Below are 57,671 nucleotides of genomic sequence, written 5' to 3'. Positions count from 1 at the left end.
CATCTGTCACCCGTTCGAGTATGATTTGTTCCCGCCGCGCTGCCTCTTGCCGCATTTGCGACAGCTTCAGGGTTGCTTCGACTCGCGCTAACAACTCGCGGGCAGAAAAGGGTTTGATCAAATAATCATCGGCTCCTGCTTCCAACCCTTCGACTCGTGCCTCTTCTCCCGCCCGTGCCGAGAGGAGAATTATTGGCACTTCCCTGGTCTGGGGATCGGCTCGTAGTGCTTGCAACAGTCCAAAACCATCGAGTCCCGGCATCATTACGTCAGTTAACACCAAGTCGGGAAGGCGATGGTCGCGAACGGCAGCCAAGGCAGCTAATCCATCTGACACAGCTTTGACTTCGTATTCCCGACCTAGCAACCGCTTGACATAATCGCGCATGTCTGCGTTGTCATCAGCGAGGAGAATGTAGGTAGGGGAAGCGGGAGTCGGTAGGGGCGCACTGCTGTGCCCCCGTACTGGGGAGTCGGGAGTTGGGTGTAATTCTTCATCACTGCTCCCTACTCCCAGCTCGTCCCTGCTCCCTACTTCTGGTAGCCAGCGCAGTGCTTCTTCAACATAGGGAGCTGTACCTAATGCGGTTGAAGCTAGAATTCGCGGGCTGCTAATCCGCTCTGGAGGTAAATGAGCTTTCCCTGTAGGAATCGACACGGTGAAGCAACTGCCCGATCCTAGAACGCTGGTGACTTGCACCGTACCACCGTGCATTTGTACCAATTCTCGCACCAAAGATAAACCAATTCCCGACCCTTCAAAAGTGCGCCCTTGCGCTCCTTTAACGCGGTGAAAACGTTCAAATAAATGGGGAATTTCGGCAGCGGGAATTCCGATTCCGGTATCTTGTATACTCAGCTGGACGCAATCGCCTAACCACTGCAAACTGACGGTAATTTCTCCAGCCAGCGTGAACTTGAAAGCATTTGAGATCAAGTTTAAAACAATTTTTTCCCACATTTCCCGATCCACGTACACGGGTGCAGGTATGGGCGGGCAATTAACCGATAAGCGCATTCCAGCTTTTTCGATCGCGGCACGAAAGACGCTGGCTAGTTCGGCGGTAAAGCTAGCTAGATCGGTGGGTTCGTAGGAGGCTTGCAGCCGTCCGGCTTCAATTCGAGAAAACTCGAGTAGCGTATTGACCAATTTCAGCAAGCGGAGTCCGTTGCGCTGCACCATCTCCAACTGTTTGCGGTCTTCTAGCGGTAGGAAGCTAGAGCAGCGGAGCAAGGTTTCTTCTATTGGACCCAACATCAAAGTCAGTGGGGTACGAAATTCATGTGACACATTGCTAAAAAAAACAGTTTTGGCGCGATCGATTTCTGCTAAAGCCTCTGCCCGTTTGCGTTCTTCTTCGTAAGCTTGGGCATTGGCAATACTCGCAGCAATCTGCGCTGCTACCAGATCGATGAATCCTTTGTAGTTATCGTCGAACAGCCGAAACGGATTCAAACCAGCAACTAATATCCCTGCCTTCCCTGTCTGACCGGAGGGAGCAATCGGTACGGCTACAGCTTGATGAGGCGATCGCTGCCAAGCACCCATCGGTAGATTGCTAAAATGCGACTCTAGATCGGAAACTAGCATTGCCTGTTGTGTCTTTAACACCCGGGCAAAGGGCAAAACCGAATTCTCATCTAATGCAACTGTTTCGGGGGCTATTGCGTGAAAACGCTCGATCCCACTCGTCCCAGCCAGAGAAAGGCATTGCTGCTCTGGCTCGACTAAATATATGGCGGCGAAGGGAAGATCGTAAAGATTGGTTGCCAAACAGCTAGCGCTCAGCCTACAGGCTGCATCAAATGTCCGTGCATCTGCTGTTTTAGCTGCTAATTCCTGCAACAGTATCAACTGACGTTCGCCGATAACGCGCTGCGTGTCTTCCGTACAAGCACAGATGATGCCACCTGTACCACCGCGATCGTCTGGGATTGGGCTATAGGAGAATGTATAGTAGGTTTCCTCTGGGTAGCCGTTGCGCTCCATAATCAGCAGCAACGATTCGTCGAAAGTGCCTTCATTTTTGAGCAGTACCGATTCCGCACGAGGACCAACCCGATCCCAAATCTCCCGCCAAATATCAGCGGCGGGTTGCCCTAGTGCGTCTGGATGTTTGCTGCCAAGAACGGATCTGTAGGCATCGTTGTAGAGATTTATTAGCTCCTCACCCCACCAGACAAACATCGGTTGGCGACAAGTCAGCATAATCCGCACGGCGGTTTTCAGACTCTGCGACCAATGCTGCGGTACACCCAGCGACGTTTTCGACCAATCTTTTTCTCGCATCCGCGCGCCCATCTCGCCGCCACCAAGCAGAAAATTGGTATTGGCATTGCTGGATGATATTGACTCTTGCGTCATTCTTTCTCTCTGCCACTCTACTTTTGAGTCATCTCTGAGCTTAGTGGTAGTTGCCGCTTCGGGCTAATAATTGTTGGCTGTTCGAGGACGATCGCTTGTATTAGTAATGGATTTAGAGAAAGGTGCATAAGTCCGGACAAATGTGACACTGAGCTAATTTATTTCATACTATCCCCCATAAGATAGAAATAAGTTTCTATCTCAAGACAGAATTTTGGAGTTTTTATCTAGCTACACTCGATCGCTAAACTTAATTATAAAAAAGATTTCCTTTCTTGAACTGGGATGCGGCAGCCAGGAGTAAATCAATCGTCTATCGCTCGATCGACTTTTCGATAATCTTCTAAATAAAATTCTGAGAAAATTGAAGCAGCAATACGCTCTATTTTGACTTTTAACTTTTAACTTTTGAATTGTTCTAGTAGGTTCTTGTACCTTCTAAAATTTTGAAATTTGAATTGGTTCGATCGAGCATTTCCAATCCAGCTGCAATCACCTCCTCTGGGGAAATATCTAAACATTCCATGTTGTAGGGACAGGTGAAGGCGTAGCAAGGACTGCAAACTGTGGGACGGCGGAGAAGTTTGACAGGAGCATGGCGGGGTTGCCATTGAGATTCGAGTTCAGTACCAGCAAAGAGAATGACGCTTGGAGTGTTGGTAGCATCAGCAATATGCATAGTAGATGTGTTATTGGTTAGAACCAATCGGGCATTGGCAATCAGGGCAGCAAATTCAGCGAGACTAGTCGCACCAATCAGATCGATCGCGTCGCCTAAAATATCGAGTAAGGGGCGGGCGCGATCGCGATCCTTATTGGTTCCCGTGACGACAATAGGTAAACTTGTAATTTGAGATAATTGACGGGCTGCTATTGCAAAGCGGCAGTCGTCGTAGTTGCGAGATTGGCAAGTCGTCCAGGGATTGAGCAAGATGTAAGAATTTGGGATTGCTGCTGTTATAGTTTGAGGAACGTGCAAGCAAAGACGGCGATCGCGCACTTTAAACCCAACTGCTTCAATTAAGCGCAAATTCCGCTCTACTTGGTGAATTTCATCCGGTAAGGGGTCAACCCAATGCGTTAATATTCCTTGTCCCGACTCCTTCGATTCTCCTAAACGCAATCCAATTCCGGCTAAATAGCAAACTAAAGCAGCTGGGTAAGGGCTTTGACTAAAACTTGTCAAAATAATTGCCGCATCAAATTGACGTTGGTTTAAAGTCTCAATTAGTTTCCATTCTCGCGCCGGATCGAAGTCCAATCGTCCCAAATCTTGCCATAGGACTCGCCAGGATAAGACTTCATCTACCCACGGCAGTAGAGGTTGTGTCAATGCCCCGGCTGGGCTTGCCATTAAAGTTAATTTGGCAGTGGGAAGGTTTTCTTTAATCGTTCGCAGGACAGGACTAGTCATGATGACATCACCAATATTATCTAGGCGCATGACTAGGATGTTGCGGAGATCCCCCAACCCCCCTTAAAAAGGGGGCAGTAGTTTCTGGCGCTACTAGTTGAGGTGAGGGAGCAGTAGTTTCTCGCGCCTCTGCTGGAGGCGGAGGGATAGCAGTATCTCGCACCGCTTCTAACTCCCCCCTTAAAAAGGGGGCAGGGGGGGATCGTCAAGCTCCTCCTGCCGATCCAAGAATTTCGCTGCTGCTGCCAAAACAGATTCAACAGATATATCCTCCGTACAGGAGTGCCAATTGAAAGGACAAACACCACTGTACCAACAGCTTTGTTCGGTAAAGTTGCGGACGACTCGTTCGGAACATTCGGAATAACCCTGCAAATTGATATGAGGTGCGGGTTGTCCGTAGCGTTCGTGCCAAGCAGGACCGAAGAGGGTAATAGTAGGCACGTTAAGAGCAGCAGCAAGGTGAGCGGGTCCGGTATCAACTGCGATCGCTAAATCTGCTTGGGATAAACCAGCGGCGAGTTCTCGTAGAGTTCCCCGTTGCCAAATTCGTGCTGTCTTGCCAATTTCTGCCTTAATCTGCCGCGCCATCTCTTGATCGTCGCCTCCCGTAACAACAATGGTGGCGTTATATTTCTGTTGTAAGGCTTTGCCAACTGTAACGAAATTCTGTGTTGACCACCGCTTGATTGGCATTGCCGAATCGGGAATGAGGAAGACCAAGGGACGGTATGCGGCTCCAAATGTTTGTCGAGCTGTAGCTATTTCACTTTCTAGTAGGTGAATCAGATCCCCCCAACCCCCCTTAAAAAGGGGGCTAGAAGAGGCGTTTCCTGTTCGTGGGGAACGAGAGGTGGCGTTTCCTCAAGGGGGGCTAGAAGAGGCGTTTCCTGTTCGTGGGGAACGAGAGGTGGCGTTCCCTCAAGGGGGGCTAGAAGAGGCGTTTCCTGTTCGTGGGGAACGAGAGGTGGCGTTTCCTCAAGGGGGGCTAGAAGAGGCGTTTCCTGTTCGTGGGGAACGAGAGGTGGCGTTCCCCCCTTATTAAGGGGGCTAGGGGGGATCTTCCGTGGCGTAGTCCAGCAGTTGCAATTAAACCCTCTTCATATAAAATTTGACAAAAGCGATCGCTTATGAGTTGGTTATCAGGCGGGTTGCGCCATAAATTCGTTACCGTGCGTTTAGCACCGCTATTGTGAATTAGCTCGGCGATGCCATCATAATTGACATCAGAAACAATTAGATCGAAATTCTGTTGAATCAGAATCTGCTCGACCGATTGACGGGCTGCTCCTCGCTGGGCAAAAATGACTTCATGTATGTGGCGATCGCTTTGTAGCAGTTCGCCACCTGGAGGAAAAGTTAGCACCGCGATCCGTGCTTGAGGATGGGACAATGCCAAAGCTTTAATCGCTGGTAGCGCGATAATTAAATCCCCAATTCCTCCCAATAATTCAATAAATAAAATTCGTTTCACTTTGACTAACAGATTGGTAATAAGTGTGGCGCGTCAACGCTGCGATCGCTAATTGTGGTTGGTAATTCTTGATGATATGCTCCTGATGGAAGTAAACCGCAACCGCCATACTTTGCCATCAGCCGCAATTGTACTAACACGTCCTCGCCGCAAGCATGGGGAGGAAGTTCTTGCCAAAAGTTGTATCCGCCGATATCTAATAATTTTTGGCGATCGTAGATGGCACAACCGCTTGCCCAGGCTATACGATATTTACGCGGGCGATCGCTAGTAATGTTAAAGCGTTGTTGAATGTGATGTAAGTTTGCTGCATTGTGCAAGCGCCACCGTTCCCAAGCTGGGGTTCCAGATTTCACGACCTCTGGCGTTACTGGTGTGTCCCAAAACTCAATATTTTGTTCGTGGGGACGAATATCGTTAATAAAACTAAGACCGATAAATGCATTTCCTACAAAACCGCATTTTTCCTCTTGAATAGCTGTAAGTAAATTTTGGAGGACATAAGGTTCCAAAATTATATCATCATCTAAAAAAATGACATAGGTAGCAGTCGCTTTATCTAATAAAAATTGACGTTGTTCAGCAATGCCACGCCGAGGTAAATTCTTGTAAGTTTTAACTAAATGTCCGTGGACTTCAAGTACTCGCATCACTGCTTGTACTTCTTTTATTTCAGATATATCTCGCTCTTCAGTTTGATCGGAAATAATTACTTGAAAATCTCGATAAGTTTGGGCGCAAAGGCTAGCTAAAGTTACAGCTAAAGCTACTGGGCGATCGCAGGTTGGAATTAAGACATCAATTGTTCTATAATCGTCTTTCGTCACAATTTGGCTCCAAATAGAAAATTGAGTTACGATAACGCCTGTAAATATTTAGCTGAAGAATATCCTGCTGATTTTGTCCGATGGTTACTTGAGATTGACACTGAGGAAATTCAAGTTCTCAAAACTGAGTTGACTCCCGAACCCATTCGAGCTGATGCTGTTACCTTTATTCAAACCGCTAATTGCCTCCTGCACTTAGAATTTCAAACTCTCCCTTATTCAACTCCTCCTTTCTCTTTCCGAATGCTGGATTATTATGTCAGACTAAAACGGCAATATAACTGCGACATTGAGCAGATTGTGATTTTTTTACAACAGACAACTTCAGAACTCGCTAGAGTTGACTATTATGAAGATACAAACACTAGACACCGCTATCGAATCATTCGCCTATGGGAACAAAACCCCGCTTTGTTTCTGACTAACCCAGGTTTATTACCCTTTGCACCCTTGACTCAAGCCGATTCACCTCAAACTCTGTTGGCTCAAGTTGCTCAACAGATAGCTGAGATTGAAGCACCCACTCAACAGCAAGATCTCTCAGTTTGTACGGGAATTTTAGCGGGTTTGAGATTTGACACAAATTTAATCCAACAGTTGTTCAGGAGAGAAATCATGCGTGAATCTGCTTTTTACCAAGTCATTTTGGCGGAAGGACTAGAAGAAGGATTACAACAAGGATTACAACAAGGATTACAACAAGGATTACAACAAGGATTACAACAAGGAGAAGCTACACTGGTTCTGCGTCAGTTAAGACGGCGACTTGGTAGTATTCCTCCCGAAATTGAGGCACAAATTCAGACATTAACTACTACTCAGTTGGAAGCATTAGCAGAAGCCCTCCTTGATTTTACAGATGTTACCGCTCTCACAACTTGGTTGCGCGAACAGGCATAGCTGGCTGACGAACCTGCAATAGTTCTAACGCAGCATTTACGACTCTTTCAGGTGCGACTAGGCGCAAGCAGTGGTAATGTCCTTCAGGACAAATGCTTTTATAGCAAATCCGACAAGGAACGTCGTGAAAAATAACGCGATTTAAAACTTCCCAAGGGGTATGTTGTGGGTTAGTTAAAGCATAAAGATCGACAACTGGTGTACCGACTGCGGCAGCAATATGTACGGGCGCAGTATTATTAGATATTAATAAATGTGCTTTTTCTACTAATGCAGTAAGTTCGGATAAGTTTAGTCTATTAACGAGAGAAAAAGAAGGCGATCGCATTTGTAAGCGAATTGATTCGACGAGTTCTATTTCCGATTCTATACCTGTAAAAATAACTTGAATATTATAGTCTTGCACTAATTTACGTGCGGCGATCGCAAAACTTTCTGGAGGATAGCGACGAGAAATTGCTGTTGCACCTGGATGCATAATAATCCAAGGTTGGCTGAAATTAATTCTAATTTCCTCAAGTAAGTTTTGAATATTTTTTCTCGCAATTTCTGATATCTGTACTCGCAAGCGTTTATCTTCAACTTTACTACCAATGCTGGTGACTAAATCGAGTTGACGTTGAACTTCGTGACGGGTGAAATTTTCTGGTTCTGGATCTTTAATCCAATCGGTTAGTAATTGATAAGGGTTTTCATGACAATGCGCTAATCGCAGTGGAATACCTGCCATGTAGCAAAGAAAGGCAGTGGGTAGAGGACTTTGACTGTAAACCGTAAAAATGACTGCTGCGTCAAAATTTCTGGCTTTAAGTTCGGAGATAATCGCATATTCAGGCTCGCTATTTTGGCGGGTTGCAGTTGCTTTTAACCAGGGAGAATCGTAAACGATTAAGTCATCAATATCTGACAAAAGTGGTGCAACTACAGCACCTGCTGAAGAAGTCATTAAGGTAATATGGCGATCGCAGTGGGAAGTTTTTAAAGCACGGATGGCGGGAGTTGTCATAATCACATCGCCAATCGTGTCTAGTCTGACACAGAGAATTTTTTTGGCGGTATTCCAGGTTGGTGACATAGATATTTTTGTGTCGCGCAAAGACGCAAAGGCGCAAAGATGGCAAGGTAATTAGATTGAGGGGAGTTTGGAGAAGGTTTGATAGATGCGGTTGACTATTGCGGTTGTAGAAATGTTACTGACGTAAGGTAAGATTTTGACTTCGCCGCCTAGTTCTTCTATTAGAGGAACTTCGGGTAGCATTTCTGGGGTGTAGTCTCCTCCTTTAACGTAAATATCAGGACGAATAATTTTAATCAGTTCGCTGGGGGTTGATTCGGCAAAAGGAATGACATAATCGACGCTTTCCAAAGCCGAGAGAATTGCCAAGCGATCGCTCAAACAATTTACAGGACGATTTGCACCTTTTAATTGTCGAATACTTTCATCTGAGTTAACACCAACGATGAGAATATCTCCTAATTGTTTTGCTTGTTTTAAATAGGTAACGTGTCCGAGATGTAGAAGATCGAAACATCCATTGGTAAAAACAATTTTGTGTTTCCAATTGCGGTGTTCTTGGATCGAAGTTACTAGCGATTCCCGACTGACAACTAGTTTTTGATTACCGGAAAGAGACTGGTGTAATGCTGATAAGCTACAAGTCGTCGTACCTGGTTGAGTTACCACAATTGCTGCTGTTGCAGATGCAATTGATGCGGCAAGTTTTCCTGCTGCACCTGCGGCTAAGGCAAGGGTTAAGCCGCTTACGAATGTATCTCCTGCGCCTGTTGCTTGGCTGTTGGACGTGGGATGGGAAGGGATAATATAGGGTGGATTGTTACGCTCAAAAATGATGGCTCCCTCGGCATCTAGAGTGACTGCGGCGAGTTGAGTGTTAATTAAATCGAGTAGTTTTGCTCCCCAGTCTACAATTTGCTGAATTCGTTCTTTTCCTTTTAAAGCTGAGATCTCTAATAGTTGAATAGCTTGCTGATAGTTGGGTTTAATTGCAGTGATATTAACAGACTGAAAATTTTTCAACTGTTTAGAATCAACAACTAAAGTTCGAGGATATTGTGTTTGAAGTTGAGCTATTGTCTGAATAATTCTTGGGGTGAGAATTCCACCACCGTAATCTGAAATTACAGTTGCGTCACAAGTTGGATAAAGACGGTTTAAGTTTTCTATCAGTTGGTTTTCAATTTGAGGATCGATGTTTTCTGTACTACCACGATCGCACCTTAGGAGTAATTGAGAGTCAGAGGAAATGCGTTGTTTGAGTAAAGTTTGCCTTTGGGTAGAAGCGATTAAATTATGAGTGGAAATTCCTCGTTCTTGAAGAGTTCGTTTTAAGCGATCGCCTTCTAAATCGGTTCCTATGACTGATAGAAATGATACACTTGCTCCCAAACGAGCGATATTTGCTGCTGTATTTGCTGCACCTCCAGGTACGTCTTTCAAGCTACTAATATCGACGATGGGAACGGGTGCTTCTCGGCAAAGGCGGTTAGAGGTTCCTTCTAAGTAACAGTCTAACATTGCCTCGCCGATCGCAAGAACGTGCAAGTTTGTCCATTTATCGAGATACTGTTGGGCAATCATAATTTATATTCCATAGTTTTGTTTTTGTGTCACGCAAAGGCGCAGAGGCGCAAAGGATTTCTCGCGTTCTAGATATGAAGAATGCTAAGAATAGGGGTGTTTTTTTTGTGGAGGTGAGCGATCGCTTGCCATAATTACCGCAGCAGCTTCCCGTAAGTTATTTACGATAAAGTTGGGTAATCGCGATCGCGATATTTGCCATTCATTTTCATTGCCATTGTCAATTAAAATTGTGCGGCAACCTGCTATATTTCCTGCTTCAATATCATTTAAAATGTCACCAATCATCCAAGATCGATCTAATTTAATTGAGTGTTCCTTTGCTGCTTTTTTCAGCAAGCCAGGATTGGGTTTACGACAGTCGCAATCAATCGCAAATTCTGTGATAACTCCTTGAGGGTGGTGAGGACAATAATAAAAACTGGCTAGAGAAACACCAGCAGTAGCCAATAATTGCCGCAAATGTTTCTCTACATTTATGAGAGCGCTTTCTGGAAAGTAGCCGCGTGCTATACCAGATTGGTTTGTAATAATAAAGATTTGGTAGTCAGCAGCGGCTAACATTTGCACTGCTTCTAATGCACCTGCACAAAGTCGAATTCTATCTGGATCGATGTTGTAAGGAACATCTTCAATTAAAGTACCATCTTTATCCAGAAAAACTGCTTTCATATTTAGTAGGGAGCAGGGAGCAGGGAGTAGGGAGTAGAGGGCAAAAGTAGACTTAATCCAAAATCTAAAATTGAATTAGGGCCAAGAACTTTCTTTCATTGGTAAAACCATGATTTCTGGAATTACCGTATCGGCTGGTTGCATTAATAGATATAAAACTGTTTGAGCAACGTTTTTTGGATCTTGCAATGTGCTTAAATCGAGTTCGGGAAAACGTTCTGTTAAGAAAGGGGTTCGCATCCCGCCAGCCACTACAGCAGTCACTTTAATATTGTGCGGTCTACCTTCAACATGTAGAGCATGAGAAAAGCCTAATAATCCCCATTTACTAGCGTGGTAAGCTGAGGCGTTCGCCCACGCTCGTTTAGCCGCCGTCGAAGTAATATTAATAATAAAACCGCCTCCCTGTTCTCTCATTGGGGTAAAAACGGCTTTAGACATAATAAATGGTCCCGTTAAATTCACATTGAGAATACGCTCCCATTCTTGAACGGGCATTTCTTCAATTGGAACGGTTAAGTCTATACCTGCGTTATTAACTAAGACATCTATTCTTCCATATCGATTCACAATTTTTTCAATGACAGTTTCAACTTGTGCGGTGCTAGAAACATCAAGTGCTACTGCCATTGCTTCTTTGCCGCTATCGCGTAAGATTTGCGCAACTTTTTCTGCTAATTCAAGACGAACATCAGCAATAATGGTGGTAATTCCTGCATCAGCTAAGATATGACAAATTGCTTCACCTAATCCGCGTGCGCCACCTGTAACTAGTGCTACTTTTGCAGTTAAATTTTGCATAATTTTTTCCGTTTTGATTTGTTATTGGGTAATGGGTAATTGGTCACTGATAACTGATAACTGATAACTGATAACTGCTCCCGGCTCCCGGCTCCTTGCTCCCAGATAGTTGTGGAACGGTTAATAGTTTTTCCTCTACCAATTCGCACAATAAATGCACTACTAACAACTGAACCTCTTGAATTCGTTGCGGATCGTTGGCAGGAACGCGAATTACAATATCTGCAAGTCCTACTAGTTCGCCACCGTTACCACCAAGGAGGGCAATGCAACTAAGATTTTGCTGGCGTGCTGCTTGGAAAGCGTTGATGACATTACGCGATCGCCCACTGGTACTAATACCGAGCAATATATCTCCAGGTTGAGCAAAGGTTTTCACCTGTCGGGCGAAAATGTCGTCATATCCCACATCATTCGACCATGCAGTCAGAATTGCACTATCAGCCGTTAGTGCGATCGCGGGTAGTCCTGCCCGATAGGGACAGCGAAAACGACCGACGAATTCGGCAGCCAGATGCTGCGCTTCAGCCGCACTGCCACCGTTACCGCAGATTAAGACTTTTCCCCCTTGGGCAAAGCAGTGGCTTAATTGCTTGGCTGCTGCGAGAATTCCTTCACTCAAGGTAGCTTTAGATGCTTGAAAAGCTTGAATTGCTGCATCAAAACTACTTGCGATCGCTGCCAATTCATGCATAGAATTACCAACCAATTTGCTACCTGCTAAAATCGTTTCGTATAGCGCAGCAATCTCGCTAGTAACCTTTTGCCAGGTGAAGCACCGTTCGACGTGGCGGAGTGCCTGTTTGCCTAAAAGGTGTAACAAAGAGTGGTTTTGGAACAGAAACGCAAGGCGATCGCCTAGTATTTCCGGTTCGTTGGGTGCAATTAAATATCCCGTCTCTCCATCTTTAACTGTAAATTTAATCCCTCCCACATTCGAGCCGATGACGGGCGTACCGCAAGCCATTGCTTCTAAAGGGGTAATGCCGAACGGTTCGTACCAAGGAGTCGTCACAAAGACATCTGCCGCACTGTAAAAATATTTCAGTACCTCGCGCCCTCGATGACCGATAAACGTGACGCGATCGCCGATTCCCAAAGTAGATGCGATCGCGTTTAAGCGACCGATCTCAGGCGTAATTTGCGGATCGGGATGAACGGACTCGCCCCCCACAATGAGCAAACGTGCTGTAATTTCATGCTGCTCGACCAAACGCGCAAACCCTCGGATCGCATTATCCACACCTTTACGAGGAACTAGGCGACCGAGTTGCAGTACGATCCTTTCCTGTTGAGGTATACCTAAACTCAATCGTGCTTGGAAGCGATCGATCTGCCAGAACTCCGAGCGATCGAAACCGCAGGGAATCACCTTAATCTTTTCAGGATCGGCTTGATAAAGGGAAAGTAAATCTTCTCGATCTTGGGGACACTCGGCAATAATTTTGTCGGCTTCCCGCACGATCCGATCTTCAATTGCAAAGCGTTCGTCAGGAAATCGATCGGCATTGCCTTGATGCAAACGCCGTACCCGTCCCAACGCATGAAACGTAACCACAAAGGGAATTCCTCGTTGGCGCTTAATTTCTGCGGCAACTAAGGCTGACATCCAGAAATTGGCGTGGATCAGGTCGTAGCGCCACTGACGATCCATAAAAGCGATCGCATTGGCAGTAAATTCCTCCATATGCGGTAGTAATGCCTCTTTAGGTAATACCTCCGGTTTACCTGCGCTAACGTGAATAATTCTGACTCCGCAATGCCACTCCACCACCTCTGGTAATTGGGGGCGATCGCGCCGCGTGAATACATCAACGCTATAACCAATTGCTGCCAAGTGTTTTGCTACCTGACCCACATAAACATTCTGACCACCACTATCAACCCCCCAAAAATTCCTAACGGGGTGGCATGTTCGCTAATTAGGGCAATGTGTTTTGTCATTTGTTATTTGTTATTTGTCATTTGTTATTTGTCATTTGTCATTTGTTATTTGTCATTTGTCATTTGTCATTGGTAAGAGAGTGGTGCGTGTTAATTCTCCTCTGCTCCCTTGTCCCCCTTGTCCCCCTTGTCCCCCTTGTCCCCCTTGTCCCCCTTGTCCCCTTCGCCCCCTAATCCCCACTCCCTTCGGTCGCGGGGAAGAGCGAGTTCCCCCTTGTCCCCCTTGTCCCCCTTGTCCCCCTTGTCCCCCTTGTCCCCCTTGTCTTTTCAAGCGGCGGCTGACAAGGAACGTTGGACGACCGAGAAAAAGGCTTCGTCCCAGTCGCGGGTGAATCGTTGGATGTTGAAGCGTTTTTGAGCTTGTTGTCTCGCCCCTGCGCTGAGGCAATGAGCTAAATCGGGATTAGCAATCAACGATCGCATTTGCTCAATTAAGCGATCGAGATCGGTGTCGATGTAACCGGAAATTCCGTTTTCTACCACTGTGGCTAATTCTGTGGTTGCCAAACCAACAATGGGTAGCCCTACCATCATCGCTTCGCATACTGCTAACCCCAAACTGGTATAGCGAACTGGGTGAAAGAAAAAACGGTATTTTGCAGTAAATTGAGCTAGTTGGGCGTGGGGAACTTCTCCTAGTCCACCTAGAGACTCTGCGTCCATTCCAACTAAATCTAACGGTACGGACTGACGCACGCGCTCGAAAATATCTGCACCTAAACGCCGTCCTCGTTTGCCTAAACCGTTGGCAACTACTAATCCCTTGGCGATTTCTCCTGTATATTGCACGTTGGTAGGAATAACTACGCCATGATCGATAACGCGAGTCGGCGATCGCCCGTTATCCCACATCAATTGATTGAAATGGGTGACGTGAACTAATAGCACGTCGCGATCGTCAACTATATGTTTAGTATTCGTCGGATGTTCTTGAGGGGGGTCGTGTTCTAAATAAATGCAAGGTAGTCGTTGCTGCGATTCGGATAGAATTTCGTATTGGTCTTGTAAATAGTTTTTGCGCGACTGAAATAAAATGCAGTCAAATTCAAGATTTCGTACTTCTTCAGCTGGAATATCTCGCACGTTGTCCCCCCAAATAAAACCAGGTAAACGTCCGCCGTAGCCTTCTGGTTTGCCAGGTTTCACGGGTAAATAAAACTCATGATTTGCTTGAGTTAGGTAGTACAAGTAGCTACCGTGAACGTGCCAAGTGAGAATTCGCATAAAAAAGTCAAAAGTTAAAAGTTAAAAGTCAAAATTAATTGTTTGGAGATTGGTAATTGGTAGTTAATGAGTGGCTGGTGGCTGGTGGTTAGTGGCTGGAATCTTTCTAGTCACTAGCCACTGATAACGGAACCGCCAAATTCTCGCGATCGCCCCATGCGAATCGGGATTTCAGCTAAATAGGCTAAATAAGCAAAGGCATAAGGAGATTCATTTTTTTTGGTTAAGATAATTGCTGCTTCAAAGTCAAATTGACTTAGATTTTCGACTAATTCTTTTTCTTTAGCTGGATCTTGCCAAGTCGTTGTATGGGTGATGATGCGATCGACCAAGCGGGAGTCGGGGATCGGGAGTCGGGAGTCGGGGAAGTTGGGGGAGAAAAGCTCCCTTGTCTTCCTTGTCCCTTTGTCCTTTTCTGTCTCTTGACTTCTAGGGAGTAATAAAGTAATCTCTGCATCCGTTGATGTTTCTCGTATTTTCAGTAATTCACTTTGTAAAAAAGTGACTTCTGTTTCTAGATCTCCGACAAAAATAACGAGCAAACGTCGCATCTGTTGCCAATTAATTTGCATACAATAAGCCGTTACATATTTTTGACTTTTAACTTTTAACTTTTGACTTACTTGCCTCCTGTTGTAAGAGGTCTTTTGCTTGAGTTAAGACAGAGGCGATCGCACCTTCATTGCTAGCAAAAACAATTCGATGGCGATCGCGATCTAGAGGTCTCCAGCGATCGGGATCGGAGTTAGAAAATATGACTACGCTCTTAACTTGTAAAGCAGAGGCTAAATGCGAGACTCCAGTATCGTTGCATACCAAAAGTGCAGCTTGTTTGAGTAATGCCCCTAATGCACCTAAACTAGTGCGTCCTGCTAGGTTAATTGCAGGGGTATTCATTGCCTCGGCAACCGCTTCAGTTAAACCTGTTTCTGCTACGGTTCCAGTGAGAACGATCGCATACCCTTGTTGAGCTAATGCATCGGCGACAAGGGCAAATTGACGTGGCGACCAACGGCGATCGCTTATACTTGCACCTGGATGAATGCAAATATAATGCTGAGATTGTAAGTCATGCACCGCAGATATTTGTTGTAATTCCCACCAGTCAGATTCCCAAAGCGGAAATTCTAGTTGTTCGCCCTGTAAGGGAATGTCTAAAAATGCCATCAAACGTAGATGCCGTCTTACTTCTGCTTCTCGATCTGGATAGGGTAAAAACCACTCTGGATCGGGACAGTAATATCCTGGCAAGAAAAAGCCTGCATTCAATTTCGCTCCTAGTAATACTACGAACGAATTACTCACAATACCGCTACCGTGCATTTGAATGACTAGATCGAAGGCTTGCGCTTGCACCTGAGTTAAAAATGCCTGAGTATGTTGGGGCGATCGCCATCCTTCAGGAATCCCTGGATAACCTGGAAACTCCAACCAAGCATCTATATAGCAGTTGAATCGCTTCACAAAGCTTTGAGCGTTAGGTAAACCAATCAGTGTCATACGTGCTTCAGGTAACGCAGCACGTAAAGCCCTCAACGCCGGAACAATGCATAGTAGATCGCCTAGTCCTGGTAAGCAACGGGCGATCGCCACTTGCGATACTTTTGGGAGTCGATGGCTGTAACTCATAGACTGACTCGCCTACTTTTGTCCAACTATCTTAGGCAAGCAGTCTAGATTTTTTCATTGGGCATTTGTCCAAATAATTACTGATTTATTCAGCTAAAAATTGTGCAATTGCACAATTGAGAAAAATAATCTTTTTTCTTCTTTCTATAGGTAGATTTAACCTTGCGTAAAAGTGTCGATCTTCCGCAAAGGATGAAGTATTTTTTCATACTTAGATAATTGTAGCAATCTTTGAAAATAGCAATCCTAGACCATGCTTTTCTAAAGCGAGCCATGCCAGCCCTATACCCCTCACAAATGACAAATGACCAATGACAAATGACCTATTAATCTTTAGGACGAGGAACAAATAATCTAGGTACTTGAGGTCGGGCTAATAATTCGCGCCACAGTAGTTCGTAGCGATCGCTCATCTGCTTAACTGTAAAATTAGCTTTGGCAATTTCTCGCCCTCTTTGACCAAAACGCCAGCGCAATTGCGGATCATCTCTTAACTGTTTTAGTGCTGATGCTAGCCCTACAACATCATTTCTATTGACTAGAAATCCTGTTTCCCCATCGATAACTGCTTCAGCCACGCTACCGACGCGAGTGGCAACCACAGGACGTGCAGCCAGCATCGCCTCTACAATTGCTAGGGGAAAACCTTCCGATCGCGATGGTTGAGCGACAATATCGAATTGTGGTAGGTATGCACGCGGATTTTCTACCCAGCCGAGTAAATTAACGCGATCGCTTATTCCCAGTTCCATCGCTAATTGCTCTAAATTTGCCCGTTCGTCTCCTTCACCCAGAATGACTAGTTGCACTCCATCAACAGATGCGATCGCTCGTAACAATATGTCATGTCCTTTCATTGCATCCAGCCGCCCGACGCTACCGATTGTTACTTTTCCTTCAGGGCGAACAGTCAAGAGTTGAAGTTCCTCAGCCAAATCGGGAACGCAATTAGGAACGGAAACCACCGAATTACGACCGAGGGCATAAAAATCTTCCATTAACCGCGCACTCGCTTCACCAACAGCAACATGAGCGTCAACTCGTAACGAAAGTACTCGCGTCCGCCACCAAGTCAGTAAGTCCGTTGTCCGTAGTGGTAGTTGATCGACTCGCACGACTCGCGCCCCAGGTAAGATTAAAGCAGCAGCTAAACCCATTGCTCCCGCCCAAGGCGTACAGAGATTAACATGTACTACGTCAGGACGTAGTTGTAATAAAGCTGTGAGATGAGCCAACAGCGAATGAATTGGTGTCTTAGGTAAGACTATCTTCGCGGTTTGAGGGCGTTGTCGGGCGATCGCTTCCACGACAAGCTCAGATGTACCTATGACTGTTACTTCAATTCGATCTGAAACGCTAGCAACCAAGTGGCTTAAACTAATCTCTGCACCACCAATTCCGCCGGAATCTGTATAAATGACTACTTGCATTTGTTATTTGTCAGTGATTCAATATTTTTTGATTCAATTGATTATTGAAATACTAATAATGCATCAATTGTGTACTCTGTTATCGTTAAAACTTAAAAAAGTTTTAGTAAATAAAACTACCAAACAAACATACAAAGAATTATATCTTTAGGCAGAAGTAAGCCGGAGTAGCAATGGCTATTCTTGAGCGATAAGACGCATAATTTTAATTCTTGATTCTGACGATTTACATGTATAAGAAATAAAGTTGAAACTCAATGCAACGTAATTCAACGCATATATCTTTTACCCATACTACGCAGTTTACACAAGTTGCTCGATTAGTAACAAGTAAAATAACAGAACTTTTGTCAACTCAAGTATTTGTAGTAAATTGTAATAATATTATCGTTGCCAGTAGTAAATGCGAGCGAATTGGCAAAGTTTTTCATTTTCAGGAGCAACAAGAAACGAACTATTTACGAGTTCCGCTACACCTCAAATCAGAAGTAGGTGAAGTCGCAATTGGAGAACCATTTAATGGTGAAACAATTTCACCGCGTCTAGCAAAAGTTCTAGTTGAATTGATAATCAATCAAGCCACTGTACTGAACCATCGACCTAACCAACAAGCGCTGAAGAATCAGTTCGTCAATCATCTGTTACACGGTCAAATTATCGATGAAACAGAAATTTTAAGGCAGGCAAAGCTATTAGGGCTAGATTTATCACCTCCGCGAGCGGTAATTTTGATCGATGCTGCTCAATACGTATTAAAATCTTCAGCAGGTGAATCAGACGGCAAGAATTTAGAAAAAGCTACGGTGCGACAACGCCGCCGCACGCAATATGCGATCGGCAGCATAGTCAACTTTTTTCACTTACCAGATGATACGATCTGTGCCGATTTAGGTAACGGCGAATTGGTAGTTTTAAAAGCTAGCAATACCAAAAATCTTGGCAGTTGGGCAGAACGAGGAAATCATACAGATTCATTGAATGCGTTATGGACGAATCTAGCTGCACTTAAACGTGCGGGTGACGCTTTGCTAATGCGCTTGCGCAGCGATACAGGAGCAGCAATTAGTATTGGTATCGGTCGCTATCATCCAGGTATTCTTGGTTTAGCGCGATCGTATCAAGATGCGAGGATGGCACTCTCACTCGGTCATCGCTTTAACGGTTGCGATCGCGTCTATTGTTTAGATCGTCTGGGAATTGCTGCATTTATTGGCGTAGCTGACGAACAAACCAAGATTGAATTAGCCACGCATTTACTCAGTCCGCTCGATTGCGAATTGGAATTATTAACAACCGTAGAGGCGTTTTTTGCCCGTGATTGTAGCCCTTCAGCTACAGCCAAGCAGCTTTTGATTCACCGCAATACTCTGAATTATCGTCTTGATAAAATAGCTTCGTTAATCGGTCTCGACCCACGGCGCTTTGATGATGCAGTACAAATTCGGTTAGCGTTGCTATTACGTAAGCTTCAATACTAGATTTCCTCGTCCAAGTGTTCGGCAACAGATTGATAGAGATTAAGAACGTGACTATCTTGGAGGTTGTAAAAAACATTGCGTCCCTGCTTGCGATAACTCACCAACCGCATAGCACGTAATGTCCGCAACTGATGGGAGACAGCCGATTCAGTCATGTCTAGAGTGGCGGCTAAATCGCAGACACAGAGTTCTTTTTGTGCCAATAATGAAAGAATTCGTAACCGATTGGCATCTCCTAAGAGGCTAAAAAATTCAGCCATCCGCTGCGCTTTCTCGGTTTTCAGGACGCAGCTTTGTAGATGATTAACTCCATCCACGTCTACAGGATGTGGTGGATGGCACTGAAGACGATCCGCCTCTGAGGTAGAGTTTGGTTTAGCCCGATCGGAAGCAGAGTAAACTGACATTGGGTGATAATAAAAGACTGTGTTTGCTGGATTAAATCTTCAGACACCCTAAGTATAGCCCAACTATGTAGCCCAACTATAGGGCGGTCTAGGATATGCTCTGTTTAAGAATAAGTTGGTTCAATGATTTTAGAGTTTAGCTGGCTTGCTATTGCTGGAGTTAATAACCTACTCGAACTGCTTCAGTTTCCCTTCATGCAAAGGGCGATCGCAGGAGCGATATTAATGGGTATCCTTGGCGGTTTCCTGGGTAGCTTCGTCACCCTACGACAGTTATCTTTTTTCAGTCATGCTGTAGGTCATGCAGCTTTGGTAGGCGTTGCTTTAGGGGTTTTGCTTCAGTTAAATCCTACCTGGATGCTACTCCCATTTACCCTTGCATTCGGCTTAGTTGTCCTCTATTTAATTGACCAAACAAATTTGTCGAGTGATAGCGTATTGAGTGTAGTACTATCGGGTGCATTAGCAATAGGTGTCATCCTCAGCAGCCTGATCCAAGGATATCGCGGCAATTTGATGGGAGTCCTATTCGGAGATATTCTGGCGATCGATACTACGGATCTGATCTTGACCTCTTTGGTGTTAATTGGCAGCATTATTTTCTTACTACCTACGCTGCGTCAGCAGATTCTCTTGACTCTTAACCCTACAGTGGCACAGGTGCAGGGTATCCCCGTGCGCCTCTATCGCTACGCTTTTGTTGTCTTGCTTTCACTAGCTGTAGCCGTAGCAATTAAGGCTGTAGGCGTGTTATTGGTGAATGCTTTTTTGGTCATTCCCGCCGCTACTGCCAAGCTTGTGAGTCATCATTTTACCCGTTTTTTAGTCATTTCCGTGATGCTTGGGGTTGTTAGTAGCATTGTCGGCATTATGTTATCGGGTCTACTCAACTTTGCTTCTGGTCCTAGTATCGTTCTCGTCCAATTCTTGCTATTTACATTCATTTTCAGTTGGGTGAAGCTCATTTGGAAAACAGCATAAGAAATTTCGCGCCTAACCCTTGCCAAGGTCTGATAAGTTTGCTACCTTAATAAAGCGCCAAAAATTGACGCACCAACTTCGCCGGGATAGCTCAGTTGGTAGAGCAGAGGACTGAAAATCCTCGTGTCACCAGTTCAATTCTGGTTCCTGGCATCGCTAATCTAGCTCATAGAGCGGTTTCTAGCCGTTAATCCCGCACACCCTGACTTGTAAAAAACTGCAAAAAATAGCAGAATTAACGGGTAAAATCGGTGTGAATTTTGGGGTGAATTTTGGCGCTAGATATCGAGGAGAGAATTCGCCAGATTAACGCTCGGCTTAAGGCTGGGAAGCTAGGGGTTAGCGTCCAGCAGCGAGGCGATCGCTTGTGCTTGCGCGGAACTCTCCCACCGCGACCTAACTCAACAAAAGATAAACCGTTTCGCCAAGAAATTTATCTGGGAGTTTACTGCAATCCTGCTGGTTTTACCTATGCTGAGAACGAGGCTAAGCTAGTTGGCTCTTTATTGGCAAAGCGGGAATTTTCCAAAGGAGCCATACCTACACGCGAAAAGATCCCAAGAGCAATCGTTTACAGCTCAATTGTTGAACCTATGGGGCAAGTATGTGGAGCATAGAGCGAGTTCTGTCAGTATCACTACCCTCAATAAAGATTTTAAAAAGGTACGAAATCATTTAGTAGCTTTGGCTGAGCTAGATCTAGAGAATGCAATCGCACTTCGCGATCGCCTGCTTGCTACTAAAACCGCAAACACTTCTAGACGGGTACTGGCACAACTGAATGCTTGCTGTAAATGGGCTGTCGAACGGGCAATACTAGAGTCAAATCCCTTTGAGGGGATGGCAAGCAAAATCAAGGTAGCCAAATCTGAGGCGGATGAGATCGATCCCTTTGACCGAGCAGAGATAGGAGCTATTGTGCGGGGATTCAAGACTGACAGATATTTCAAGCACTACACGCCATTTGTTAAATTTCTCTTCATGACTGGATGCCGTACTTCTGAAGCTATTGGTTTGCAGTGGAAGCACGTCAGTAGCGACTTGTCTACTATTTTGTTTGAGGAAGCAGTGGTTGAAGGTCATCGAAAAAGTCCAAAGACGCGAAAGCGGAAGTTTCCTAGTGATGAAAAACTGAGAGAGTGGCTGCTTTCCCTGCGATCGGAAAACCGATTCCAGATTCCCCTGTGTTTGTCTCCCCTAGGGGTAAGCTAATTGATGCCCACAATTTTCTCAATCGTGCTTGGAAGTCCGTGCTGCTCAAACAAGGAATTCGTTATCGCTATCAGTACCAGACTCGCCATACCTTCATTACTCACTGTATTGAGAAAAATATCCCTATACCCCAAATTGCTCGCTGGGTTGGCAATAGCGCCAGAATAATTCTGGAGCATTATGCAGGGGTAATTGAAAAATATCAAGTGCCGTCAATTTTGTAAGCGATTTCTTTTAGGCGGACGGCGCTTCTGAGGGGGTTTTTTGAAGTATTCCATTACCGTGCGGACGCAGATTAAATAAGTAGGGCGATCGCCGTCACTAGTGTTAATCCAGTGAATTCCCTGCTCCAGTCTACCGTCTTGGATGCGATTGGTAATCGAGCGAGCAGATATTGCCATGCCGAATTCACAGGCAACATCATCAGATCCTACCCATCGATCTGTTAGCGTTCGCCTGTAAACATCTATTAATTGCTGCTGAGTGCGCTGCGCTTCCTGAATCGTCTTCTCTGAAGACTGAATTGCCTGTGTCTGCTCTCTGATTGCAGCCAATATTGCACGTTGGATATCTTCTACAGCTTCCATCTGTTTAGTGAAAAATTATTAGCGTGCCTACCAGCACCCACCGATCCTTTTGAATTTTGCAGCCGTGATTATAGCTGACAGGACAGAGTTTATTTTGGCTAAGAGTAATGTTTGTTATCTAGAGTAATATTCTCGTGTCCTGCTACTACTCGACTACGCCTGAATCTAAATTATTTTTATTGGTTATTGTCGTAGCAAGCTTTGCGACCGCCGTTAATTTAGGTAATTTTATTGAATACCGTTAACAGAACCAGTCCACAAGTAACTTAAACTTAAGAGCCTTTTTCCTGTATTAAAAGCCTCTTCAATTCGCCAACGCTTTTGATATAAATCAGCCACAACATACGGTGGTAAAATAGTTGGATCGAGTACACTGATTAAATAAAAATGCCAAGTCTTTCCCGAACGAACTTCAATTAGACGTAAGGTAATAAATGGAGTTTTTTTCGTACCTGAACCTAGACGGACTAAACGATCTCGTAGCGCATAGCTGTGCGTAAATGTTTGCAAGGGCTTAATTGATGCTCCTTTCTTTAACCGAGTAATAAAATCAACTTTTTATTCGATTAACAAAAGCCAAAAATTAAAGTGATAAAATCCTCTGTCCAGCAAAAGTAAAGTTTTGGCTGTGACTAAGTTTAAGATATCTAACTCAAATTTGATCTCAGAAGCTTTAGAATTTTCCTGAAACCAAATCTCTACAGGTAATCGAGTGCTTAAATCTATTACAGTCACCATTTTTCTGGCTAATTGTCCTTGCGGAACATCTTTAAGACTATTCAGCTTGCAAAACCATGCTTCTAAAACCGAACAATCTACTATCCAAATTGTTTCAAACTTTGACATAGTAAATTGAACACTTTCAGGTATTTTTCGCTGGCTTCTAGCTTGCCAACTTGTTGTTAAATTTGGTAGCAAATCCTTAAAAACTTTCTCAAATATCTGGGCTGGAAATGATAAAAACCGCTCTCGCTATTGCTTGTTGACTGACAGCTTTGGGACTGCACCATAGAAACCCCTCCCTTGCCAACATTCTTGTCAGTTCCGTAACTCCCGCCACATCTCGCCATAGCAAGGTTAATACCGCCGCTACCATTAACGGTAGGTTGAGAATTCTGTCTCTTAACCCCAGCTGACTGTAGTAGTTTTCTTGGGAGGTTATAGCTGGTGTCAATAAAGCTTCTAGTTGCGAGGCAATGGCTTCATCTTCTACCATTGGGCGATGCTGCTTTTTGGCATGGTCGCGCTTGCTCCGGCTCACGGCTTCATCCCTCTATAGCTTATCTGCTATGAGTTTTACACTATCTTTGCCTGCCTCTTGACAAATCTTTGGCAACCTTAACTTGTGAGCAATGCCCTTTTTAGCATAGCTCGCCACCCACTAAGATTGATGAAAGTTGAGTACTTGAAAGTTGAGTACTTGAGTTTTCCTGACGATTTTGCACTTGACACGGAGCGATCGGCAGGCGAATGTGAAAGCAAGTGTTGCCTGGCTCAGAATGAAAGCGGATGTCGCCTCTATGTTTCTCAATAATTCGATAGCTAATCACCAAACCTAAGCCGGTTCCTTGACCCACACCCTTAGTGGTAAAAAATGGCTCGAAGATACGCCCTTGAATGTCTGGCGGAATGCCTGGTCCATTGTCAGCAATCTCTACGAGCAAATCATTATTGTCTAACGCTGTACGAATCCAGATTTGTCCGCGTCCGTCCATTGCATCGATCGCATTGTCAATCAAGTTAGTCCAAACTTGGTTCAACTCACTTCCATAGGCGCAAATAGTAGGCAGGCTGCGATCGTACTTGCGCGACACAGTTACACCACCCTTAAGTTTGTGACCTAGCATAATTAACGTACTTTCAATTCCCTGGTGTACGTCTAAATCCTGCATTGGCGCTCGATCCATATAGGAATACTCTTTGACTGCTTTCACTAGCTCAGAAATGCGTCCCGCGCTTTGCTCAATTTCGTCTAACAACCCCAACCCAGTTAGAGTTGCTTCAATCCAGGTCAGTACTTTGCCCAAGGATTGAGTAGGCACATGTTCTATGACAACATCTAGCCATTCTGTATCCAGTCCTGCTACTGCCAGGGTAGGGGCGAGATTCCAACTATCTTCAACGCCGTTTGCCTCAAGCCAGATGGCGATCTCATCTTCCCGATCGCTCTGCACGAGCGGATCTAACTGTAGTGGTGTTGCGGCGCGCGCGATCGCGTCTTGCAAAATGTTTGCCAGAAAAGTCATTTGCGTGCTTGTCATCTGCTGCTGGTTCAGACTGAGTGCTAGCAAGAGCAATTCTTGAAATAATTCGTGCATGTGCTTCGCACCTCGACTGACTGCTGCTGCTGGATTGTTAAGTTCGTGGGCAAGACCAGCTGCCATAGTACCTAGTGCAAGTAGCTTTTCGTGGTGTCGTGATGTTGTTTCCAAGATTTGTGTCCGCTGGGCTGTTATGACCAGCAGATCCCGTGTAATCGAAGGACATCTGGTTAGCATTTGCCAGAAAGCATGTGTGTCCCATTTCAACACGCGACTTGCTTTTGTAGCTCGTCCGCTAGCAAAGTAAGGCATATCTAATAAAATTAACTCGTGACCTGTATACGTTCCTGGTCCAAAGGTCATCATATGCCTTTCTATATCACCAACCTTCTTTGTCAGCTGTATTTCGCCTTCTGCAAGCACGTAAAAATTTTTCGGCGGCTCTCCTTCAAGCGCTAGATACTCTCCAGCGGCTAGCTGAATCAGGCTACCGTGTTCGGCTAACCATTGCAATTGCTCGTCTGTGAGTTCTGCAAAGAGCGCTGTTTGCCTTAAAGCTTCAAGCATAATTACATCTTACTAAGGTACTGATGAATAAACTGAACGGCAATCGAACCTTCTCCTACCCCTGAAGCAATGCGCTTCACCGAACCGTGGCGCACATCTCCAGCCACAAATATCCCAGGTACGCTACTTTCGAGCAGAAAAGGCTCGCGATCGAGCATCCATCCTTTGTTGCAGCATCCATTACGGTTTAAACTTGCTCCGGTCAAGATAAATCCTTGTTCGTCTCTTGCCACGATGCCATCTAACCAATCTGTACGTGGTTTAGCACCAATCATGACAAAGAGTAAGTTTGTCGGAACAGTTCGCTTTTCGCCTGTCTGGGCATCAGCAATCGTAACTGCTTCTAGGCAGTTTTCACCATGAACCTGGGCAATGCTAGAGTGTACTCTAACTTCAATGTTCTCTGTCGCTGAGATCTGCTCTATTAAATATTGGGACATGCTTTTAGCGAGAGAATCGCCGCGCACCAGCATTCTGACACGACTGGCGTATTTAGCAAGATAGACTGCTGCTTGTCCAGCTGAGTTAGCCCCGCCAACGATGTAAATCTCTTGATTTAAGCAAGAGAGTGCTTCAGTCATTGCTGCCCCAGTATATACGCCAGCTCCGATCAGATTATCAATTCCAGGTATATCAAGTCTGCGATACGAGATACCAGTAGCAATAAGCATTGCATGACAGCAAACCTCTGTGCCATCGCTCAGTGTCAAAATACGATAGGGATCGGCGACTCGAACACCAGTCACCTCTTGTGGCGAGAGAATCTCCACGCCGAACCGTTTGGCTTGAGTTACTGCACGTCTGGCTAGATCCGCTCCACTCAGTCCAACGGGAAAGCCCAAGTAGTTCTCAATCCGAGAACTCGTTCCTGCTTGCCCGCCTGGGGCTTCTTTTTCAATTAACACGGTTCGCAATCCCTCAGACGCTCCGTAGACTGCTGCTGCTAAACCCGCTGGACCAGCACCGACGATCGCTAAGTCGTAGAATGGCATTTGGGCATGGGTTCGCAATCCGAGTTTCTGGGCAATTTGCGTATTTGTCGGTTGTATTAAGTGAGAACCATCAGGAAATAATACCAGTGGTAAATTTGCAGCACCAGATTCGGTGTAGTTAGTCCATTGGTGTGCCTCTGCTTCTACCTCAATGTCCAGCCATTGATAAGGCACATGATTGCGAGCCAAAAAATCTTTGATTTGATGCAGATGGGGCGACCAACGCGAATCAACAATTCGCAAACCTTCAAAGGGCGGACGACAAGACGAAATCCAATCATCTAGTAAATCGTCCAGCACGGGATATAGTTTTTCATGTGGCGGGTCCCACGGCTTGAGAAGGTAGTAATCAATCTTTGCTGTGTTGATGGCGCGGATGGCAGCATCGGTATCCGCATATGCAGTTAGCAAGACCCGCTTTGCATCTGGAAAGAGTTCCATCGCCTGTTCGAGAAACTCTACCCCTGCGATCTCTGGCATCCGCTGATCTACCAAGAATAGTGCCACCATTTCCCTGCGTAACTTAACTTGTTGCAGTGCCTTCAGAGCTGTTAAACCCGATTCCGATCGCATGACTCGAAATCGGCTACCATACTCCCGTCGGAGATCGCGCTCAATGACTCGCAAAACTCCTGGATCGTCGTCTAAAGTTAACAGAACAGGATTAGCCACAGTTACTCCTTCATAACCTAGTCGCGTTACGACCAGCAGCGAAATTTTCGATGCAAGTGTCCCTGCTTGGTCAAATGTTCCCACACAGTGTAGTAATGGTATGACAACAGGCAGGAAAACACGTGCAAAATCTGGTTTACCAAACACTAAGCACTAACTCAGCAATTATTTGGTGTCAGGGTTTTTCGTCCTACAGATGGGTAGTGATTCTTAGGGAACTAAATACACGTTGGCTGTTTCAGTCACATCATACCGATCGGACACAGTAATGCCTTGACAGAATGAACTCATCTTGAGGTAATTCTGCACATTTTCCTGTGCGCCAACTATATGAATTTGAACGTCAGAACCTAGCTTTTGCTTTGTGAAAATCAGAAAACGCAGTCCAGCACTAGAGATACACTTTAAGTCTTGTAACAGAAAGACGAGGCGTTTGAGTGGCTGTGTTTGTACCTTTTCTAACTCTGCTTCCAGAATTGGTATTGCATTTACATCTAGTAAGCCAGTTAATGAAATCTTGGCAGTCCCATCAGCGACTTCCAGTAAAGCGGCATCAAAGAAAACCTGAATTGGTAGAATTCTAACTCTGACTCTCACTGAATCGCGAGTATCAGGCAGTTTGACAGTCAGTTTATCGGCATCAAAATCAGTATACGGTCGATCGTCAATCCATACTTCACCAATCCGCACGCTACCTGGTGGCAGAATATCCGGTGTAACTCGCAGAAGGTTGTCTTTAAATGCTCCCGGTCTGGGCTTAAAGTACAAGTTCATTGGCTGTTTTGTAATTAGCAGATTTGTGTAAACCGCCGCCAAGTAAGCTAACTCAAACGAGTGGTAGCCGCTCATCGAATGGCTACCTTTGCCACGCTCAGTACCCATTAGATAAGGAATTCCGTTTGCCAAGACATTAAAGTAGACACCACCAGACTGGTTGTCGAGGAACCAAGCATTATAGAAAGCTGCTGACTCCCGTGCTAAGCGTCGATACTCAGTATTACCAAGCGAACCAGCCAGGATTAAGTAAGCTAGAATCGCTTGCTCTTGCTGCCACCAAGCCTTGCGGTCGTGCCAGACAAAGCGGTGTACTTCTTGTCCTGGTTCCAAACTGCGTTCTACGACATCGTACCAGCCTCCACGCTGGCGATCGCTACCAACATCTGGCATAATCTCGGCAATTTCTTCGGCTAAAGTGGTATACCTTTCTTTTGGTTTCAAGTGGTTCATGCGCATCAGATTCCAAGCAATTTTGAGGTTATGACCCACCACTGCTCGGTTCTGCTGCCAACCCCACGTCGTGTCGTAGCTCCAATCTTCATAGAAACGTTCCTGCACAAATGGGCTATTGTCGAAATCTGGGAAACGTTTCTCAATGGTGTCAAACGTATACTCAAGGAAGTCGGCGTATTTGTCTTCGCCAGTTGCTAACCAAAGGTTGATCAAATAGGCTGGGGCATGGTCGCCAACTGAGTTCCAGTTCTTTTTCGCGCGGTTTCTCCCTAAAGACTCGGCATAAGGGCTGAGGGTAATGGGATCGATGTGAGAGAAAAAGCCGCCTTTATCTGTTTTGTCTAAGAGATAGCGGTTAAATAAATTGACAGTTAATTCAATGTCTTTCATGATGCGCGGATCGCCTGTCACCCGATAAGTTTGGGTAGGACCAGCCAAGGCATAAATTTGCTCGTATGCTGGCAGTGCATCATAATCATCCCCAAATTCTGAGGCAAATATTTTCTGCTCGCTACCATCTGGCTTCACATCAACACCATGATACCAGTAGCAAATTTCTTCGCCCTCATCGAGAAAACGCATGTGTTCGCGCAGATATTCAGTACCTTTTTCCGCTGCTTCTATGTAGCGATCGTCGCCAGTCATCATGTATGCTGTGGCGAAACCGTAAACTAAGCGAGAAATGGTATCAGTTTCTTGACGATTGGAATCTTCTTTGGAACCCACTAAACCGATTCCAGTGCGGTATTTCCGATAGTCAATTTCGCCATCTTCAAACTGTGCTTTCAGATAAAAATTGGCAAGATTACTAATCTGTTTTACCCACCAGTCCGGTCTTTCAAACAGATACTCGTTTTCTGTCCGACCCAAAAAGACTATGTGTTTGGCTTCAATCTTGTTTCGATCTGCTTCAGGATAAAAGATGCCATAGGCAAAAAGATAGCGATCGGGAACAAGCATTGACTGCATTTGGCTAGTACAGTCATAATACGGTTCTCCCAGATTGCGAACCATTTCTGCGTAAGTTGTTGAGGTTAATGCAATCTCAAAATTTCTACCATCAGAAGTTTTCAGGTTGAAAGTATTTCTGCTTAAGTCAACTTCTGTTACGTATCCTGCGATCGAGTCCGAAAATGAAAAACCCATGTTACTCATTGAAGATCTCCCTGCGTGGAAATTAATGCTTGACTAACTATTTGGAAATGAGAACAACTACACTACGCTCTTTGACAGGGCAAACATTGCCTGAAACCAAGATTTCTTTCCCTGACTCCATGATGTCCATCGGGGAAGGTTCCGCAGTATCAATGACTTTGTACCAATTCCTACCCTGAATTAAGGGAGTTTCAAATTCTAAAGCATCCCAGTACATATTGAACATGATATGAATATCTGCTTCTCCTTCAAAACCGCCTAAAGTCAAGGCAAGAACTCTAGAATGAGGATCGTACCATCCTGGATTAAACAACTTTGTGCCGTGCCAAGACATATCTGCTAAACCACGCTCGTTGACATCGCCACTGAAGAACTGGGAACGGCGTAAGGCAGATTGACAATAGCATTTGCGGAACTCGATCGCCAGCTTAAAGAATCTGAATATATCAGCATTCTTCTCTACCAAACTCCAGTCAAACCAACTAATCTCACTATCCTGGCAGTAGGCATTATTATTGCCTTGTTGAGTACGTCTGACTTCATCGCCAGCCACAATCATCGGTACGCCCTGCGACAACAGAAGAATAGCTGCAAAGTTTTTAATCTGTCGCCGACGCAATGCATCAATTTCTCTATCTTCAGTCTCCCCTTCAACACCACAATTCCAGCTCAAATTATCATTAATGCCATCGCGATTACCTTCGCCATTAGCTTCATTGTGTTTATCGTTGTAGGAAACCAAATCGCTGAGAGTGAACCCATCATGGCAAGTGATGAAATTAACGCTATTAATAGGTAGATGCCCACTAGCTTGATAGAGATCGGCGCTACCAGCAATTCGCCAAGCAGCAGATCCTGCTAATCCTGAATCTCCCTTGACAAAGCGTCGGATATCATCTCGGTAGCGTCCATTCCATTCTGCCCATCGATAACCAGGGAAGTAGCCAATTTGATAAAGCCCAGCAGCATCCCATGCTTCTGCAATAATTTTGGTATCGGCTAAAATTTCAGATGTTTCTATGTGCCATATGACTGGTGGATGAATTAAAGGTACTCCATCTTGACCTCTGGCGAGAATAGAGCCTTCGTCAAATCGGAAACCATCAACGTGCATTTCCTTCACCCAAAATTCTAGGCAATCTACAATTAACTTTTCCACCATAGGATGGTTACAGTTAACAGTATTTCCGCACCCAGAATAGTCCATGTAGTAATACTTGTTGAATGGTACTAGGTGATAGTAAATGCTATTGTCCAGCCCTTTAAAGTTAATCGTAGGACCGTCATGGTTGCCCTCGTCCGTGTGGTTAAAAACTACATCCAAGATCACCTCAATCCCTGCTTTGTGCAGTGCCTTAACCAGATCTCGAAACTCTCGGATCTGGCTCCCTATTTCTGGCGAGGTACAATATGAACCTTCAGGTGCAAAGTAGCTATGTGGATTGTATCCCCAATAGTCTCTTAGTGGCTTACCGTCAACCTCCCGAAAAATGTTCTTTTCATCAAAGTCAAAAATTGGCATCAGTTCAACAGCCGTGATCCCCAACTCTTTTAGATAAGGAATCTTCTCGACAATTCCAGAGAAAGTACCGCAGTGTTGACAGCCTGAGGAGGGGGACTTAGTAAATCCTGCAACATGAAGCTCATACACGATCGTCTCACTCATGGGTCGGTTAAGGGGGCGATCGCCTTCCCAGTCATAATCCGATATATCAACGACTACGCTACGCATTGAGGTAGCTATATTATCTTTTGTCCCTATAGCATCAACGCGGTTCCAAAGCGTATTTGTATTTCCCTTCGCGTATGGATCGAGCAATACCTTATTTTCATTAAAGCGATGTCCTGCTTGTATGTCCTGAGATCCACTAACTCGATAAGCGTAGTAAGTGCAAGATTTCAACCCCCTAACATAGACATGCCAAAAGTGGAAAGTTTTATTTATCCTGGGATCTAATTGAATAATCTGTGCAGGTTCAAGATCGTCATGGTTCTCAAATAGCAAAAGTTCTACAGATGTGGCATGTTCTGAAAAGATCGCAAAATTGACTCCTTCAGAATTTGGTGTTGCACCCAGGGGATGTTGGCATCCTGGCTCCAATTGATACTTAGTCTTCGCTAGCTCAAATTGCTGTGTAGCTGTAGTTAGAATCATTATTCTTCCTGACTATTTTTTTACGACATTTACTGATTCTGTTCAGTAATTGAAGGTTCAGTAAAAAACCTGAAAATTTGCAAAAACCACTTCTGACGCAGTATTCATTTGACCTAACTTCATTAGATTAGCCTGAAGTTTTTTGTTAGTCGTATAGCAAGAAAAAACAAAAAAAATGGACGATCGGGTATTGCTTTGTTCTCGATAAATTCAGTTTCGATCGCTTGCTTGCTCAAGCTTCGGCATCTTGGCACGATACTTAAGCGTTGTGCAAAAGACTATTGAGTTTTAGCCGATGTTTGATACTGAAAAGCTTATGTAACATGAAGTAAGAACACAATGGTTGAACTTTCGGAGCTAGTTTGCATTCTTTAGGAACCACTCAGTCTTAGGTTATTAACGTTATAAAAGCTATTTTTTTATAAGCATCTGCTAACAAGCTTAATGACTGGTTAAAATCAACGTGAATTATAAAATATCTTGAAAAATATTGATGTAGAATTTGACAAATAACTTGATTTTTAAAAATTTAAAATTAAAACGATCGCGATCGAGTCAAAGTTGTTTAAACATTTCTATTTGAAATACAAGATTAAGCTTCAGTTATTTGATACATTTTTATATTTTTACATATGTTATCTAGTTAAATATAGTTATGAGGGATTTTGTCGTCAAACCTTAAGGAAATATTAAATAAAATATTGAGTATTGAAATCAAAATAATACAAACTTAATTCTAATTTTTGTCTCTTCTCTAAAAAAAAATTGATAAATATACTTCGGATGAGTTTAGGATTTTTAGTGTGTCTGGCTAAAAAAAATGCCTTGGCAAACAAAAGCAAAGGCTATATATCTTTGAACGAGTTAAAAAATTGATGTTGGTAGTTATAGAAAATACATGGATTGAAAGCCTAGTCAACGTTGTTACTTTCCTCAAAACAGAAATTGTTAACTTTGAGATCGCTAGCCGCTTTGCTTAGAAATCTTATAACTCGATCGTCATAAATTGAGAAAATATGAAGAATAGGTTTCGCAGCCGTCGTCGCTTTCTGCAAACTACTGCACTTATTTCTGCTAGTGCTGCCCTAAGTCCCCTAGCTAGTATTTATCGCGCGAGCGCCCAAGATCGAAATGTTCCAGATGAAGCTGTAGAAGCTCTAGTCCTTGGTAGCGGTTTTGGCGGAGCGATTACGGCTCTGCGCTTGACACAAGCTGGGATTAGAACATTGATGATAGAGCGAGGAATCCGCTGGCCTATCAGAGATGATGGAAATACTTTTGCTACTTTTCAACAAATAGATGGTCGAGCTGCCTGGTTAAGTAATACGACATGGAATGGAGTTCCCGTCGATCCGTTTACAGGAGTGCTAGACTTTTCTCAGGAAAATGGAATTAATATCTTGCATGGGGCTGGCTTTGGAGGTGGATCGTTAGTTTATAACGCGATTACTTACCAACCCAGGCGCGAAATCTTCAGCGGTATTTTTTCTCCTGATGTTGTGGACTATGATGAATTGGATGCAGTTTATTATCCGCGCGTGCGATCGCTCCTACAACCCGCAAGCATTCCTGATGATATTTTGGCAAGTCCTTACTACGATCGCGCTAGGTTATTAATCGAACAAGGAAATAGAGCAGGCTTTGCTACATATCCATATAATCTTGCAGTAGATTGGAATATAATTCGCCAAGAAATAGAAGGAACAAAGATACCTTCTGCAATTCTAGGTAATCACTGGTACGGCATTAACAGTGGGGCTAAAAATAGCCTGGATCGTAACTACCTATTTCAGGCAGAGCAAACTGGATTATTAGATGTTTTAACATTACATCTAGCTACAGATATTACTGAAGTACCTGAATATGGATACAGAGTTTTATGTACTCAAATTGACACATCAGGAGCAGTCGTTGCTCAGAAGTCTTTCACCTGTCGCTATTTATTTTTAGCAGCTGGTTCTATTGGAACTTCCAAGCTTTTAGTTAGATCTAAAGCAACGGGCTTATTACCAAAATTAAACGATGAAGTTGGCAAACATTGGGGAGGTAATGGAGATGCGATTGTAACTCGTAGCAACTTATCGCCGTCTGTATCTGGTAAGGGAGGACCAGCATGTGTAGTTTTGGAACACCTAGATAACCCTCTTGGTGCAACTGTTCTTGAGGATATTCCAGATGCAAATGCAGCTGATGGTACGCTACAGTTACTCGCTTTAGGTATACCTCGACAAACAGGGACATTTACATATAACGCATCTACTGATTCTGTCCGCTTGAACTGGACTCAAGACAATGCTCAATTAGATGCTGTCAAGTTAACTGCTCAAATCCTTGACGAGAAAAATACGACCTCTACCAGTAATCCCACGTCAGAATTTATCAATTCCATCTCTGGGCATCCTCTGGGAGGAGCAACACTAGGAAAAGCCTGCGATCGCTACGGGCGCGTCGCTGGGTATAAACGTCTTTATGTCATGGATGGAGCCATGATTCCTGGCTATACAGCTATCACAAATCCTTCCTTTACTATTGCGGCTTTAGCAGAACGCAATATAGAAAAAATCATTGCTGAAGATCTTGGATAGTTTACGATAGCAATTCTCGATTGTGCGGATGACATTTGTAGGGGCGCGAGCGAGAAAGCGCCCCTACCAGACATGTATTGCATCCAATTGAAAACCGCTATAGTTTTGCATTCTGTAGTTGCCGTCTAGATTGTCATCGCTAGCCAATGAATATTAACTCTAGTATTGAGGCAGGAAAGATATGACCCGAGAAGAAGCAAGATTGCAACAAGTTCGCGATTCCCTTCGGGATAGCTCCGCTTCACGCACCGCTCACTGGCAGCGTTGGGGACCTTATTTGAGCGAACGACAGTGGGGAACCGTGCGAGAAGACTATAGTGCGACTGGGGAAGCCTGGGATTACTTTCCTCACGATCGCGCCCGTTCTCGCGCTTATCGCTGGGGAGAAGATGGAATTGCTGGGATTTCTGATAACCACCAACGCCTTTGTTTTGCGATCGCCTTGTGGAACGGAGAGGATACCATTCTTAAAGAGAGAATGTTTGGTCTCACGGGAAATCAAGGCAATCATGGGGAAGATGTCAAAGAATATTACTTTTATTTGGATAACACCCCCACGCACTCCTATATGAAATGCCTGTACAAATATCCTCAACAGGCTTTCCCTTATCAGCAACTTGTTGAAGAAAATCAACGCCGAAGTCGTCAGGATTTAGAGTTTGAATTGCTCGACACAGGCATATTTGCAGGCGATCGCTACTTTGATGTTTTCATTGAGTATGCTAAAAATTCACCAGAAGATATTCTGATTCAAGTCAGTATCATTAATAGAGGAGCGGAAGCAAAAACTCTACATCTATTGCCTACACTCTGGTTTCGGAATACTTGGTCTTGGGATTCTCACCAAGAACAACCGATTCTCAAAGCCGTTAAATCCGAGTCCGATTTCAGTATTATTGAAGCTATCCATCCAACATTGGGAGATAGATGGCTGTATTGTGACGGAGAAACAGAACTGCTATTTACAAATAATGAAACTAACTTTGAGAAATTATTTGGAACTAGCAATGTTTCTCCCTACGTCAAAGATGGAATCAACGATTACATAGTAGAAGGTCGAAAAGCAGCAGTCAACCCAAATCGAATTGGCACTAAAAGTGCGGCTCATTACGCATTGTTAATTGGAGCAGGCGAAACCAAAACTGTGCGGCTACGCCTAAGCGATTCGCCGAGTTTAATTCAGCCTTTTGATACTCAATTTGACGAAATTTTGCAAACTCGGCTTTCGGAAGCAGATGAATTTTATCATCGAATTTGTCCATTCTCCATTTCAGAAGATGAACGCAACGTCCAGCGACAGGCGTTTGCAGGTATGTTATGGAGCAAACAGTATTATTACTATGTCGTCCATGAGTGGCTGAAGGGCGATCCCCAAAATCCGTCACCACCAGCCGAACGACGGCATGGCAGAAACCGTGAGTGGATTCATCTATTTAACGATGACATTCTTTCGATGCCAGACAAGTGGGAATATCCTTGGTTTGCCGCTTGGGATTTAGCTTTTCACGTGATTCCACTAGCGGCGATCGATCCAGACTTTGCCAAGCGTCAGTTGAGTCGCTTGACGCGGGAATGGTACATGCACCCTAACGGTCAGCTACCAGCTTATGAATGGGCTTTTAGTGATGTAAATCCACCCGTTCACGCTTGGGCTACCATGCGCGTGTATCAGATTGAACGTAAAATGTACGGTCGTGCCGACACGAATTTTCTAGAGCGGGTGTTTCAAAAATTATTACTGAATTTTACGTGGTGGGTGAATCGGAAAGATGCTGAAGGCAATAACGTCTTTCAGGGTGGCTTTTTGGGATTAGATAATATTGGTGTCTTTGACAGAAGCGCCGAACTTCCCACGGGTGGACATATCAATCAAGCAGATGGCACGAGCTGGATGGGGATGTATTGCCTGAATATGCTGGCGATCGCTCTGGAACTAGCAAAAGTAGACTCTACCTATGAAGATATTGCCAGCAAATTTTTTGAACATTTTCTCTACATTGCTGATGCAATAGATGGCATTGGTAAGACGGAAATATCCCTTTGGGATGAAGTTGATGGATTTTATTATGATGCATTGCATCTACCTAATGGCGATCGGTTGCCGTTAAAAGTACGTTCGATGGTAGGACTCATTCCGCTATTTGCCGTTCAAACCTTGGAACCAGAAATGTTGCAGCGTCTCCCTGGTTTCAAACGACGGATGGAATGGTTTATTAGAAATCGCCCAGATCTACGCCAAAATGTTGCTTGCATGGAATCACCCGGAGTAGGGGCAAGAAGACTGTTGGCGATCGCCTATCGTGAAAAACTCCAGCGCATTCTGAAAAGAATTTTGGATGAAAGCGAATTTTTAAGTCCCTACGGTATTCGTGCAGTTTCCAAATTTCATGAGTCTCATCCCTACGTTTTTGAAACCAATGGATATCAGTATCGCGTGGACTACGAGCCAGCAGAATCTAGCACTGGTATGTTTGGCGGGAATTCTAACTGGCGCGGTCCAGTTTGGTTTCCCGTCAACTACTTAATTATTGAGTCGCTGCAAAAGTTCCATCACTACTTTGGAGATGACTTTAAAGTAGAGTGTCCTACTGGCTCCGGTCGCATGATGACACTTTGGGAAGTTGCATTTGAATTGTCACAAAGGCTAGTGCAAATTTTTCTGGAAGATTCGTCTCACAAACGACCCGTCTACGGTGGGATTGAAAAGTTCCAAACCGATCCTCACTGGCACGACCTAATTTTGTTTCACGAATACTTTCATGGCGACATCGGTGCGGGAATTGGTGCTAGTCATCAAACTGGCTGGACGGGATTAGTCGCCAAACTGATTCAACAGTGTGGAGAATATCGCGATCGCCGCACGAGCAACTCTAAATGCCCAGAAGCACAAGCCCAACCTTTAACAGTTTCGTGACTGAAAGCATTGCCCAATCTATAACTTAACGAGTTGAGGAACCTGAGATGAAACGTAGGATTGCCAGTAGCAGACCCAGTGCTATCCCTGCTTACGTCGCAGAACTGGTAGGCACAATGTTAATGATATTCAACGGTCTCTCTTGGGTTTGCTGGAATTTTAGCCCAGAATCCCCAATCGTCAAGTTAATCCCCAACCCTAATGTGCGCTTATGTCTCACAGCTTTATGTTTTGCTGGGGGAGGAACAGCGATCGCTTACTCGCCATTAGGCAAACGCTCTGGAGGACATCTCAATCCCTCAGTCACTTTGGGCTTCTGGCTGATGAAAAAAATCTCTACCCGCGATGCCGTAGCATACGCTTTTGCGCAGGTTATTGGTGCTGCGATCGGTGCTGCCTTAGTACTCGTATTATGGTCTGACTTTGCTCGCAGCGTTCATCTGGGTGCGACTCTGTTGGGGAAAGGAGTATCGCCAGTCATGGGTTTTGGGATTGAAGTTGGCATTACATTTTTGCTGATGTTGACAATTTTAATCTCAGTTAACTCGTCCATTATGCCTTGGACTGGTGCGATCGCCGGGGCGCTAGTTGCTTTTCTGGTATCTACCGAATCGCCACTGACTGGCACTAGTCTGAATCCAGCCCGCTCTTTTGCTCCAGCTGCCCTGATTTCGATTTGGCAGGATCAATGGATTTACTGGATTGCTCCACCTCTTGGGGCTGCTTTAGCTGCACTCCTGTACCGACAGGGGATTATTGGTACTGGAAAATCCTACTGTAGCAAGCTTTTTCACGCATCAGACATTCCCTGTCACCATGCTAACTGCGGTTATTGCAGCCCCACTAAAGTTGATGTTTTTCGGACAACAAGGAGAAAGTTATGAAACTTGAAGGTAAAGTTGCACTCGTGACTGGTAGCAGTCAGGGGATTGGCAGCGCGATCGCCGTCCGCCTTGCCAAGGAAGGAGCAAATGTGGTCATTGACTATCGCTCTCATCCAGAAGGCGCAGAAGCTACGTTAAAACAAGTAGAAGCAACTGGACGTAAAGGTTATATCGTTCAGGCAGACTTGGGAGTAGTTAGTGATGTTCGCAGATTAGTTACTGAAAGCATTCAATATTTTGGTCAACTGGATATTTTGGTGAATAATGCTGGAGTTGATGGTAAGAACACTGATTTCTGGGACGTTACCGAAGCTAATTATGACGCAGTGCTGAATGTTAACTTAAAAGGTGCGTTTTTCGCTACACAGGCGATCGTGCAACATTTGATTGAAACTAAACGCAAAGGCAAAATTATCAATATTAGTTCCGTGCATGAAGAACTGCCTTTTCCGCATTTCACGCCCTACTGTGCCAGCAAGGGTGGGTTAAAGATGGTTATGCGAAACTTGGCAGTCGAACTAGGTTCGCTGGGAATTACAATTAACAATGTAGCCCCAGGAGCAATTGAGACTCCCATCAATACTAATCTTTTAAATGACCCCCAAAAGCTAGGAGCGTTATTACAAAATATTCCTTTAGGGCGTTTAGGGAAACCAGAAGATATTGGACCTGTGGTTGCTTTTTTAGCTTCATCTGATGCCGACTACATCACTGGTTCTACCTTTTTTGTTGATGGTGGACTGCTGTGGAACTATCACGAGCAGTAAATCGCTGTGTATTGCCAAAAGAGGCGATCGCGTTTACCCTCGCTCCCATCGCATTTAGATAAAGCATAACGGAATTTGTAGATCGGAGCGAGGTTCACAACACAAACAAGTACATCTTACATACATTTTTTACCATGCGGAAAATAATTGCACTCTTGTTTAGCTCTACAGTGTTGGTTTCTTGCAGTCATACCAAGCTAGACACTCCATCTACCGTGTCCGAGCATGTGAATCTTGTGTCCGATCGCTCTATAGTCACTCCTCCACAAGAAACATTACCAGCAGCGCATACTATCTCACCAGAAAAAGTCCTGCAAAGTGACAAATATAGTGAGGGAATTGTTTTCGATCGCCAGGGCAATTTCTACTTTTCCCAAACTAAAGCAGGAACGATTACGATTGTATCGCCTGATGGCTCTAGTCGAATTTGGGCTAAGGTTCAAGGAGTTAACGGACACAAAATTCTGCCCGATGGTTCTCATATTGTTGCTGCCAAAAATTCGGTGCTACAGTTGGATGCTAATGGCAATCCCTTAAAAATAATTGCCGATCGGTTTAACGGCAAACCATTAATATATCCCAATGACATCACTGTCGATCCGCAAGGAGGTTTTTATTTCACCGACTCTGGCGACTCAAATCCTCAGAATCCCAATGGTGCAGTCTACTACGTCAATGCCGCAAGTCAACTCAACCAGGTGGCTAGCGGACTTGCTTTTGCAAATGGAATTGTCCTCACCCCAGATCGTCAACGTCTTTTTGTCAGTGAAAGTAATAAAAATATAGTAGCTGTCTACAATGTGCTAGCGCCAGGAAAGCTGGGGGAAAAAAAAGTATTTGCTTTACCAGTCAAACAACCAGGGGAAATCGATAACAAGCCTGATGGTTTATGCTTGGATGCTGCGGGAAATCTCTATATAGCTCACTATGGTACGCGCCATGTAGAAGTACTGAACTCCAGCGGGCAGTTAATTCGTCGGTATGCGAGCGGTAATCTGACTACTAGTAATTGCGCTTTTGGTGGAGCGAATTTAAAAAGTCTTTTCGTGACTGGTGGTGTTGAAACAGAAGCAGGTCAAGGAGGTATTTTTCGCCTAGATCTAGGCGTGCAGGGGTTAGATATCCGTCCTCGTCAACCAGCAATTACTACGACTCAGAAAAATGACTGAAGCTCTAAATGCTATAAATAAGTTTTAAGTCAGCTTTTCTAAGTCAAAATATGCGATCGCACTACTTCATTCTATTCGGTTGAGGACGAATAAAACAGTTTCTCTCCTAGCTCATTTATCCATTTTTGAGCGAGCTTGCTAGCTAAAAGATATTCAATCATAAATGCCATTTATTTTAAATTTAGTTTGACTAGGAGATCGATTTAATATATAAAAAACTTACATAAGACTAAAAACAAGAAGTCTGATTTCACATATTTTTAAGCGCTTAACTCGAACGGTTTTTGTTGATAAATATAAAACTTAAAGCCAAACTATAAATTTATAAAATCAGATCTTTTTGTTTATAGAAACCGTGTAGAGACGTTACATGTAACGTCTCTACATGTAACGCCTCTAAACAGAAAACGTTCACAATTTAATTTAGATTGCTATATAGAGACTTTATAAATAAAATCTAAAGAAGACAACCTTGCCCCGAAACTTAAATCATTGTAACTATGCTGTCTGGTTGATAATCTTACATTAGATTTCTTGCATAGAGCTGATTTGGGATCGCGCAAAGCTTACTCTTGCTAAACGCAAACGCTCTCATCCGCGCAGTATTCTCGCAGAGTAGATCGCGATTTCATACTGAGAAGAATCTCTCATGAGCGATCTTTAAATCTTTTTAAGTTCGAGATTAAACGCTGTAAGCCGAGTGTATTGACAATTTTTAACGAAGAGGAAAATTAAGTCAATCGGTGACAAAAAACAAAGCTATTTGCCACTGAGTAAACATATTCTACTAGAGGTTAATTATGTCCTTCAGCCGAGCTAGCGGAGTTTTGTTGCATCCCACTTCCTTGCCAAGTCAGTTTGGCATTGGAGACTTAGGTATAGAGGCTTATCGCTTTATTGACTTTTTAGCGGATAGCGGACAGCAACTATGGCAGATATTACCATTGGGACCTGCGGGAAAAGGTAATTCTCCTTACGCCTCTTATTCAGCAATGGCAGGAAATCCACTGCTGATTAGTCCAGAATTATTAGAGAAAAAAGGCTTATTAGAAAAAGCTCACTTGGCTCATTTACCTGAGTTTAATGCTGAAACTGTAGACTTTGAGCAAGCGATCTCAACAAAAATACCAATGCTGCGAAAAGCTTGCTCGAACTTTGAAGCAAATGCTACATCGTTTGAAAAACAGGAGTTTTCAGAATTTTGCGATCGCAATGCTTACTGGTTAGATGACTACGCTCTATTTATGGCACTCAAAGATGCTCACCAAGGTGCTAGTTGGAATCATTGGGAGCCAGCGATCGCTAGAAGACAGCCAGCCGCGATCGAACAATGGCAGCAACAGTTAAGTACGGGTACTTTTTACTATAAGTATCTTCAATTTGAATTTTTTCAACAATGGTCAGAACTAAAACGTTATGCCAACCAACGCAGCATTCAAATTGTAGGAGATATTGCTATTTACGTAGCACATGATAGTGCTGATGTCTGGGCGCATCCCGAAAATTTTTGCCTAGATCCAGCGACAGGTGAACCAGCACTGATGGCAGGAACACCACCAGATTACTTCAGTGCTACAGGACAACTGTGGGGCAACCCAGTCTATAACTGGGAAAATTTACAGCGGGAGAACTTCGAGTGGTGGTTGCAACGCTTTAGATCCATTCTTAACTACGTAGACTTAATTCGCATCGACCACTTCCGAGGCTTCCAGGCTTTCTGGGCAGTGAAACAAGGCGAAACCACTGCCATGAATGGAGAATGGATTGAAGCCCCTGGAGAAGCTTTCTTTAAGGCACTTAACGAGAAGCTAGGTCACTTACCGATTATTGCTGAGGATTTGGGAACGATTACACCCGAGGTGGAGGCGTTGCGCGATCGCTTTGAACTTCCTGGGATGAAAATTTTGCAATTTGCCTTTGGCGACGACACGCAAATAGAAAAACGCTTTTTACCGTTTAGTTATTCACACAATTGTGTCGTTTACACGGGTACTCACGACAATGACACGACTGTAGGCTGGTTTAACCAGTTATCAGAACAAGCACGAGCAGCCGTCCGGTTTTATTTGGGTTGTACGAGTTCGGAGGAAATTCATTGGGATTTAATTCGCTTGGCGCAAAGCTCTGTTGCAGATCGCGCAATTACCCCCCTTCAAGATATTTTGGGATTGGGTACGAACTCTCGCATGAATTTTCCTGGTAAAGCAGTAGGAAACTGGGGTTGGCGATATCAACAGTCTAATTTAACACCTCAGTTGCGCGATCGCCTCAAAAAGATCGCTGAAACTTACGGTCGAACCTCTATTCTTCAAATTTCTGACTACAAATAATGACACCTCACAAATTTCCCATCGTAGCTACTTTAATACTTTTTGTGTTAGCCGGATTATTAGCATATTTCGCCCCTCTTCCCAATAGAAATACTTCTAAGGGTATGGTATTTGGCAGGCATTAATTAAATACAGCTCCATTTAAGGTTAAAAATAAGTAGCTGTATTTCTGACAATATGTCTCTATTAAAAATGTAAATCTTTCACAAAAAAATAGAGATTTTCTATGGAAGCTCAGTACAAAGCAAAGTCAAAAAAAATATGAACTTACTACAAAAATTCAACCGTTTCCTCTGAGCTTTGTACTCGATAAAATGAAATTGAACTACTAAACATTCGATCTCGCTACAATTATCCAGTCAATAAATAAGCACAAAACAAGGACATCTAACTAACATGATACCCAGATCCCTTGGAGGTAAGAAAATCGCGGTTCTTCTCGAAAGTGAATTCATTCCTGAAGAAATTGAAGCGTACCAGCAACGCTTTTCGGAACTAAAAGCAACGGTGCATTTAATGTCTAGGCTTTGGGGTCAACCAAGCGTCCGCTTCTTCAGCGATGAAGATACAGGTGCTACACCTCGAACTATAGAAGTGGATATCGATTTTCAAAATGTCGATCTTAACGACTACGCGGCTGTGATCATGTCTGCCAATTACACCAGCGTGCGTCTGCGTTTCTTCCAACCACCTGAGGGTCAACCAATCGGTGGCGAACAAGTTCGCACTTCGCCAGCAGTGCAATTTTATGCTAAAGCTATGGCGAATCCTAAGATTGTCAAAGGGGCGCTCTGTCACGGATTGTGGATATTAACACCAATGCCAGAGTTACTTAAAGAACGACGAGTGATCTGTCATGAGGTCGTGCTTGCAGACATCATGAATGCTGGTGCAATTTACGAACCCTCACCCACAGGGGTAGTTGTAGATGACGACCTGGTTACTGGTCGATCGCGACACGAAGTATATCCATTTATAGACGCTATTACCGAACGAATCCAACAAATTTCCTCAGCGACAAATCTCTTCTCAACCAAAAAAACTGCTACTCCCCTTGCAAGAGCAAGAGCTGCTAGCTAACTATTTCAAAAACAAATTCACATGCAGGAGATGATTCTATGAGAAAAATACTGACAATTCTGTCAGAGTACGGCTACTGGGGTGAAGAACTAGTAGGTCCTCTGGAAACCTTTGATGCAGCAGGATACCAAGTTGACTTTGCAACTCCGACTGGTAAAAGACCAGTGGCGCTTCCTCCCAGCTTAGATCCTACTTTCGTTGACCCTCCTTTAGGTCGGGCAGTCGTATCTGAGGAGATGGCGGAGAAAGTCAAGCGATTAGAAGATCCAAAGAATCCTCGGCTAGATAATCCAATCATCCTTTCAGAATGGTTGCCCGATCGCCCTTATTGGAGTGCTGAAAAGTTTCTGCGAGAAATGGAAGCCTACAACAACGCGATCGACGAGGTGCAGCAGGATCTAGTGCAATATGATGCTCTGTTGATCGTAGGTGGTAGCGGTCCAATCGTCGATTTGGTCAACAACCATAGAGTCCATGACCTGATTCTCGGTTTTTACAAGCTGGGTAAACCGATCGCTGCGGAGTGCTATGGCGTAACTTGTCTGGCTTTTGCTCGCGACCTGGTAGAACGCAAGAGTATTATTCGAGGTAAACACGTCACAGGTCACTGTAAGGAGTATGACTACTTAGATGGAACTGGGTTTGTTGGTAGCGATCTTAATATGGGTCCACCTCCCTATCCCTTAGAGTATATCCTCAGTGATGCAACAGCTCCAGATGGAGAATATCACGGTAATTTTGGCAGAGAGATTTCTGTAATTGTGGACTATCCATTTATCACGGGACGGTCTACCGCAGATTCTTACACAACTGGTCAGAAGTTAGTAGAAGTCCTAGAGAAAGGGCTAAGACGGTATGGATGGTAAATCTCTAAGCGATTTCTGGCTTTGTAATAACTGCGCGATCGCTACCAGCAAATAGATTATGCCCAAGAAAACGAAAATTATGGCTAACAGAAATGGGCGCTTTGCGATTATAGAACAACTGCTTGCAGATGGCATACAATACATGTTCGGCAACCCTGGCACAGTCGAGCAGGGATTTCTGGACGCTTTAAGTCACTACGAGCCTGAATTCAAATATGTCTTTGCCTTGCAAGAGACGATTGCAGTAGGTATGGCTGATGGCTATGCCCGTGCCACCAAAAAACCAACAATTGTGCAACTACACAGTGGTGTTGGATTGGGAAATGGAATTGGCATGATGTACCAAGCGATGCGCGGTCATGCGCCACTAGTCGTGCTAGCTGGTGAAGCAGGCATTATGTACGATGCAATGGATGCTCAGATGGCATCTGACCTTGTGAGCATAGCCAAGCCCGTGACTAAATGGGCTACGCGGGTTGTCGATCCTGCTTCTCTTTTACGAGTTTTGCGTCGGGCAATTAAGATTGCTGGTACACCACCAATGGGTCCTGTCTTCGTTAGCCTGCCAATGGATATCCTTGATGCTCCTAATGAAGAAGAAGCGATCCCAACTTCTTTCCCAATCGCGCGAGTCACCCCCGAACCAGAACAGATCGAACGAGCCGCAAGTATACTAGCTACTGCAACCAAGCCTTTAATTGTGGTAGGTGACGGCGTGGCTTTTTCAGATGCTCAAGCTGAATTAATCCGCGTTGCCGAACTAATTGGCGCTCAAGTATGGGGAGCAGATTCATCGGAACCAAACATGAGCGCTACCCATCCTCTATTTGGAGGATTGCTCGGGCATATGTTTGGCGAAGTTAGTCGCCGCATCACCTCCCAAGCAGATGCAGTGTTAATTTGCGGTACTTACGTTTTCCCTGAAGTCTTTCCTGTACTCTCTGATGCTTTTGCTCCCGATGCAAAAGTGATTCACATTGATTTAAATGGTTATGAGATTGCAAAAAATTTCCCAGTAGATCTCGGGCTGATGAGCGATCCGAAAACTACCCTTGCAGCTCTAGGTACAACCTTGGAATCAATGATGACTCCCGAACAGCAGCAGGAAGCATTTCAAAGATCTATTCGGATAGCTGAAGCTAAAAAGCAGCAATTAACGGCTCAGCTTGAGGCTGATAAAGCTGTCTGCGACTCAGTACCTTTGCATCTGTCGCGTTTTACACGAGACTTGGCTCAGCACATACCACCAGATACGGTAATCTTCGATGAAGCAATCACTAACTCTGAAGAACTTTGTCGTTACATTCCCCCTACAACTTTGGGATATTATTTTCAAACGCGGGGTGGTTCCCTTGGTGTTGGTATTCCAGGTGCAATTGGTTTAAAGCTGGCTAATCCAGATAAGACGGTTATTGGTTTCACTGGTGACGGTGGCAGTATGTACACCATTCAGGCATTGTGGACTGCTGCACATCACAACATTGATGCTAAATTTGTCATCTGCAACAATCACAGTTATCAAATACTCAAGCTCAATATTATGCAATATTGGCGCGAACGAGGAATTGCAGAACACGATTTTCCAACTTCTTTCACCATAGGCAATCCAGACATCCGTTTTGATGAGTTAGCGCGGGCTATGGGAGTTCAGTCTATACGGGTTGAACAGCCTGACGAGATCGAATCAGCCATCCAGAAAGCATTAGCTTACAATGGACCCTTCTTAATTGACTTAGTACTGACCAATGAGGTTGCAGGCTCAAAAATTGGTGTTAAGTGCGGTCAATAGCAAACCAGTGTTTCTACATAATCATCGAGAGGAAAAACCATGACATTAAGCAAGATCGCAGCTCTATCTCAAGTTGAAGTACAGCAATTAGCAGCGGATTGGTATTCAAAGTTAGACGTTCACGCACCACTTGAGGAATATATCCCCATGTTGGCTGAGCAAGGCTCAGAAATGTGCTTTCCTGAAGCAACTGTCTACGGCTTTGATGGATTTAAAGATTGGTACGAGCGCGTGATTGGTATTTTTTTCGACGAAGTTCACACCTTAAAAAAAGTTCAAGTGACTCCCAAAGGAGATAAGGCTGATGTCAAAGTGGTGGTGAAATGGGAGGCTAGTGTGTGGAATCCACCAGCAGCAAAAAGCGATCGGATTACTCTAGATGCTTACCAAACTTGGGTAGTGCAGCGATCGCCTCTGACAGGAAAAGCAGTCATTGAGACGTATATTGTAGACTCTCTTGATTATTATGAGGGGTCTGCTCGGCTTTAAGGCAAAATTTTCTACTTCCATCATCAGCATCCGCGATCGGTGGAAGTGGAATTTTCAATAGAAGAGTGTCATAAGAGATAATTTCTCGAACTATTTCATCAATCCAGTTTAACTGCAAATCAAAAGAGGTCAGACAATGGTAACTTCAACAATTTCTCCTGGGCGCAAGTTTTTTAATACTCATCTAGAGACGATCGCAGCCGGAAAAGTCGATGAGATGGTAGATAGAGATTACACGGAAGACGCTGTGTTAATCACCTATTTCAACGGCTTTGCTGACATGCCCGCACCAATTACAATTCAAGGTCGTGAAAACATTAAACAGTTTTTTCATAAATACATGAAAGCGATCGGTCATATCGATCTCAAGTCGCTTGATTTTACTGAGACTGAAGATACTATTTTCTTCCAAGCTAATTTCAATAACGATCTTGGTTCAGTGAATGCTGGAGATGCTTGGATGATGCGCGACGGCAAAATTGCTTATCATTTTGGTTTTTGGATTTGGGCTTAGTCTGAGCCATACTCTGTTCCTAAAACTTGCTTGCGTTCTCATCTCCTGCATAAAGGATTACTATGAAAACACCAATGGAACAACTGCTATTGTCTCCGATGAGCAAGCTCTACAAAGAGCATATCGGTTTCATTAAAGCAAAAAATGTTGAAGGATTGCTCGACCAGTATGCCGAAGATCTTTTACTAATTAGTACCCTAACTGAAGATCGCCAGCCGCTCTATATCCGTGGGCGACAGCAGCTCAAGGAATTTTTTGAAAGCCGCATCTTCAGTTTAGAAGATTTGGAAGTCTCGCTGAATCAGTGGGCAGAGACTGAGAATACGCTGATGATGGTAGAAAGTCTCAAAACTCGCAGCACTAGCGGTGAGGTCGGCAATGTTGAATTCTACGACAATTGGTATTTGCAAAATGGTAAGATTGCTATTCACTTTGCTGGAGTCATTCAGTATCCAGATAGCACGTATGCTAATGCAGGAAAGGTCGGAGCAATTCCTGCATCTCCTTTAGGTAAGCTCTATAAAGAGCATATTGGTTTTATCAAAGCCAAGAATGTCGAAGGATTGCTCGACCAGTATGCCGAGGATCTGCTACTAATTAGTACCCTGACTGAAAATCGCCAGCCGCTCTACATCCGTGGACGACAACAGCTCAAGGAGTTTTTTGAAAGCCGCATCTTCAGTTTAGAAGATTTGGAAGTCTCGCTCAACCAGTGGGCAGAGACTGAGAATACGCTGATGATGGTAGAAAGTCTCAAAACTCGCAGCACTAGCGGTGAAGTTGGTGAAATGAGTTTCTACGATAATTGGGTATTGCGTGATGGCAAAATTGCCGTTCACTTTGCTGGTGTCGTTCAATATCCCGATGGGTCATACGCATAAATACGTTTTTGTCCAGCTTTAGTAAGGATCTAAGTTATGGCTTGGCTCAAATTTTCTCAGATGGCAATCAGCTGCCAAGATCCAATTGCAACTGAAAAATTTTACACGAAATATTTCGGCTTCCAACGCGCTCGGGTCGCACCACTTGGCAAGGAACAGATTGTGTTTCTGAAATTGGGTGATATGTATCTTGAGCTGATTCAAGCAAAGGAAGAATCTCCTGCTTACCAGATTCGTAACGATGGACCCGCCTACCCAGGCTGGCGACACCTGGGCTTTCAGGTCGATAATGTCGATGCTAAGCTAGCAGAAATGGGTAAGGATGCCAAAATTTCTCTAGGACCGCTCAACTTTGATGAGTTTATCAGTGGATGGCGATCGGTTTGGATTACCGATCCAAACGGTAACATTATCGAAATTAGTCAAGGATACACCGATCAGGATAATCCGCCGTCTTTAGAGGCGAATGAAGAAGTTGCTTCTATTTACTGAAAATATAAACACTGGCACATAAGAGCAAGATAGTCAAATCAAAAGATTGTCAACTTGCATCGAAATTTCGATCCTTGCGTCAGTGTTTTTTAGTCCCTAAGCTGAAAGGCATTCTAACGAAGAATCAGAGCTTGCTTTGAGCTACTCAAGAGATGTAGGCACTCTACATGAGCATCAGTTGATTTAGTTAACAGTAAAAGGAGCCACTATGGATTTACAAAATAAAGTAGCAATTGTTACGGGAGCCAGTAGCGGCATTGGAGCGGCGATCGCCAAGAGTTTAGATGCGGCGGGGATGAAGCTGTTGATTACAGCGCGATCGCCAGAAAAACTGGCAGAACTCGCCGCTCAAATGAATAATGAAACGGCGATCGTACCTGGGGAAATAACCGATTCTGAATTGCCACAACACTTGGTTGATGTAGCTTTAGAAAAATTGGGTCGTCTGGATGTTGTCATCAACAATGCAGGTGTAATGCATATGATGTCAATTGAGGATGCAGACATCGAAGCTTTGTGTAAAATGATTCGGATTAATTTTGAGGCTGTAGTGCGAATGAGCTACGTAGCACTGCGGCATTTTAAGCAACAGGGTAGTGGCTATATCATCAATATGTCTAGTATTTCTGGACTGAAAACGACTCCCAAGTTAGCGGTTTATGACGGTACTAAACACGCCTTAGAAGCTTTTACTGATTCCTTGCGGATGGAGTTGGCTGGTTCTGGTATTGGTGTTGCCACAGTTGAGCCTGGTGCAGTTGCTACTAACCTGTACGACTCTTGGAAATCGCGTGGGATGAAAGGTTATGACGAGCTGGTGCCAAACCCACTTCAAAGTGAGGATGTGGCTCGTTGCGTTCGATTTATTCTAGAGCAACCAGGTAATATTCTGATCCCTAGACTTTTAGCTGTACCAGTAGCTCAGCCAGTGTAGGTGGACTTTTACTGGTATCAACAAAAGTAGTAGGGTCTGTTTTAAAAGGTTGTAGTTTATATAAGTAGGTGAGAGTAATGCTAATATCTCTCACCTTTTAAGTATCTGGTATGTGTCAAAATTAACTTTTCCACAGGTATTTTATAGGATTTATAGGGCAAAGAACAAGTGAAATAATTATTTTTACTCTATAGTTAAAGCTATTAATTTATAAAATTTTATTAACTAATAGTCATTAAATAGAAATAATAAACAGCAAAATAATTCTAACATTAAACAAAATAAAAGTCCTTGCTCTTAAATAATTTAACCGATAAATTTAAAACATAGAGTTTCACCCTTACAAATAAGGAAGAGAAACGAGAATAGACAATGAAAGCAAGTACTAACTTTACAGATATTCTAACTCAATTCCCTCAAGTTAGAACATTGTGGTCGAATGTAAATGTTACAGATTTTGGACCTTACTACGAAGCTTTACAAGCACGACTAATTGACCGTGTTTGGCATGATGAATTACTTAAGCAAGAAATACTGATCGATCCAAAAGCCGTTTTTGAAAGAGAATCAGATATTACATTTCCTGCGAATGTAGAAGTTAGAGTTTTAGAGGAACCTGAGGATACATTTTACTTTGTGATTCCTGCAACTCCGCGAGCAGAAGAGCAATGGTATCGGTACGAACAACTTGCTACTTGGTGGATGTTGGGTCATACTTGGTGGACGACATACTATTATCTTTGCGGTGCTGAGAAAGCCAGAGCTTACAGAGAGAGCTTGCAAGCATTGTGGATCGCTCGTATTTGGACAAATGAGGCTTTCCATGAGAGAATTACATCTAATCCAAAAGCTACGTTTGAAGCAGAAATGGGAGCAGTCTTTCCTCCCAATTTGAAGATTCAATCCCTACAGGAAACTTCAAATCTCATTTATTTTGTACTACCTAAAAACCCGCAAGTTAATCAACTAGACGAAAATTCTACGATGGGACAGTGGTGGCAAGTATCCCATACATGGTGGTGGTGGTTGGTTAATTTACGTTTCCGGCAGCCAGCAAAGAACACGGTGACAGGGATAGTTAGCTAAACGAAAAGCTATTTTGCTATGTCGATCGCTTCTGCGTCTCATTTTTAGAAAAACACATTTTCAGAAAAACAATTTTATGCAAAATCTTATGCAAACTGTCATCAAAGTCAACGGCAAACAGTATACGACAGATGTTGAGCCACGGTTGCTACTTGTAGATTTTCTCCGCGATATTCTAAATCTAACGGGAACAAAGAGTGGCTGCGATACGGGACAGTGTGGTGCTTGTACAGTAATGCTGAATGGCGTATCAGTCAAAAGCTGTACAGTCTTAGCAGTTCAAGCTGATGGTAGCAATGTCATGACGATTGAAGGCGTTGCTCAAAACGGTCAACTTAGTGCATTGCAAGAAGGTTTCTGGAACATGCACGGGCTACAGTGCGGTTACTGCACGCCAGCTATGATTATGTCACTCATGGATTTATTACAAAATAACCCTAAACCTAGCGAAGCAGAAATTCGAGATTGGCTGGATGGTGTCTTTTGCCGCTGTGGTGTCTATCCAAACGCCGTTCGCGCCGTACATTATGCTGTAGAAAAAAATGCTGTAGAAAAAATGCAGATGGAATCTGTAATAGCTAAGCCGGAAACCGTAACGGCTCATGAATGTTTACCAATTGCGCGAACAGCTAATGTACCTCTAAAGGCAAAAAGTCAATGAGGAACGTTGTTGCTGATATCAAACGCTGGTGGAATCAGGGTGACTCTGTGGCACTAGCAACTGTTGTCTGCACTCAAGGCTCAAGTCCCAGAGAACCTGGAGCTGTCATGGCTGTATCGAGTAGCGGCGAGGTCGCTGGTTCTATCAGTGGCGGGTGCGTTGAAGGAGCAGTCGTTGAGGAAGCACTAGCAGCGATCGCGCTGAATCAGCCACGGCTATTAACATATGGAGTGGCAGACGAACTGGGCTTTGTGGTTGGTTTGACCTGTGGAGGCACTATTCAAGTTTTCGTAGAACCCCTCATGCAAAAGTGCTTTGGGAGCGAGCTGCCAATGAATTTTGTCTTTGATGCCATCTGCAAAGCATCAGAGCAGCCTATAGCACTCTGTACGTTAGTTGAGGGGACGAATGTTGGAGCTAAGATGTTAGTGACCGATCGCGGTGCGATCGCTGGTTCTCTTGGCAACGCAGAGCTAGACCAGGTGGTGTCTCGTAACGCTCAAAGGCTGTTAACTCAGGGATGGAAAAACTTGAGCTACTACGGTGCTAACGGCGAATGCGGGCAGGCGGATGTGGCAATTTTTATTGAGTCCTTTGTACCCCAACCGCACTTCATTGCGATCGGGGCTGTTGATTTTGCGCGATCGCTTTGCAAGCTAGGTAAGATATTAGGCTACCGAATAACCGTATGTGACGCTCGGTCTCGCTTTGCCACACCAGCACGCTTTCCTGAAGCTGACGAGATCGTGGTGAACTCGCCCGGTCAGTATCTGCAAAGCATCCAGATAGACGCTCGTACCATTATTACCGTACTCACTCACGATCCTAAGTTTGATGTTCCTGCGCTCATAGCCGCAGTACGAACACCAGCAGCTTACATTGGCGCGATGGGAAGCCGCAAAGCCACCGCAGATCGAATTCGTCGTCTGAAGGAAGCTGGACTCACTGAAACTGAACTGGCTCGGATTTGCGCCCCAATTGGGCTAGACATTGGTGCTAACTCTTTAGAAGAGACGGCTGTGTCAATTATGGCTGAAGTTATCGCGCTTAAGAGTGGACGTAGCGGCTGTAGGCTTTCTCAGACCCAACAAAAATCAATTCACGTCAAGTAAGCACATGGGACAGGTTGCTATTGCTATCCTTGCTGCTGGTAGAGGTTCTCGGTTTGGCGGGAATTTTCCTAAACCTTTAGCAATGTTTAGGGGGCGATCGCTAGTTTCCTATGCTCTTAAGGCTGCTGATGATAGCGGTCTTGCCCCAATTTTACTTGTCGTCGGTTACAATTCCCAGCAAGTAGCCGCCGCAGCCTTACCAGGAGTGAGTATAGTACATAACCTACAATGGCAAAGTGGAATTGCTTCAAGTCTAAAACAAGCTCTGTGGATGTTAGAGCCGAATAAATCTATTGATGCTCTCTGCATTGGACTTGCCGACCAACCATTCGTGACGGCTGCTTGTTATCGTCGTCTCGTAGCTGCATACCATGAAGGAGCTTCTTTTGTTGTAGCTACCTATGAAGGATCTCGGCGCAACCCCGTCCTCCTTGCTCGTTCGTTGTGGTTTGATGCCATGAAACTTGAGGGGGACGAAGGAGCCAGACAGTTGATGCGAGTTTACTCAGTTGTGGAAGTCAGTTGCGATCGCATCGGTAATCCACATGATATCGATACTAAGGACGACCTTCAACAATTGGAATCTGAAGTGATTTCCAAGCACCGGACAGAGGGTTAAGCTCTGAACGATGCAAACAATAGACCTCCTGCATGAATCAAAAAATCATGGATGTCATTCTGTTGGCGAAGCCTTCCCGAAGGGTACGCAACGCAGTGTAGTGAAGAATCTCCCAGATGTTTCGCTTCGCGTGTGGATGACAATTCAAGTATTCACGCAGGAGGTCTAATGATACTGACCTAGAGTATAGAGGCGTGCTTCAGCACGAGTAAAGTGCTTTCCTAGTTTTTGCCCAAAAAGCTTTCAGCACACTACTCTGTTGGGAGAGTGCTTCTAACGCCACACCTGTTGCAAACGACTTACGACTTCACACATGGCAGAATAATTTCGCATTTAAAAATGTCCCTACTGAGAGGGATGGTTAGGGTTCATTAAGACAAAATATTTTACCTAAAAAGAATATGATGTCTGCTCAGCACCGATTTTTGCAACACAACCCCGGAATTAAACCCATATCAATAATGTCTGATTTTGTTCCAAGTTTTTCACTTTTTTAGCTCTAAGCTAAGGTATCAAATTCAACATTCAAGTAACTGTAGTGACTATTAAGACAAAGAAACTTACAAACAGAACGGATTTCATGCCATAGCTTAGTTGTCAACGATTGCACGTACTACTTAGTTGGCTCTCCGAGCTTCTGGTAGTACGATGGCACAAACTAAAAGTAAGTAACCAAAATGCTACCTCAAGTAAAAAATGATTCCAAATCATTAATTCAATTTCATAAATCTTTATGAGAACGGTAATGCAATTAAGTCAAGCAATAGGTTTATTACGCATGTTTTCAACAATAGTAATTCTAGAACTTAGTACGTATTCAGAAAGGAATTAGAGATGGTTAAGATCGCTTCTCCAGCCGCTAATTTAGATCTTCGCGCACCTATCTTTACAACCTTAAGTAAGGGAATTAGTGTAGATTGGGTGCAACGCATCATACTAGTTTTAGTAGATTACATACTTCTATCTCTGGCATGGCATACCACCCAGACTCTTTGCACTCCTCTAGATTTTCCCTGGAAGTTGAATAACTTACTTTTACCGATTCCGATTGCTCATATTGGGATAATGGTAGCACGAGGATTATATAAATCTAATGAAGAATATTGTAAATATGTAAGCTCAATCGAAGCCCTAACTTTATCGCATCTTTTGCTACTATCGATTGTCTTTTCCTATCAATCACATCATTTCATTCCCTGGTCTACTTTCTTTTGGGCTTGGTTACTCAGCGTATTGTTCTCTTTAGCTGGACGACTATGCGCGAACTTTACTACTAACAAGCTACGCCAACAAGGTACAATCTGTAATCCAATTTTCATTATTGGTTTTCCTACAGATATTGTAAAAGCTACCCAGTTATTAGTACAAGAAAATCATTACAGAATTATAGGATATTTGCCAATTTACGCATTAGAGAAATATGGTGTAGACAAAATAGTTGATGAAATTACTAGCTCAGGAGCAGTTGAAGTATTTGTCTGTTCTTGGCACAAAATAGAGCAAAGAATGTTTCTTTATTGGAGATTGCGTAATCATGGCATAACACTCAATATTTTGCCACTTAGCTTAGAAGAAATTGTAGAGGAGAAAATGGGAGCATTTTTATCACTAAAAAGCGGCATACCCTTCTTCAAACTTTCTCCTCCATTAATTGCAGGATTAGATTTTCGGATCAAGCGCTGTTTTGACTTTTGCCTAGCCGTTCTAATTATCTTAGTTTTATCACCTCTATATCTAGCGATCGCGCTTTTAATTAAACTAGATTCTCCCGGTTCTATATTTTATCAACAGACTCGCGTAGGTTTACATGGTAAACACTTCAATGTTTGGAAATTTAGAACAATGGTTAATAATGCAGACAAGCTTCAAAAGGAATTAGAAAACTTTAATGAAATGAATGACGGTATATTATTTAAAATTAAAAATGACCCTCGCCTTACAAAAGTTGGACGTGTTTTAAGACGTTATAGTTTAGATGAACTGCCCCAAGTATTCAACGTAATTTGTGGTGAAATGAGTTTAGTTGGTCCTCGCCCGCTACCGCTCAGGGACATTGAGCAACTTTCGGAAACTCAATTAATTCGCCACGAAGTTTTACCAGGAATAACTGGTCTTTGGCAAACATCCGGTCGTTCAGAAATTACTAACTTTAAAGATGTTCTGCTTTTGGATATTTTCTATATAGAAAACTGGTCTTTGTGGTTGGATTTACAGATTTTGCTAAAAACGATTGTGACTGTAGCTCAAAAAACAGGAGCTTACTGAAAAATACTTATCGCTTATGTATTAAAAAGATCTTATGGAATCTCAAGAACATCTTAATTTAGATTTGCAAAAGTATTGGGAGAGCCTAAAACGCAATTGGTTACCTGCTGTAGCTACTTTTGGATTAGTTTCTGTCCTTGCAACCTTAGTAGCATGTTTGCAACAACCTGAATACGAAGCTCAAGGAAAACTCCTATTAAAAGTTAGCCGTACTCCTTCTCTAACAGGAGTAGGTCAACAATTAGGAGAATTAGATCCTCCTCTAGCAGCAAAGAGCAGTCCTCTCAATACAGAAATAGAGATTATTCGTTCTATTCCTCTGGTACAACAGACGATTAGTACCCTTAACTTAAAAGACCAAAACGGCACTTTTATAGACCCACAAACAATTATCAAACAACAGCTCGATGTAAAAAATATTGGAGCAACAGATGTGTTAGTAATTTCTTATAAAAGTCATGACTCTACACAAGCTGCGGTAGTAGTCAACAAACTCATGAACCTTTACATCACTAGAAATTTACTTGCTAATCGTACTGAAGCTGTTACGGCGAATAAATTTATTGCCAAGCAATTACCCATAGCTGAAGCTAGTGTCCGTCAGGTAGAAGTAGCTTTGCGCCAATTTAAGGAAAAAAATCAAGTCGTAGCTTTGGATGAGGAAGCTAAATCGGCAGTCAAAATTATTGAGGAGTTAGAAAACAAAATCAAGCAAACTGAAGCTGACCTTGCTGATGCTACTACTCGGTCAGTAAATCTTCAACAGAAAGTAGGCATGACTTCAAAGGATGCCTTGGCTATAAACTCTCTCAATCAGTCTTTAGGGGTGCAAAAAGTTCTGGAAGAATTACAACAAGTAGAAAGTCAAATAGTAGTCCAGCAAAATCGCTTTTCAGACAATAATCCTACGATTATCAGTCTAAAGCATCAAAGAGATAGCCTCAATTCATTATTGCACGATCGCGTTCAACAAGCACTTGGGACTCATACGCAAATATCCAATCAGAGTTTACAAATTGGAGAAAGTCAACAAAAACTAATTGAAAATTTTGCTGCTACGGAAGGAACGCGCTTGGCTATACATAGTCGTTTGGCTTCATTATCTAAAGCTCAATCTAGCTTTAAAAAACGACTCACGACTCTACCCAAATTAGAACAGGAACAGCGAGAGCTACAGCGAAGACTAGCAGCAGCTCAGTCTACTTACCAAACCTTGTTACAGAAATTTCAAGAAGTGCGGTTGGCAGAAAACCAAAACACAGGTAATGCTACTATAATTGAAAACGCCTTAGTTCCTACAAAAGCTTCTATTCACAAACCAGCTTCGATCGTCATTTTAGGAATTTTATCAGGAATTTTTCTTTCTACAATTGCCGTTCTAATTTTAGAAATAACGGACAAATCTATTAAATCACTTCAAGAAGTCAAAAAAGTTTTTGGCTACGCAGTAGTAGGTGATATTCCTCAGTTTGGGAAAAAAGTTAATAGTCATCGTCAGGATGAACAGCAAAATATTCCACCAGTTTTTGTAAGAGAAATGCCTGATTCTCCCATCAGTGAGGCATTCAATATCCTTCAGGCTAATCTAAGATTTTTTCATCTATTACATCCAGCAGATAGTATATCGATTCAAGCCACTCACGCAAAAAGAAAAATTAAGCCATCTCTCAGTATCGGAACTTTTTTCAGTAGTTTAAAAAACTCTAATAAAGCCTTCAAAACAATTGTGGTAACAAGCTCTATCTCTAAAGAAGGTAAGTCTACAATTTCAGCTAATTTAGCCGCAACTATGGCAGAAATAGGACGTAAAGTTCTGTTAGTAGATGCAAATATGCACCATCCAATACAGCACCAAATTTGGAGATTGTCTAATACATCTGGTTTAAGCAATATTCTAAGCGGTCAAGCTGGATTTGAGGTCATAGAAAAGTCTGATGTGGCTAATTTAGATATTTTGACGGCTGGAGTCATACCGCCTAAACCTATAGCTCTGCTAGACTCTCCACGGATGGCTTTATTAATTGATTATTTTGCTGCTCGCTACGATTTTGTAATTATCGATGCGCCTGCTTTCAGCCATGCAGCTGATGCTCTCACTTTGAGTCATATGAGTGATGGCGTTTTATTTGTAGCACGACCTGGATTACTTAACTACGTCAGTGCTGATGCTGCTAAGGAGTTATTAGAGCGTTCTACTCAAAAACCTCTGGGTTTGGTCATTAATAATTGGAGCAAAGAAGAAAAATTCAATCATTCCTTAGTCTCTTTCAGAAAAAGGAATTTAAAAAACAATAACATATCCTCTAAAAAAATTTCTTTTAAATACAATGGCTATACTCATAATTCTACGTGAGAATTGACAAAGTTTTGGAAGGCTAAGTACTCGATCGCAAAAATCACTGCCAGCTAGTAAAACAAGCAAAATTGTTGAACCTTAGAAAAAAGTTGAGGAACATATGAAAAAAGTTTTAGGAATATTGGGGGGAATGGGTCCCCTTGCGTCTGCGGAGTTTTTAAAAACAATCTATGAGTTTAATCTTGCCGATAGAGAACAAGAAATGCCTGCATGTTTTCTTTACTCCGATCCGACAATTCCCGATCGCACGGAAGCGATCGCTAATGGCTTAGATGAGTTATTACTTAACGATCTAATTACAGTTCTAGAAACACTTTACTTATTGGGTGTTGATAAGATTGTCATCCCTTGTATAACTATACATTATTTTCTTCCCAAGGTTCCATCAATTTTGAGAGAGCAGATCGTGTCTTTGGTCGATTTAATTCTAGAAGAAGTCTTAAATAGGCAAGAACATCAACTTTTACTCTGTACGCGAGGAACGCTAAATGCATGTATTTTTCAACAACATAGATTGTGGAAATGGGCTGAACCATACATAATTGTTCCGCAAGCAGAGCATAAACAGATTCACAATCTGATTTATCAAATAAAAAAAGAAGGTATTCAGAAATCAGCTCTGGTTTTCCTCAATACATTACTAAATAAATATGAAGTAAATTCTTTTATTGCCGGATGTACTGAATTTCACTTGCTTGCAAAGTACCTTATCCAACATCATGCCCAATATTATCGCATCGTAGATCCGCTCTTAATTATAGCAACAAATTTAAGAAGATTCATCGATTTACAACCACACGATGCAGATTTTATAACTGTCGATTCGAGAAGGCGATCGCCTATTTATTCCTTCAATGAGCGTTAACCAAAACCAGTTTTTATTGGACGGTCAATATGTCACA

At 43.6% G+C, this 57,671-nt stretch carries 48 protein-coding genes, 1 tRNA gene and 1 pseudogene (1 of these 50 only partly in view); 28 read left to right on the top strand and 22 right to left on the bottom strand.

The features are described 5' to 3' along the window. From M5J74_RS11550 to M5J74_RS11530, 5 genes are all read right to left on the bottom strand, one after another. Positions 1 to 2,365, bottom strand: the 5' portion of a protein-coding gene (locus tag M5J74_RS11550) for an ATP-binding protein (protein ID WP_250016713.1). Its footprint begins 1,976 nt before the window's first position; 2,365 of the gene's 4,341 nt are visible here — the first part of the coding sequence; the start codon lies at positions 2,363 to 2,365; its stop codon lies off the left edge, out of view. A 418-nt stretch (positions 2,366 to 2,783) separates the two neighbouring features. Next, complete coding sequence (locus M5J74_RS11545; RefSeq protein WP_106165948.1) at positions 2,784 to 3,809, bottom strand: glycosyltransferase family 9 protein; 1,026 nt, start codon at positions 3,807 to 3,809, stop codon at positions 2,784 to 2,786. Between the two features lie 150 nt (positions 3,810 to 3,959). Further along, positions 3,960 to 4,502, bottom strand: a complete 543-nt coding sequence (locus M5J74_RS11540) for a glycosyltransferase family 9 protein (RefSeq protein WP_250016711.1) — start codon at positions 4,500 to 4,502, stop codon at positions 3,960 to 3,962. Positions 4,503 to 4,767: 265 nt separating this feature from the next. Beyond that, positions 4,768 to 5,253: a glycosyltransferase family 9 protein gene (locus tag M5J74_RS11535; RefSeq protein WP_250016710.1), complete on the bottom strand. Its 486-nt coding sequence runs from the start codon at positions 5,251 to 5,253 to the stop codon at positions 4,768 to 4,770. Between the two features lie 5 nt (positions 5,254 to 5,258). Further along, a complete protein-coding gene (locus M5J74_RS11530) occupies positions 5,259 to 6,080 on the bottom strand; it encodes a glycosyltransferase family A protein (protein ID WP_106217105.1) in 822 nt (273 codons plus the stop codon). Between the two features lie 21 nt (positions 6,081 to 6,101). On the opposite strand from M5J74_RS11530, the gene M5J74_RS11525 reads away from it, so the two are divergent. Then, on the top strand, positions 6,102 to 6,980 hold the full coding sequence (locus M5J74_RS11525) for a DUF4351 domain-containing protein (RefSeq protein WP_250016708.1): 879 nt from the start codon (positions 6,102 to 6,104) through the stop codon (positions 6,978 to 6,980). Here the strand turns inward: M5J74_RS11525 and waaF are convergent. The 10 genes from waaF to M5J74_RS11475 form a co-directional block, all read right to left on the bottom strand. Further along, positions 6,952 to 8,055 carry a lipopolysaccharide heptosyltransferase II gene (gene waaF, locus M5J74_RS11520; RefSeq protein ID WP_250016706.1) on the bottom strand — a complete coding sequence of 368 codons (1,104 nt, stop codon included), beginning with the start codon at positions 8,053 to 8,055 and terminating at the stop codon, positions 6,952 to 6,954. The two genes, M5J74_RS11525 and waaF, sit on opposite strands and share 29 nt — an antisense overlap. Positions 8,056 to 8,106: 51 nt before the next feature. Then, positions 8,107 to 9,579, bottom strand: coding sequence for a D-glycero-beta-D-manno-heptose 1-phosphate adenylyltransferase (gene rfaE2, locus M5J74_RS11515; protein ID WP_250016704.1), 1,473 nt, complete (start codon positions 9,577 to 9,579; stop codon positions 8,107 to 8,109). Positions 9,580 to 9,663: 84 nt separating this feature from the next. Further along, positions 9,664 to 10,251, bottom strand: coding sequence for an HAD-IIIA family hydrolase (locus tag M5J74_RS11510; protein ID WP_015154243.1), 588 nt, complete (start codon positions 10,249 to 10,251; stop codon positions 9,664 to 9,666). Positions 10,252 to 10,326: 75 nt separating this feature from the next. After that, entirely contained in the window at positions 10,327 to 11,052 is a 726-nt protein-coding gene (locus M5J74_RS11505; RefSeq protein ID WP_250016702.1) for an SDR family oxidoreductase, read from the bottom strand. Positions 11,053 to 11,095: 43 nt separating this feature from the next. Beyond that, positions 11,096 to 12,910 (bottom strand): glycosyltransferase, encoded by a 1,815-nt coding sequence (locus M5J74_RS11500; RefSeq protein ID WP_250016700.1) that lies wholly within the window; start codon positions 12,908 to 12,910, stop codon positions 11,096 to 11,098. Positions 12,911 to 13,048: 138 nt separating this feature from the next. Continuing rightward, a complete protein-coding gene (locus M5J74_RS11495) occupies positions 13,049 to 13,267 on the bottom strand; it encodes a cell surface glycoprotein (protein WP_250016698.1) in 219 nt (72 codons plus the stop codon). Further along, positions 13,264 to 14,220, bottom strand: coding sequence for a glycosyltransferase (locus M5J74_RS11490; RefSeq protein WP_015154240.1), 957 nt, complete (start codon positions 14,218 to 14,220; stop codon positions 13,264 to 13,266). The genes M5J74_RS11495 and M5J74_RS11490 overlap by 4 nt, the downstream gene beginning before the upstream one ends. A 113-nt stretch (positions 14,221 to 14,333) precedes the next feature. Then, positions 14,334 to 14,792: a hypothetical protein gene (locus M5J74_RS11485; protein ID WP_015154239.1), complete on the bottom strand. Its 459-nt coding sequence runs from the start codon at positions 14,790 to 14,792 to the stop codon at positions 14,334 to 14,336. Between the two features lie 28 nt (positions 14,793 to 14,820). Further along, entirely contained in the window at positions 14,821 to 15,849 is a 1,029-nt protein-coding gene (locus M5J74_RS11480; RefSeq protein ID WP_250016697.1) for a glycosyltransferase family 9 protein, read from the bottom strand. A 326-nt stretch (positions 15,850 to 16,175) separates the two neighbouring features. Continuing rightward, complete coding sequence (locus M5J74_RS11475; protein WP_106215983.1) at positions 16,176 to 17,279, bottom strand: glycosyltransferase; 1,104 nt, start codon at positions 17,277 to 17,279, stop codon at positions 16,176 to 16,178. 257 nt (positions 17,280 to 17,536) lie between these two features. On the opposite strand from M5J74_RS11475, the gene M5J74_RS11470 reads away from it, so the two are divergent. Further along, positions 17,537 to 18,757, top strand: a complete 1,221-nt coding sequence (locus M5J74_RS11470) for a CdaR family transcriptional regulator (protein ID WP_106170942.1) — start codon at positions 17,537 to 17,539, stop codon at positions 18,755 to 18,757. Here M5J74_RS11470 and M5J74_RS11465 read toward each other — a convergent pair. Next, a complete protein-coding gene (locus M5J74_RS11465; protein WP_015154235.1) occupies positions 18,754 to 19,164 on the bottom strand; it encodes a helix-turn-helix transcriptional regulator in 411 nt (136 codons plus the stop codon). The genes M5J74_RS11470 and M5J74_RS11465 overlap by 4 nt on opposite strands. Positions 19,165 to 19,287: 123 nt before the next feature. On the opposite strand from M5J74_RS11465, the gene M5J74_RS11460 reads away from it, so the two are divergent. The 5 genes from M5J74_RS11460 (at position 19,288) to M5J74_RS11440 (ending at position 21,581) form a co-directional block, all read left to right on the top strand. Beyond that, the gene (locus M5J74_RS11460) at positions 19,288 to 20,145 is read left to right on the top strand and encodes a metal ABC transporter permease (protein ID WP_106546224.1); all 858 of its coding nucleotides are present in this window, start codon (positions 19,288 to 19,290) and stop codon (positions 20,143 to 20,145) included. Between the two features lie 80 nt (positions 20,146 to 20,225). Beyond that, positions 20,226 to 20,298 (top strand) — tRNA-Phe (locus M5J74_RS11455). Positions 20,299 to 20,417: 119 nt separating this feature from the next. Next, positions 20,418 to 20,762 (top strand): hypothetical protein, encoded by a 345-nt coding sequence (locus M5J74_RS11450; RefSeq protein WP_250016696.1) that lies wholly within the window; start codon positions 20,418 to 20,420, stop codon positions 20,760 to 20,762. Between the two features lie 67 nt (positions 20,763 to 20,829). Next, positions 20,830 to 21,357 (top strand): tyrosine recombinase XerC, encoded by a 528-nt coding sequence (gene xerC, locus M5J74_RS11445; protein WP_250016695.1) that lies wholly within the window; start codon positions 20,830 to 20,832, stop codon positions 21,355 to 21,357. Further along, the gene (locus M5J74_RS11440) at positions 21,330 to 21,581 is read left to right on the top strand and encodes a hypothetical protein (protein WP_146139680.1); all 252 of its coding nucleotides are present in this window, start codon (positions 21,330 to 21,332) and stop codon (positions 21,579 to 21,581) included. The genes xerC and M5J74_RS11440 overlap by 28 nt, the downstream gene beginning before the upstream one ends. Here the strand turns inward: M5J74_RS11440 and M5J74_RS11435 are convergent. From M5J74_RS11435 to glgX, 6 genes and pseudogenes are all read right to left on the bottom strand, one after another. After that, the gene (locus tag M5J74_RS11435; protein WP_015154233.1) at positions 21,570 to 21,944 is read right to left on the bottom strand and encodes a hypothetical protein; all 375 of its coding nucleotides are present in this window, start codon (positions 21,942 to 21,944) and stop codon (positions 21,570 to 21,572) included. The genes M5J74_RS11440 and M5J74_RS11435 overlap by 12 nt on opposite strands. A gap of 231 nt (positions 21,945 to 22,175) precedes the next feature. Then, a pseudogene (locus tag M5J74_RS11430) lies at positions 22,176 to 23,160 on the bottom strand (IS4 family transposase); the annotation flags it as partial. Positions 23,161 to 23,305: 145 nt separating this feature from the next. Next, complete coding sequence (locus M5J74_RS11425) at positions 23,306 to 24,772, bottom strand: sensor histidine kinase (RefSeq protein WP_015154232.1); 1,467 nt, start codon at positions 24,770 to 24,772, stop codon at positions 23,306 to 23,308. A gap of 2 nt (positions 24,773 to 24,774) precedes the next feature. Further along, entirely contained in the window at positions 24,775 to 26,436 is a 1,662-nt protein-coding gene (locus M5J74_RS11420; RefSeq protein ID WP_106167057.1) for an FAD-dependent oxidoreductase, read from the bottom strand. A 210-nt stretch (positions 26,437 to 26,646) separates the two neighbouring features. Continuing rightward, positions 26,647 to 28,821: an AGE family epimerase/isomerase gene (locus tag M5J74_RS11415; protein ID WP_106167050.1), complete on the bottom strand. Its 2,175-nt coding sequence runs from the start codon at positions 28,819 to 28,821 to the stop codon at positions 26,647 to 26,649. Positions 28,822 to 28,858: 37 nt separating this feature from the next. Then, on the bottom strand, positions 28,859 to 30,976 hold the full coding sequence (glgX, locus tag M5J74_RS11410) for a glycogen debranching protein GlgX (protein WP_250016693.1): 2,118 nt from the start codon (positions 30,974 to 30,976) through the stop codon (positions 28,859 to 28,861). 1,016 nt (positions 30,977 to 31,992) lie between these two features. Here glgX and M5J74_RS11405 point away from each other — a divergent pair. The 21 genes from M5J74_RS11405 (at position 31,993) to M5J74_RS11305 (ending at position 57,634) form a co-directional block, all read left to right on the top strand. After that, positions 31,993 to 33,561, top strand: coding sequence for a GMC oxidoreductase (locus tag M5J74_RS11405; RefSeq protein ID WP_250016692.1), 1,569 nt, complete (start codon positions 31,993 to 31,995; stop codon positions 33,559 to 33,561). A 181-nt stretch (positions 33,562 to 33,742) separates the two neighbouring features. Further along, positions 33,743 to 36,475 (top strand): glucosidase, encoded by a 2,733-nt coding sequence (locus M5J74_RS11400; RefSeq protein WP_250016691.1) that lies wholly within the window; start codon positions 33,743 to 33,745, stop codon positions 36,473 to 36,475. 47 nt (positions 36,476 to 36,522) lie between these two features. Continuing rightward, positions 36,523 to 37,359 (top strand): MIP/aquaporin family protein, encoded by an 837-nt coding sequence (locus M5J74_RS11395; RefSeq protein WP_015154225.1) that lies wholly within the window; start codon positions 36,523 to 36,525, stop codon positions 37,357 to 37,359. Continuing rightward, entirely contained in the window at positions 37,356 to 38,126 is a 771-nt protein-coding gene (locus M5J74_RS11390; protein WP_015154224.1) for a glucose 1-dehydrogenase, read from the top strand. Before M5J74_RS11395 ends, M5J74_RS11390 begins: the two co-directional genes overlap by 4 nt. A gap of 134 nt (positions 38,127 to 38,260) precedes the next feature. Beyond that, positions 38,261 to 39,295: an SMP-30/gluconolactonase/LRE family protein gene (locus M5J74_RS11385; RefSeq protein WP_015154223.1), complete on the top strand. Its 1,035-nt coding sequence runs from the start codon at positions 38,261 to 38,263 to the stop codon at positions 39,293 to 39,295. Between the two features lie 800 nt (positions 39,296 to 40,095). After that, positions 40,096 to 41,625 (top strand): 4-alpha-glucanotransferase, encoded by a 1,530-nt coding sequence (gene malQ / locus M5J74_RS11380; RefSeq protein ID WP_250016690.1) that lies wholly within the window; start codon positions 40,096 to 40,098, stop codon positions 41,623 to 41,625. Positions 41,626 to 42,021: 396 nt separating this feature from the next. Next, positions 42,022 to 42,705 (top strand): DJ-1/PfpI family protein, encoded by a 684-nt coding sequence (locus M5J74_RS11375; protein WP_015154221.1) that lies wholly within the window; start codon positions 42,022 to 42,024, stop codon positions 42,703 to 42,705. 38 nt (positions 42,706 to 42,743) lie between these two features. Beyond that, complete coding sequence (locus M5J74_RS11370) at positions 42,744 to 43,571, top strand: type 1 glutamine amidotransferase domain-containing protein (RefSeq protein WP_015154220.1); 828 nt, start codon at positions 42,744 to 42,746, stop codon at positions 43,569 to 43,571. A gap of 79 nt (positions 43,572 to 43,650) precedes the next feature. Then, positions 43,651 to 45,360: a thiamine pyrophosphate-binding protein gene (locus tag M5J74_RS11365; protein WP_250016688.1), complete on the top strand. Its 1,710-nt coding sequence runs from the start codon at positions 43,651 to 43,653 to the stop codon at positions 45,358 to 45,360. A gap of 39 nt (positions 45,361 to 45,399) precedes the next feature. Further along, positions 45,400 to 45,849 (top strand): hypothetical protein, encoded by a 450-nt coding sequence (locus M5J74_RS11360; RefSeq protein WP_015154218.1) that lies wholly within the window; start codon positions 45,400 to 45,402, stop codon positions 45,847 to 45,849. A 136-nt stretch (positions 45,850 to 45,985) separates the two neighbouring features. After that, on the top strand, positions 45,986 to 46,363 hold the full coding sequence (locus M5J74_RS11355; protein ID WP_015154217.1) for a nuclear transport factor 2 family protein: 378 nt from the start codon (positions 45,986 to 45,988) through the stop codon (positions 46,361 to 46,363). Positions 46,364 to 46,425: 62 nt separating this feature from the next. Then, entirely contained in the window at positions 46,426 to 47,244 is an 819-nt protein-coding gene (locus tag M5J74_RS11350; RefSeq protein ID WP_199317086.1) for a nuclear transport factor 2 family protein, read from the top strand. A gap of 36 nt (positions 47,245 to 47,280) precedes the next feature. Next, positions 47,281 to 47,736, top strand: coding sequence for a VOC family protein (locus M5J74_RS11345; RefSeq protein ID WP_015154215.1), 456 nt, complete (start codon positions 47,281 to 47,283; stop codon positions 47,734 to 47,736). Between the two features lie 208 nt (positions 47,737 to 47,944). Further along, positions 47,945 to 48,670: an SDR family oxidoreductase gene (locus tag M5J74_RS11340; RefSeq protein ID WP_015154214.1), complete on the top strand. Its 726-nt coding sequence runs from the start codon at positions 47,945 to 47,947 to the stop codon at positions 48,668 to 48,670. 372 nt (positions 48,671 to 49,042) lie between these two features. Next, on the top strand, positions 49,043 to 49,756 hold the full coding sequence (locus tag M5J74_RS11335; protein ID WP_106166593.1) for an NHLP leader peptide family RiPP precursor: 714 nt from the start codon (positions 49,043 to 49,045) through the stop codon (positions 49,754 to 49,756). Positions 49,757 to 49,844: 88 nt separating this feature from the next. Beyond that, on the top strand, positions 49,845 to 50,417 hold the full coding sequence (locus tag M5J74_RS11330) for a (2Fe-2S)-binding protein (protein WP_250017128.1): 573 nt from the start codon (positions 49,845 to 49,847) through the stop codon (positions 50,415 to 50,417). Continuing rightward, positions 50,414 to 51,529 (top strand): XdhC/CoxI family protein, encoded by a 1,116-nt coding sequence (locus M5J74_RS11325; RefSeq protein WP_106166594.1) that lies wholly within the window; start codon positions 50,414 to 50,416, stop codon positions 51,527 to 51,529. The genes M5J74_RS11330 and M5J74_RS11325 overlap by 4 nt, the downstream gene beginning before the upstream one ends. Positions 51,530 to 51,533: 4 nt before the next feature. Continuing rightward, positions 51,534 to 52,148: an NTP transferase domain-containing protein gene (locus M5J74_RS11320; protein ID WP_015154210.1), complete on the top strand. Its 615-nt coding sequence runs from the start codon at positions 51,534 to 51,536 to the stop codon at positions 52,146 to 52,148. 834 nt (positions 52,149 to 52,982) lie between these two features. Next, positions 52,983 to 54,413 carry a sugar transferase gene (locus M5J74_RS11315; RefSeq protein ID WP_250016686.1) on the top strand — a complete coding sequence of 477 codons (1,431 nt, stop codon included), beginning with the start codon at positions 52,983 to 52,985 and terminating at the stop codon, positions 54,411 to 54,413. A 34-nt stretch (positions 54,414 to 54,447) separates the two neighbouring features. Further along, entirely contained in the window at positions 54,448 to 56,766 is a 2,319-nt protein-coding gene (locus M5J74_RS11310) for a polysaccharide biosynthesis tyrosine autokinase (RefSeq protein ID WP_250016683.1), read from the top strand. A 103-nt stretch (positions 56,767 to 56,869) separates the two neighbouring features. Beyond that, positions 56,870 to 57,634, top strand: coding sequence for an aspartate/glutamate racemase family protein (locus M5J74_RS11305; RefSeq protein WP_250016680.1), 765 nt, complete (start codon positions 56,870 to 56,872; stop codon positions 57,632 to 57,634). The last annotated feature ends 37 nt before the right edge of the window (positions 57,635 to 57,671 follow it).

Source organism: Chroococcidiopsis sp. CCNUC1 (assembly GCF_023546805.1).
Taxonomy (GTDB): domain Bacteria; phylum Cyanobacteriota; class Cyanobacteriia; order Cyanobacteriales; family Chroococcidiopsidaceae; genus Chroococcidiopsis; species Chroococcidiopsis thermalis.
This window is presented reverse-complemented; position numbering and strand designations above follow the sequence as displayed.

What these genes read in the sequence shown, in the direction of transcription:
- glgX (WP_250016693.1), bottom strand. Translation starts at nt 30,976, where the DNA reads ATGATTCTAACTACAGCTACACAGCAATTTGAGCTAGCGAAGACTAAG.
- M5J74_RS11480 (WP_250016697.1), bottom strand. Translation starts at nt 15,849, where the DNA reads ATGAGTTACAGCCATCGACTCCCAAAAGTATCGCAAGTGGCGATCGCC.
- M5J74_RS11345 (WP_015154215.1), top strand. Translation starts at nt 47,281, where the DNA reads ATGGCTTGGCTCAAATTTTCTCAGATGGCAATCAGCTGCCAAGATCCA.
- M5J74_RS11360 (WP_015154218.1), top strand. Translation starts at nt 45,400, where the DNA reads ATGACATTAAGCAAGATCGCAGCTCTATCTCAAGTTGAAGTACAGCAA.
- M5J74_RS11330 (WP_250017128.1), top strand. Translation starts at nt 49,845, where the DNA reads ATGCAAACTGTCATCAAAGTCAACGGCAAACAGTATACGACAGATGTT.
- M5J74_RS11375 (WP_015154221.1), top strand. Translation starts at nt 42,022, where the DNA reads ATGATACCCAGATCCCTTGGAGGTAAGAAAATCGCGGTTCTTCTCGAA.
- M5J74_RS11385 (WP_015154223.1), top strand. Translation starts at nt 38,261, where the DNA reads ATGCGGAAAATAATTGCACTCTTGTTTAGCTCTACAGTGTTGGTTTCT.
- M5J74_RS11400 (WP_250016691.1), top strand. Translation starts at nt 33,743, where the DNA reads ATGACCCGAGAAGAAGCAAGATTGCAACAAGTTCGCGATTCCCTTCGG.
- M5J74_RS11435 (WP_015154233.1), bottom strand. Translation starts at nt 21,944, where the DNA reads ATGGAAGCTGTAGAAGATATCCAACGTGCAATATTGGCTGCAATCAGA.
- M5J74_RS11325 (WP_106166594.1), top strand. Translation starts at nt 50,414, where the DNA reads ATGAGGAACGTTGTTGCTGATATCAAACGCTGGTGGAATCAGGGTGAC.
- M5J74_RS11335 (WP_106166593.1), top strand. Translation starts at nt 49,043, where the DNA reads ATGAAAGCAAGTACTAACTTTACAGATATTCTAACTCAATTCCCTCAA.
- M5J74_RS11505 (WP_250016702.1), bottom strand. Translation starts at nt 11,052, where the DNA reads ATGCAAAATTTAACTGCAAAAGTAGCACTAGTTACAGGTGGCGCACGC.
- M5J74_RS11470 (WP_106170942.1), top strand. Translation starts at nt 17,537, where the DNA reads ATGCAACGTAATTCAACGCATATATCTTTTACCCATACTACGCAGTTT.
- M5J74_RS11305 (WP_250016680.1), top strand. Translation starts at nt 56,870, where the DNA reads ATGAAAAAAGTTTTAGGAATATTGGGGGGAATGGGTCCCCTTGCGTCT.
- M5J74_RS11405 (WP_250016692.1), top strand. Translation starts at nt 31,993, where the DNA reads ATGAAGAATAGGTTTCGCAGCCGTCGTCGCTTTCTGCAAACTACTGCA.
- M5J74_RS11415 (WP_106167050.1), bottom strand. Translation starts at nt 28,821, where the DNA reads ATGAGTAACATGGGTTTTTCATTTTCGGACTCGATCGCAGGATACGTA.
- M5J74_RS11425 (WP_015154232.1), bottom strand. Translation starts at nt 24,772, where the DNA reads ATGCTTGAAGCTTTAAGGCAAACAGCGCTCTTTGCAGAACTCACAGAC.
- M5J74_RS11485 (WP_015154239.1), bottom strand. Translation starts at nt 14,792, where the DNA reads ATGCAAATTAATTGGCAACAGATGCGACGTTTGCTCGTTATTTTTGTC.
- M5J74_RS11310 (WP_250016683.1), top strand. Translation starts at nt 54,448, where the DNA reads ATGGAATCTCAAGAACATCTTAATTTAGATTTGCAAAAGTATTGGGAG.
- M5J74_RS11460 (WP_106546224.1), top strand. Translation starts at nt 19,288, where the DNA reads ATGATTTTAGAGTTTAGCTGGCTTGCTATTGCTGGAGTTAATAACCTA.
- M5J74_RS11350 (WP_199317086.1), top strand. Translation starts at nt 46,426, where the DNA reads ATGAAAACACCAATGGAACAACTGCTATTGTCTCCGATGAGCAAGCTC.
- M5J74_RS11340 (WP_015154214.1), top strand. Translation starts at nt 47,945, where the DNA reads ATGGATTTACAAAATAAAGTAGCAATTGTTACGGGAGCCAGTAGCGGC.
- M5J74_RS11355 (WP_015154217.1), top strand. Translation starts at nt 45,986, where the DNA reads ATGGTAACTTCAACAATTTCTCCTGGGCGCAAGTTTTTTAATACTCAT.
- malQ (WP_250016690.1), top strand. Translation starts at nt 40,096, where the DNA reads ATGTCCTTCAGCCGAGCTAGCGGAGTTTTGTTGCATCCCACTTCCTTG.
- M5J74_RS11320 (WP_015154210.1), top strand. Translation starts at nt 51,534, where the DNA reads ATGGGACAGGTTGCTATTGCTATCCTTGCTGCTGGTAGAGGTTCTCGG.
- M5J74_RS11465 (WP_015154235.1), bottom strand. Translation starts at nt 19,164, where the DNA reads ATGTCAGTTTACTCTGCTTCCGATCGGGCTAAACCAAACTCTACCTCA.
- M5J74_RS11390 (WP_015154224.1), top strand. Translation starts at nt 37,356, where the DNA reads ATGAAACTTGAAGGTAAAGTTGCACTCGTGACTGGTAGCAGTCAGGGG.
- M5J74_RS11510 (WP_015154243.1), bottom strand. Translation starts at nt 10,251, where the DNA reads ATGAAAGCAGTTTTTCTGGATAAAGATGGTACTTTAATTGAAGATGTT.
- M5J74_RS11365 (WP_250016688.1), top strand. Translation starts at nt 43,651, where the DNA reads ATGGCTAACAGAAATGGGCGCTTTGCGATTATAGAACAACTGCTTGCA.
- M5J74_RS11545 (WP_106165948.1), bottom strand. Translation starts at nt 3,809, where the DNA reads ATGCGCCTAGATAATATTGGTGATGTCATCATGACTAGTCCTGTCCTG.
- M5J74_RS11395 (WP_015154225.1), top strand. Translation starts at nt 36,523, where the DNA reads ATGAAACGTAGGATTGCCAGTAGCAGACCCAGTGCTATCCCTGCTTAC.
- rfaE2 (WP_250016704.1), bottom strand. Translation starts at nt 9,579, where the DNA reads ATGATTGCCCAACAGTATCTCGATAAATGGACAAACTTGCACGTTCTT.
- M5J74_RS11370 (WP_015154220.1), top strand. Translation starts at nt 42,744, where the DNA reads ATGAGAAAAATACTGACAATTCTGTCAGAGTACGGCTACTGGGGTGAA.
- M5J74_RS11490 (WP_015154240.1), bottom strand. Translation starts at nt 14,220, where the DNA reads ATGCGAATTCTCACTTGGCACGTTCACGGTAGCTACTTGTACTACCTA.
- M5J74_RS11475 (WP_106215983.1), bottom strand. Translation starts at nt 17,279, where the DNA reads ATGCAAGTAGTCATTTATACAGATTCCGGCGGAATTGGTGGTGCAGAG.
- M5J74_RS11315 (WP_250016686.1), top strand. Translation starts at nt 52,983, where the DNA reads ATGGTTAAGATCGCTTCTCCAGCCGCTAATTTAGATCTTCGCGCACCT.
- waaF (WP_250016706.1), bottom strand. Translation starts at nt 8,055, where the DNA reads ATGTCACCAACCTGGAATACCGCCAAAAAAATTCTCTGTGTCAGACTA.